The sequence below is a fragment of the Myxococcales bacterium genome (assembly GCA_022563535.1).
Lineage (GTDB): Bacteria > Myxococcota_A > UBA9160 > UBA9160 > UBA4427 > DUBZ01.
Map to the genome: position 1 here is coordinate 1 of JADFNE010000004.1, position 57,671 is coordinate 57,671.

General features: G+C 60.2%; 36 protein-coding genes (1 of these 36 running past the window's edge). 19 read left to right on the plus strand and 17 right to left on the minus strand.

What is annotated here, in order from left to right:
• On the plus strand, positions 1 to 1,002 hold a 1,002-nt coding region (locus tag IH881_02255; GenBank protein MCH7866489.1), incomplete at its 5' end, for a glycosyltransferase.
• 8 nt (positions 1,003 to 1,010) lie between these two features.
• On the plus strand, positions 1,011 to 2,093 hold the full coding sequence (locus IH881_02260; protein MCH7866490.1) for a glycosyltransferase family 4 protein: 1,083 nt from the start codon (positions 1,011 to 1,013) through the stop codon (positions 2,091 to 2,093).
• A 16-nt stretch (positions 2,094 to 2,109) separates the two neighbouring features.
• Here IH881_02260 and IH881_02265 read toward each other — a convergent pair whose 3' ends face one another.
• Positions 2,110 to 3,120: a glycosyltransferase family 2 protein gene (locus IH881_02265; protein MCH7866491.1), complete on the minus strand. Its 1,011-nt coding sequence runs from the start codon at positions 3,118 to 3,120 to the stop codon at positions 2,110 to 2,112.
• A 383-nt stretch (positions 3,121 to 3,503) separates the two neighbouring features.
• Positions 3,504 to 4,754, minus strand: coding sequence for a hypothetical protein (locus tag IH881_02270; GenBank protein MCH7866492.1), 1,251 nt, complete (start codon positions 4,752 to 4,754; stop codon positions 3,504 to 3,506).
• Between the two features lie 351 nt (positions 4,755 to 5,105).
• On the opposite strand from IH881_02270, the gene IH881_02275 reads away from it, so the two are divergent.
• The 5 genes from IH881_02275 to IH881_02295 all read left to right on the plus strand — a co-directional run bounded on the left by IH881_02275 (position 5,106) and on the right by IH881_02295 (position 9,675).
• Entirely contained in the window at positions 5,106 to 5,564 is a 459-nt protein-coding gene (locus tag IH881_02275; GenBank protein MCH7866493.1) for an FABP family protein, read from the plus strand.
• Between the two features lie 139 nt (positions 5,565 to 5,703).
• Positions 5,704 to 6,615 (plus strand): xanthine dehydrogenase family protein subunit M, encoded by a 912-nt coding sequence (locus IH881_02280; protein ID MCH7866494.1) that lies wholly within the window; start codon positions 5,704 to 5,706, stop codon positions 6,613 to 6,615.
• A gap of 46 nt (positions 6,616 to 6,661) precedes the next feature.
• The gene (locus IH881_02285; GenBank protein ID MCH7866495.1) at positions 6,662 to 7,144 is read left to right on the plus strand and encodes a (2Fe-2S)-binding protein; all 483 of its coding nucleotides are present in this window, start codon (positions 6,662 to 6,664) and stop codon (positions 7,142 to 7,144) included.
• A complete protein-coding gene (locus tag IH881_02290; GenBank protein ID MCH7866496.1) occupies positions 7,141 to 9,423 on the plus strand; it encodes a xanthine dehydrogenase family protein molybdopterin-binding subunit in 2,283 nt (760 codons plus the stop codon). Before IH881_02285 ends, IH881_02290 begins: the two co-directional genes overlap by 4 nt.
• Before the next feature lie 9 nt (positions 9,424 to 9,432).
• Entirely contained in the window at positions 9,433 to 9,675 is a 243-nt protein-coding gene (locus IH881_02295) for a MoaD/ThiS family protein (GenBank protein ID MCH7866497.1), read from the plus strand.
• Between the two features lie 9 nt (positions 9,676 to 9,684).
• Here IH881_02295 and IH881_02300 read toward each other — a convergent pair whose 3' ends face one another.
• From IH881_02300 to IH881_02310, 3 genes are read right to left on the minus strand one after another with little or no spacing between them, the layout of a single operon-like run.
• Positions 9,685 to 10,062 carry a response regulator gene (locus IH881_02300; GenBank protein MCH7866498.1) on the minus strand — a complete coding sequence of 126 codons (378 nt, stop codon included), beginning with the start codon at positions 10,060 to 10,062 and terminating at the stop codon, positions 9,685 to 9,687.
• A 19-nt stretch (positions 10,063 to 10,081) separates the two neighbouring features.
• On the minus strand, positions 10,082 to 11,437 hold the full coding sequence (locus IH881_02305; GenBank protein MCH7866499.1) for a PAS domain-containing sensor histidine kinase: 1,356 nt from the start codon (positions 11,435 to 11,437) through the stop codon (positions 10,082 to 10,084).
• Positions 11,415 to 12,413 carry a PAS domain-containing protein gene (locus tag IH881_02310; protein ID MCH7866500.1) on the minus strand — a complete coding sequence of 333 codons (999 nt, stop codon included), beginning with the start codon at positions 12,411 to 12,413 and terminating at the stop codon, positions 11,415 to 11,417. The genes IH881_02305 and IH881_02310 overlap by 23 nt, the downstream gene beginning before the upstream one ends.
• 479 nt (positions 12,414 to 12,892) lie before the next feature.
• Here IH881_02310 and IH881_02315 point away from each other — a divergent pair, with 479 nt between their 5' ends.
• Positions 12,893 to 13,459, plus strand: a complete 567-nt coding sequence (locus IH881_02315; protein MCH7866501.1) for a hypothetical protein — start codon at positions 12,893 to 12,895, stop codon at positions 13,457 to 13,459.
• Positions 13,460 to 13,487: 28 nt separating this feature from the next.
• Here IH881_02315 and IH881_02320 read toward each other — a convergent pair whose 3' ends face one another.
• The 3 genes from IH881_02320 to IH881_02330 form a co-directional block, all read right to left on the minus strand.
• A complete protein-coding gene (locus IH881_02320) occupies positions 13,488 to 14,864 on the minus strand; it encodes a PDZ domain-containing protein (protein MCH7866502.1) in 1,377 nt (458 codons plus the stop codon).
• A gap of 110 nt (positions 14,865 to 14,974) precedes the next feature.
• A complete protein-coding gene (locus IH881_02325; protein MCH7866503.1) occupies positions 14,975 to 17,266 on the minus strand; it encodes a response regulator in 2,292 nt (763 codons plus the stop codon).
• 11 nt (positions 17,267 to 17,277) lie between these two features.
• Positions 17,278 to 18,369 (minus strand): hypothetical protein, encoded by a 1,092-nt coding sequence (locus tag IH881_02330; protein ID MCH7866504.1) that lies wholly within the window; start codon positions 18,367 to 18,369, stop codon positions 17,278 to 17,280.
• A 544-nt stretch (positions 18,370 to 18,913) separates the two neighbouring features.
• Here IH881_02330 and IH881_02335 point away from each other — a divergent pair.
• From IH881_02335 to IH881_02345, 3 genes are all read left to right on the plus strand, one after another.
• Complete coding sequence (locus IH881_02335) at positions 18,914 to 19,309, plus strand: response regulator (GenBank protein MCH7866505.1); 396 nt, start codon at positions 18,914 to 18,916, stop codon at positions 19,307 to 19,309.
• Complete coding sequence (locus IH881_02340) at positions 19,306 to 19,671, plus strand: response regulator (protein MCH7866506.1); 366 nt, start codon at positions 19,306 to 19,308, stop codon at positions 19,669 to 19,671. The genes IH881_02335 and IH881_02340 overlap by 4 nt, the downstream gene beginning before the upstream one ends.
• 166 nt (positions 19,672 to 19,837) lie before the next feature.
• Positions 19,838 to 20,515: a cytidylate kinase-like family protein gene (locus tag IH881_02345; protein ID MCH7866507.1), complete on the plus strand. Its 678-nt coding sequence runs from the start codon at positions 19,838 to 19,840 to the stop codon at positions 20,513 to 20,515.
• Positions 20,516 to 20,526: 11 nt separating this feature from the next.
• On the opposite strand, the gene IH881_02350 is transcribed toward IH881_02345, so the two are convergent.
• Positions 20,527 to 21,195, minus strand: a complete 669-nt coding sequence (locus tag IH881_02350) for a hypothetical protein (GenBank protein MCH7866508.1) — start codon at positions 21,193 to 21,195, stop codon at positions 20,527 to 20,529.
• Between the two features lie 166 nt (positions 21,196 to 21,361).
• On the opposite strand from IH881_02350, the gene IH881_02355 reads away from it, so the two are divergent.
• Entirely contained in the window at positions 21,362 to 23,884 is a 2,523-nt protein-coding gene (locus IH881_02355) for an MMPL family transporter (protein ID MCH7866509.1), read from the plus strand.
• Positions 23,885 to 23,953: 69 nt separating this feature from the next.
• Here the strand turns inward: IH881_02355 and IH881_02360 are convergent, their stop codons facing one another.
• Positions 23,954 to 25,390 carry a diguanylate cyclase gene (locus IH881_02360; protein MCH7866510.1) on the minus strand — a complete coding sequence of 479 codons (1,437 nt, stop codon included), beginning with the start codon at positions 25,388 to 25,390 and terminating at the stop codon, positions 23,954 to 23,956.
• Entirely contained in the window at positions 25,387 to 25,800 is a 414-nt protein-coding gene (locus tag IH881_02365) for an Hpt domain-containing protein (protein MCH7866511.1), read from the minus strand. Before IH881_02365 ends, IH881_02360 begins: the two co-directional genes overlap by 4 nt.
• Before the next feature lie 349 nt (positions 25,801 to 26,149).
• On the opposite strand from IH881_02365, the gene IH881_02370 reads away from it, so the two are divergent.
• A complete protein-coding gene (locus tag IH881_02370) occupies positions 26,150 to 28,093 on the plus strand; it encodes a response regulator (GenBank protein ID MCH7866512.1) in 1,944 nt (647 codons plus the stop codon).
• A gap of 59 nt (positions 28,094 to 28,152) precedes the next feature.
• Here IH881_02370 and IH881_02375 read toward each other — a convergent pair whose 3' ends face one another.
• On the minus strand, positions 28,153 to 29,610 hold the full coding sequence (locus IH881_02375) for an NAD(P)/FAD-dependent oxidoreductase (protein MCH7866513.1): 1,458 nt from the start codon (positions 29,608 to 29,610) through the stop codon (positions 28,153 to 28,155).
• Positions 29,611 to 30,488: 878 nt separating this feature from the next.
• A complete protein-coding gene (locus tag IH881_02380; GenBank protein ID MCH7866514.1) occupies positions 30,489 to 31,343 on the minus strand; it encodes an SDR family NAD(P)-dependent oxidoreductase in 855 nt (284 codons plus the stop codon).
• A 221-nt stretch (positions 31,344 to 31,564) separates the two neighbouring features.
• On the opposite strand from IH881_02380, the gene IH881_02385 reads away from it, so the two are divergent.
• From IH881_02385 to IH881_02395, 3 genes are all read left to right on the plus strand, one after another.
• Entirely contained in the window at positions 31,565 to 32,806 is a 1,242-nt protein-coding gene (locus IH881_02385) for an amidohydrolase (protein MCH7866515.1), read from the plus strand.
• Between the two features lie 80 nt (positions 32,807 to 32,886).
• Entirely contained in the window at positions 32,887 to 33,690 is an 804-nt protein-coding gene (locus tag IH881_02390; protein ID MCH7866516.1) for an SDR family NAD(P)-dependent oxidoreductase, read from the plus strand.
• Positions 33,690 to 35,102, plus strand: coding sequence for an FAD-binding oxidoreductase (locus IH881_02395; protein MCH7866517.1), 1,413 nt, complete (start codon positions 33,690 to 33,692; stop codon positions 35,100 to 35,102). The genes IH881_02390 and IH881_02395 overlap by 1 nt, the downstream gene beginning before the upstream one ends.
• A 57-nt stretch (positions 35,103 to 35,159) precedes the next feature.
• Here the strand turns inward: IH881_02395 and IH881_02400 are convergent, their stop codons facing one another.
• On the minus strand, positions 35,160 to 36,866 hold the full coding sequence (locus IH881_02400; GenBank protein MCH7866518.1) for a hypothetical protein: 1,707 nt from the start codon (positions 36,864 to 36,866) through the stop codon (positions 35,160 to 35,162).
• Between IH881_02400 and IH881_02405 the strand changes: the two genes are divergently transcribed.
• From IH881_02405 to IH881_02415, 3 genes are read left to right on the plus strand one after another with little or no spacing between them, the layout of a single operon-like run.
• The gene (locus tag IH881_02405) at positions 36,865 to 38,709 is read left to right on the plus strand and encodes a HEAT repeat domain-containing protein (protein MCH7866519.1); all 1,845 of its coding nucleotides are present in this window, start codon (positions 36,865 to 36,867) and stop codon (positions 38,707 to 38,709) included. The two genes, IH881_02400 and IH881_02405, sit on opposite strands and share 2 nt — an antisense overlap.
• A gap of 23 nt (positions 38,710 to 38,732) precedes the next feature.
• Entirely contained in the window at positions 38,733 to 40,592 is a 1,860-nt protein-coding gene (locus tag IH881_02410) for a hypothetical protein (protein MCH7866520.1), read from the plus strand.
• A gap of 13 nt (positions 40,593 to 40,605) precedes the next feature.
• Positions 40,606 to 40,845, plus strand: coding sequence for a SlyX family protein (locus IH881_02415; protein MCH7866521.1), 240 nt, complete (start codon positions 40,606 to 40,608; stop codon positions 40,843 to 40,845).
• Here the strand turns inward: IH881_02415 and IH881_02420 are convergent.
• The 3 genes from IH881_02420 to IH881_02430 all read right to left on the minus strand — a co-directional run.
• A complete protein-coding gene (locus tag IH881_02420; GenBank protein ID MCH7866522.1) occupies positions 40,842 to 42,773 on the minus strand; it encodes an ABC-F family ATP-binding cassette domain-containing protein in 1,932 nt (643 codons plus the stop codon). The genes IH881_02415 and IH881_02420 overlap by 4 nt on opposite strands.
• 83 nt (positions 42,774 to 42,856) lie before the next feature.
• On the minus strand, positions 42,857 to 51,736 hold the full coding sequence (locus IH881_02425; GenBank protein ID MCH7866523.1) for a polyketide synthase dehydratase domain-containing protein: 8,880 nt from the start codon (positions 51,734 to 51,736) through the stop codon (positions 42,857 to 42,859).
• Between the two features lie 3 nt (positions 51,737 to 51,739).
• Positions 51,740 to 57,671, minus strand: partial view of an SDR family NAD(P)-dependent oxidoreductase gene (locus tag IH881_02430; GenBank protein ID MCH7866524.1) — the 3' portion only. It continues 185 nt past the right edge of the window; only the last 5,932 of its 6,117 coding nucleotides appear in the window; its start codon lies off the right edge, out of view — the gene reads right to left on this strand; the stop codon is at positions 51,740 to 51,742.

Here is a 57,671-nt window from a genome sequence, read left to right on the forward strand (position 1 = left end):
CACAATATAAACGGCCCGATCCCGGAGGGTGCTGAGGTCATCAAACTCGGCCCGCTCCATGGCCCGCTGGGCGAAACGGGCTTCAAGCAGATGGGTGCGATCTCGAAAAATCTTGAATTCACCCTGCGCTCGCTCAATCCCGTCGCCATTCATGCGAGTTTCGGTAAATCGGGGACATACGCCCTCCCCCTCGCCCGCAAGCTGAACCTGCCCCTGGCCGTGACCTACTACGGCGGCGACGCGACCAAGACGATCAACACGAAAAACTCCTTCATTCGCGTCTACAACCGACGCCGCGCCCGGCTCTGGCGCGAGGCCGACCTCATCCTGCCCTGCTCGGACTTCATTCGCCGGGAACTCCTCGCCAACGGGGCTCCAGACGAAAAGATGATCGTCCACCACAACACCGCCGACCCAACTACGTTCCAGCCTGGCGACAAGAGAGACCTGCTCGTCTTCGCGGGTCGCTGGACCGAGAAAAAAGGCATCGACACGCTGATCACCGCGCTGTCGAAACTGAAAAAAGAACTCGAAGGCTGGAGCGTCCGCCTGATCGGCGACGGCGAACTCAAAGGTAGCCTCGTCGCGCAACTCGAGGCCGCTGGCGTAGAGGCTGAACTACCCGGCTGGGTCTCGTCCGACGACATGCCCAAACACTGGGCCGAGGCCCGCATCGCCTGCGTACCCTCGAAGCGCGCGGCCTCGGGCAATGCCGAAGGCCTGCCACTCGCTTGCATCGAGGCGATGCTCTCGGGCTGCGCCCTCGCCGCCACAAAACACGCGGGCATCCCCGAGTGCGTAATCGACGGCGAAACCGGCTACCTCGTGGACGAGGGGGACAATGCAGCCCTCGCCGATCGCCTTGCCAAGATGCTCAGCGACCGCGAAGCCACTGCCAAGATGGGCCGGGCGGGACGCGCCTACGCGATGGAGAGTTTCAACCTGCAAAAGCAGAGCGTGATCCTGGAGGATCACCTGCTCAGAATCGCGGGACTGGAATAGACAAAACAATGGCTAAAATTCTAACGGTCGCGCTCATCAATTCGGACTACAAGCTGACCGGCGGCGTCAAGCGAATTTTCAACATCGCCCATCCGCTGCGAGAGCGAGGCTATCAGGTACAGCTCTACAGCCCCTCGCTCGCAATGCCGAGCTGGTCGGAGCATCAGGATTTCACGGTCCGCAGTCTGGATGAGTCGCTCCGAGACGAGACCGATTGCGCAATCTTCTTCAACCCGAAGTGCATTCCCTATCGCTATCTGGCGAAGAACCCCGCCACCCATAAAGTGATCTATTTCCTGCTCAACGGCGGGCACTACAAGCAGTCCTACCAGCGATGGATCAACCGGACTCAGCGCCTGCCCGATGTCTGCCTCGCCGGCAACAATGGACGCTGGCGGAACCAATACAAGCTGCGGGGCAAGCAGGATTTCGATCTGATCGGGGGAATCGACCTTGAGCACTTTACACCTCCGGTCGAAGCTCGGCAACGACGGGACCCGGGCGAACGACTCACTGTCATCACGCAAGGGAGGGATCCGTCGAACTTCAAGGGCAAGGGGACGAATATCATCATCAAAGAACTCGAGGCACTGTCCGAGCGGATCCGCCTGGTGATCTTCTCTAATAAGCGGGTGGGTTGTTCAAGTCGCAAAATCGAGTTGACCGAAGTGGTCGCGATACCTCCCAGCGAGATGCCGGAACTGTATCGATCGGCCGATCTACTGATTCAAAATGAGGACGACGCCGGAGGCTGGAGCAATACCGCCGCGGAAGCCATGGCCTGCGGAACGCCGATAATTTGCACACCCTATACGACGAGTGATTTTGTAGAGCAACTGAAAACTTGCTTCGTGATCGAGCGCCGATCGGGCGCGATGCGGGAGGCCGTCGAATATCTGCTTGATCGGCCCAAGCTGCTCGAGGAGATGGCCGTGTGCGGTCACCAGCGGATTCAGAATTTTTCCTGGGAGAGCGTGGCGGATCAGCTCGAGGAAATGTTCCGCGTTCTGGCGAAGAAGTCGACCGCCGAGCTGGCAGCAGCGGGGAGTGGATTCAGGCGCATGTTGGATCGTTGGAGCGTCGGTTTCTGAGCACAAAACACCGAATTCAGGCCCTTCCCAGGTAGTTCGCCGCGCGCTGACCCACCGCTGACAGGATATGCGAGGAAAACGGGCGCGTTGCCAGCATGGAAGGAACGCGCCAGGGCTTCGCGACCGCCGCCGATTTGCACGCCACAAGCCAGACCGAGGCAACGACCCTCGAAAACTCGGGCTCTGGCAATGACTGCATGCGGGCATTGGCTCCAAGCAGCCTGCGAAGCCAGATCGCGACCGCGTCGAGGGAGCTGGTATCGACGGCTCCCCGACGCAATTCGGGCCGGGTCAGAATGTAGTGGAGTTTCAATTCGTTATCGGTCGGTTCGATGTCCAACTCTCCGAGAAGTTTTCGGATCACCCGAAGTTTCGTTTCGGATCCAATTTTGACCTTTCGCGTCGTCTGTTCAGAGTGCAGCCGTTTGACCGTCAGAGCTTCTGGCAGATTCGCGATGTCGTGTTCGCGGGAGAGTCGAATGTGGAGGTCGTAGTCCTGGCATTGCTCGTAGCTCTCGTCGTATCGGAGGAGCTTCAGCGTATCCGCTCGCACCATGATCGAGGTCTGACTCAGAGAGTTGTTCCAGGGAAACCAGGCCTTCATCTCGCGAGAGGTCAGGGGATGACGCTTCAGCCGACTCGTTCCGGTCATGTCGTCCTGCTTGCGAATCCAGGACCCGACGGCGACGCAATCCTTGTGAGCCTCGAGATATGCGACCTGCTTTGCCAGGCGTTCCGGCATGGCAAAGTCATCGCTGTCCAGGGTTGCGATGTAGCGCCCTCGCGATAGATCGATTCCGCGATTTCGCGTCGGTGTGTTGCCGATGTTCTTCGAATTGGTCTCCACTCGAACGCGAGGGTCCCGGTAGGAGCGGGCAATCTCGAGCGAATCGTCCTCGGATCCATCATCGAGGATCAGAATCTCAAAATCTCGGTAGGTCTGGGCAAGCATGCTGTCCACTGCTTGCGCGAGATAGCGGCCTCGATTGTAGACCGGGATGAAGACTGTGACGGTGGGCCGATGCATTCAAGTCTCAGTTGTGGTCCGAAGTCGCACGTCGACGGGTGCGAGCAAACTGGCCCGCCAATTTCGTTTCTAGCTTCTTTTCCATCTAGGCCAACATAGTAGTCCGAATGAGACGCCGACGCGTCCGACTTCGCTTTCCTTACAGCGCTCGGAAAAAAAGGTCGAAGGCAGTTCCGATGCCCTTCGACCTCGATCACGAACAGATTCATGCGTATGACGACTAGCCCACTGCTTCAGATCACATGATTTGCAATGCAACTATGAAGTGGTGTCGCCGCAGCGTACTGTCCGGCCACGGCCCCCGCTAGGGGTTGGGCACACTGGCTGGGCGGATTTGGCAGCGGTCGGCAAGAAGAATCAAGTCCAGCAATGCCTGGTTGGGTCTAAATGGACCCAGACAAAGAATCCATCACCCATGCGGCGATCGATCGCGCAACCAACTCCTTTCCGAAGCGATTGAAGTGGCAGCACGGATCCTGATAGACGTCTACGGCTACGTCCCGGAAAATTTGCGTGGCGTCGTAGAAAAGCACACCCGACTCGACGATCTGGCGAGATGCCTCGAACAAGTACGGATATCCCCGGGTGGCGATCGGCGCGTAGGGATGGTTCATGTCGAAGGCAATTTTCTTTTCGGAATCCGTCAGCAGCTTGCTTCCGGCGACGTACTGATTCGGTTGAAGCACGTGGAAGTAGGTCGAGCCGACTCCTTCGAGCACGTGGTGCATCAAGATCGATGATCTCGCCCACACGTTCGCGGCCTCGGCATAGACCTGGGCGATGTCGTCGTATTTCTCATACGGACCCTGTGCCTCGAAGGGAAGATCGGTCCTCTCGGCGAGCAGCTCCCGCTGAATGCTTCCAATACGCGCGGCGGCGCGCCGCAGCTCGCGACTGCGATAGAGGCCGAACACGGCGCTGCGAGCCGCTACCGACGACTGGGCGTCTTGGATCTGCTCGAGTTGACCCTGCCTCAGAAAGGAAATCTCGCCGGCGCCCAGGACGGTACGTTGACTGGGTCTTCGATTTACGAACGAATTCCAGGACCTCGGATAGAATGGGTAAACCTCTCGCTCGTAGTTGTCTGTGATCGGCAGCACGATGTCGTTGAATCCGTCGATGTTCACCACCGCGTCGAACTCGGCTCCCAGGGCGAGAAAAAAAATCACCGAGGCCAGCTGTTGGGGTTGCTTGAAACCATCAACCGGAAGGCTTACGATGATCGGCTCGAGTTCGAGTCCGCGTGCTTCGAACTCGAGGCGAAACGCTTCGCCGAGCGCCGTCCGCACCTGGTTGGCCACCGATCCCCCCGTGACGGCGACGATGAACTTCCCCTTGGCGCGTTGTTGCAGCGGATGTGTCCTGCCGCTGATCCCCATGGTTTCGGGGCGATCCATCACATACCCGAGATAGGGATGGAGAATGCGACGCTGAGCGATCTCGGCGAACTCGGCAACCTCAACCTCAGGACCGTCCGGCGTGCCGTTTTGCACCGTGTGCCGCGGGAGATCGCTGAGCGAATAGAAATTACCGTAGCGGGCAAAGTAGAAGAGGTGGGCGAGGGTCTCGATCGAGATCAAGACGATCAAGGCGAGGACTAGCGCGAATGACCATTGTTTGCGGAAGCTTCTCATTGCGCCCCAACCGTCTGCGAAACACGGTCGCTCCGCCGGGGCCAGTCTAGCTTGTTTGTTAGCGCGTCAAATTCAGCGGATCCGTCTCGCGTGAGGAACAGACCGCCATGGCAGCTACGCTCGGTCGGAGCCGCTACTATTTCGGCCGCACGGAGCCGAGCTCCGGCGTTTTCCATTCACGTTGAATACTAAGGAGACAGGACGATGGCAGGAACCTCTTTCAACAAGCCGGCACACATGGCCGCCTTCGCGGACGTTGACGATCAGTGGGGTCCGTTGGCGAAGCTCGCCGGCTAGTGGGCCAGCGACAAGGGGCGCGACTTTTCTTATTCCTACTCGGAAAAGCAGGACATCGAAAACCTCTACCGAGAAGAAATCACGTTTGACCCCTTCGGTCCGGTGGACAACGGCCCGCAACGGCTATTCGGGCTGGACTATCGCATGAAGGCCTGGCGCATCGGCGCCGATGATTTTTTCCACATGGAAGTGGGATACTGGTTGTGGGAGCCTGCTACCGGCCAGATCTCGCGCAACTTCATGATTCCGCGGTCGACGACCATCAGCGCCGTGGGAAACGCTGCGGCCGATGCCACGAGCTTCACCCTGAGCGCCAAGCAGGGATCGTCGACCAACGGCATCCTGTCGAACGAGTATCTCTTCAAGGGAGCGGCCAAGACCGTCTCGTATGAACTCGAAGTCGACCTTTCGGGCGGCAACTACGCCTACAAGGAAGACTCGGTTCTCGCGATGTCGGCTCACGACGGCGCCGAGATGCACCACACGGACGAGAACACGCTCTCGAAGATCTAGACCGAACGAATCGAACGACGGTTCGATTGAATTTACACAGGGGAGCATCGGCCCGATTCGGGTCGATGCTCCCGACGTTTCACCTGTTGATCCCGGCTGATTTCGGAGTAGACGTGCGGCACGGGCGCAACGCGCCATAATGACGGACCCTGAACCCGTCGAACCGAGCCGAGGAGCCCCACCGTTGCAAGCGTCTCGTTACGAAGCCCCCCAGAACGTCGAAGCAGCCGTCGCGCTGCTCAGAGCCCAGGGCGAAGCGCGTGTGCTCGCCGGGGGCACAGACCTCATTGTGCAAATGCGCCTCGGTGCCCCCAGGCCCGGCGTCTTTGTCGACATCAAGCGCATTCCCCGCTTGAACGCGGTTCTGCTCGACTCGAAGGGACTCAAGCTCGGAGCGGCCGTTCCGGCGGTAGATGTCTTCGGCAACGATTCGATCCGCAGCCTCTGGCCCGGACTTGCCGAAGCCACCGACCTGATCGGATCGAGCCAGATCCAGGGTCGCGCGACCTGGGCTGGCAACCTCTGCAACGCCTCGCCTGCCGCCGACGCGGTCCCGGCGCTGGTCGTGTGCAACGCGAAGGCGATCATCGCCGGACCCGACGGAGAGCGATCCGTCGCCGTTGAAGATTTCACCACCGGGCCGGGACAGAACGTGCTCGAGCGCGGGGAGTTCGTGGTCGAATTTAAAGTGCCGGCACCCGAGCCGAAGACCGCCGATGCTTATCTGCGCCTGATCCCGCGCAGCGAGATGGACATCGCCGTCGTGGGTGCCGCTGTCTCCATCAGTCTCGACCGCGACGGTGTAGTTTCCGCAGCTCGCGTCTCCCTCGCCGCGGTGGCGCCAAAGGTTCTGCTCGTCCCGGCTGCGGCCGAGGCGCTCGTCGGATCGCGACTCGACGACAGTGCGCTGGCTCGCGCGGCTGCGGCGGCGAGCGACGCCGCAAATCCGATCAACGATCGCCGGGGCACGATCGAGTACCGAAAGAAGATCTCGGGGGTGCTCACAAAACGCGCCGCCAAAATCGCCTACGAACGCGCCCGGGCGCGTTAGTCCTTTTGACGAAAGCAATCCAGCATAGAGAGTGAGAACAAGCAGCGTGGCAAAGATTCAGATTCAAACGACAGTCAATGGCGAGCCCGTCGAGTTCTTGTGTGAAGGGCAGCAGAGCCTGCTCTCCACCCTGCGCGACGATCTCGGCCTGACGGGCACGAAGGAAGGTTGCTCGACCGGCGATTGTGGCGCCTGCTCGATCATGCTCGAAGGACGGCTGGTACCCGCGTGCCTGGTGCTGTCCGCGGAAGCCGAGGGACGCGAGATCGCGACGATCGAGGGCGTCGCCGACGGATCCTCGCTGCACCCCATCCAACAAAAATTTCTCGAACACGCCGCACTGCAGTGTGGCATCTGCACACCCGGCTTCATCATCGCGACCCAGGCGTTGCTCGAGCGCAATCCGAATCCCAGTGAGGAAGAGGCCCGCTACTACCTCGCCGGCAACCTCTGCCGCTGCACGGGTTACGACAAAATCATTCGCGCAGTCCTCGACGTTGCGGCGGAGCTTCGGGGAGAAGGCGCGTGAGCGAACCCAACGAGCGTAAATTCAAGCAAGTGGGCACGCGACCGATTCGTCACGACGGAGTCGATAAAGTGACGGGGCGCGCCGCCTTCGGCGCGGATCTGAGCCTGCCGGGAATGATCCACGGCGCAATTCACCGCAGCCCTCACGCCCACGCGCGCATCATCTCGATCGATACCAGCAAGGCAGAAGCGCTTCCGGGTGTAAAGGCCGTCGCCACTGCGGCGGACCTGCCCAATATTCCCTGCGAATGGATGGGCGAGCTCTCGGGCGGAATCGACTTTGGAGAGATCTCGCGCAACGTGCTGGCGCGGGAAAAGGTGCTCTATCACGGTCACGCCGTTGCCGCCGTTGCTGCGACAACCCTCGAGCAGGCCCAGCAGGCCTGCAAGCTGATCGTCGTAGATTACGAACAGCTCGAACCGGTCATGAGTCTCGAACGGGCCCTCGCGCAAGACGCTCCCATTTTGCACGAGGACCAGGCGCCCATCGGCGCGAAGCCCCTGCCCGAAGGACCGACGAACGTGGCGCGGCGCATCGTGATCAGCGGCGGCGATCTCGAGGCGGGCTTCGCCGAAGCGGACATCGTGCTCGAACGAGAATTCAAAACCCCCATGGTCCATCAGGGCTATATCGAACCCCACGCCTGCCTGGTCAACACCCGTCAGGATGGCAAGAGCGATATCTGGTGCAGCACCCAGGGCCAGTTCATGGTGAAGAGTTCGACGGCGATGGTGATGGGCTGCGATCCGAACGATCTCAAGGTCACTCCGAGTGAGATCGGTGGCGGCTTCGGGGGCAAGACCACCATCTATCACGAACCGATCGGAATCGTGCTCTCTCGCAAGTCCGGGCACCCGGTCAAGCTCGTGATGAATCGCGAAGAGGTTTTCCGCAGCACGGGCCCGGCGTCCGGCGCCAGGATCAAGATGCGTATCGGCGCCAAGGCCGACGGCACCCTCGTCGCCGGCGATACCCAGTTGACCTTCGAGGCGGGCGCCTTCCGAGGCTCGCCGGTCGGTGCCGCCTGCATGTGCGTCTTCACGCCCTACAAGATTCCGAACTTCAACATCGAGGGGCTCGACGTCGTGCTGAACAAGCCGAGAGTCGCGGCCTATCGTGCCCCCGGCGCTCCAATTGCAGCCTTCGCGCTCGAACAGTTAATGGACGAGCTGGCCTGTGAGCTCGGACGCGACCCCATCGAGTTGCGACTTCAGAACGCAGTGCAACAAGGAGACCGGGCGCCCTACGGTCCGATTTTCAAGAGGATCGGCTTCCGCGAGACCCTGGAAGCGGCTCGACAACATCCCCACTACAAAGCACCCCTGGGCGAGAACCAGGGACGCGGGATCGCCAGCGGTTTCTGGTTCAACGCCGGCATGCAGTCGAGTGCCACGGTGAGCGTAAACGACGACGGCTCGGCGGTGGTGCGCACGGGCAACCCGGATATCGGTGGATCGCGGGTTTCCATGGCAATCATGTGCGCCGAGGAACTGGGCATCCCCGCCGAGCGCGTGCGCCCGATGGTGGGGGACACGGACAGCGTCGGCTATTGCGATCTCACGGGGGGCAGCCGAGTCACCTTTGCCACCGGCATGGCGGTGATCGAAGCCTCCAAGCATGTGGTGGACGAGCTGCGCGCCCGGGCCGCAACCATCTGGGGCGTCGAACTGGATGCCGTCGAATGGCGCGACGGCTCGGCGGTCGGAGTGAATGGCGCTTCGGACAAAGAGCCCCTCGGGCTCGGCGAGATCGCCCGGCAAATGCGCATGACCGGCGGGCCCATCGTCGCGAGTGCTTCGGTGAATCCTCCGGCCGCGGGCCCGGCCTTCGCCACACATATCTGCGACGTCGAAGTCGACCCGGAAACCGGACGCACCAAGGTGTTGCGCTACACCGCAATTCAGGACGCCGGCAAGGCCATTCATCCGAGTTATGTCGAGGGCCAATTCCAGGGCGGCGCCGCCCAGGGCATCGGCTGGGCACTCAACGAAGAGTATCTCTGGGACGCCGAGGGCAAGATGGAGAACCCCGGCTTTCTCGACTACCGCATGCCGGTCGCTTCGGACCTGCCGATGATCGACCCGGTGATCGTCGAGGTGCCGAACCCGATCCATCCCTATGGCGTTCGCGGGGTGGGCGAGGCGCCCATCGTGCCGCCCCTGGCCGCGGTGGCCAATGCCGTGCATGCCGCCACGGGCATTCGCTTCGAGTCGCTGCCGATGACGCCGCCGCGGGTGCTGGCGGCCATCGAACACAAGATCGAACGCAAGAAAGGTTGAGCATACGCTGTGGCGACAGTCATCTTCTCGAGGGCACAACGCGAGTGGGTCGAGGGGAACGAACGGGTCGAGATCGATGCGGCCCGAATCGTCGATCTGATCGCCGCGCTCTGTATCCGCTACCCCCAACTCGAGGGAAAACTCGATAATGCCGCCGCCGCAATCGATGGCGACATCCACAACGAACCCAAGTACCTCCCTCTACAGCCCGAGAGCGAGGTCCATTTCATGGGTGCGGTGGCGGGTGGCTAGCGAGTTCCCCTATCGCTGACTCGAGTGCATGAGGACCGCGTCGTCGAGAGCGGCCTTGAAGTCCGACAGGCCGAAGGGTTTGCGCAGGATGGAAGTCCTGCCACCCTCCTCGAGTCTACTGGGTAGCTCGAGTGCGAGGTCGCCGGTGATGACGACGGCGATCAACTCCGGGGCGCTCTCTCGCAACATCTGAATCACATCGAGACCGTTCAATTCGCTCTTCAACATCCAATCGACGAAGATGACATCGGGGGTCATCATGCGCCCACTCTTCAATGCAGTGATGGCATCTCCAGCCGACTCGACTTCGTGACCGAGGCGCGAGGCGTATTTGCAAAGAGTGTCCCGGAAGTTCTCCTCATCGTCGATGATCAAGACTTTGGCCATACTGTTGCCTCCGCCAATCTCAATCCGCGCCCGGATTGGCTCCACTATCTACTTCATCATCATACACCGCAAGCTCCAGTGCGATCGTCGTCCCCTTGCCCACCTGGCTCTGGATGTTGATCGAACCGTTGTGTTGCCTCGCGATTCCGTGCGCAACACTCAGCCCCAGACCCGTGCCACCCGAATCTCGCCTGGTCGTATAGAAGGGGTCGAAGGCGTGCTCCCGGACCTCGTCGGTCATGCCTTTGCCCTCGTCGGATACAGTCAATCTAATGAGGTTGCGCAGCCGCGGCAAGGCAATGCTGACACGATCTCCACAGTCGCTCGCCTCGATAGAATTGCGAATCAGATTGACCACCACTTGTTCGAGCTCGCTGGCACTGCCCATCACGAAGGCCGGCCCTTCTTCGACCTGGCAGACTAACTGTACCTTTGCGCAGATTGCGTAATGCCGGACGAAGTCGATCGACCGCAGAACGATATCAGCGAGATCCACCTTGCCATGTTTCGTTTTCTTTTCGCGCGAGAAACGCAGTACTCCCGCTACGATTTCCGCGGAACGCTCTACTTGTTCGTTGATAAACTCGAGCGCCATCTTGCATGCCGTCAGGTCGTCGTCGAGTAACGCTTCGTCGGCGCGCAGACGAATGATTCCCAAAGGGTTGTTCAATTCGTGGGCGAGGCCGGCCGCGAGGGTGCCCAGCGAGGCCAGGCGATCCGCTCGGTAAAGCGCCAGGCGCGACTCGGCAAGCTCCTGGGTCCGCTCTGCCACGAGGACCTCCAGCTGGTCGCGGTGCCGAACAAGCTCCAACTCCGCTTGCCTGCGCGCGCTGATATCAAAAAGGGAGACGTGACACTCCCTGAATCCGTCGCCATCGGATGCAACCGCGACCGACTCCATGCGAACCAGCAGATTTCCAGTCTTCAACCTCCCGATCTCGATTTCGCAGGACTGTTGCGTTCCAGTCTTGAACACTTCGGCGAGGTGCTGCTCCAGCTTGTACTTTTCCGCCCTGCGCAGGAAGAAGTGGAACGGCAGTTCGATCAACTGGCTGCGTCGTACGCCCAGCAACCTCTCCACGGTGAGGTTGGCCTTCAGCACTCTTCCCGTCGAATCGATGGTCATGTAGCCGTTGGGCGCGTTTTCGTATAGCGCGATGTACTTGTCCTTCACTACGAGCAACTCGATCTGCGTTCTTCGAAGCTCTTCATTCTGTATTTCGAGTTCCACCTGGTGAACCTCGAGATCGTGCATCGACCTCTCGATCTCCTCCCGGGTCATCCCCTCGATGGCGGTCGCAGACTTACACAGACGTGTCTTTGCCCGCCTGCGAAGATCGGCCGTCTGTCGCCTACTCGATTCCCCGTTTTGCATGATGTCGAAACTCCGCAGGAATTTCCCGCTTCATCATCTTTCGTTTTTTCTCATCTTTGTCGGCGCTCGCCAGTGCAAGTGATTTCCCTTCGAATCCACGATCACCCGAGTGCACCAACGCCCGCTCGGCTCCCCTGAGTGCGTTGATGTTGACGAAGGTAATGACCAACCCATCGATCACGTTCTCGGCGATTCGATAGGGCATGATTCGCATCAGGTACCAGGTGTCATCCTCACTCCGCACCTCCGCCTGTTTGGACGACTGCGTCCTGAGGACCTCTCGGGAATCGGACTCCAGCGCTGTGTAGTCGAGCCTGGAGACGATGTCCGCAAGAGGCCGTCCAACGTCAGAATGAATCAGCCGCACCACATTGGTCGCCTGGTGGGTGAAGCGCTTGACGCACAAATCGTTGTCCAAAAAGATGGTGGCGATGTCGCTGGCATCGAGGAGATTGCTCACTTCGTCGTTGGAGCGGGAGAGTTCTTCGATCTTGCTCTGCATCTCCTCGTTGGTGGATTTCAACTGATTGTTCGACGTCTCCAGCTCTTCAATGGTGCGCTGGAAGCTCTCCTTCGTTAATTGAAGCTCTCGCTCGAGCGTGATATCTCGACTGCCGCGCTTTTCTCCCCCCTTTTTCTCGAGCTTTCCTGTCTCGAGAGGAATTGCAGGCGCGACATCTGCCTCGGGAGCAGCGAAGCCAACCATGATGAGGCCCCGCATCGGCCCTGAATCCGTAATCTGGCTGGCCGTCAAGTCCAGGCAAATGAATCCGCCGTCGGACCTCACCTGAATGGCTTTTGCAGCGGTGGTCTTGGAGAATCTTCTAGTCGGCGACTCTGCGGCGATTAGAGCTTGCTTTTTCGCGGGGGACTTGGCAGTCGAATTCGATGTGGGCTTCTCGCTCTTCTGCTTGGCGGCTTTTTGGGCCGTCGTCTGCGTTGCCTTATTCTTCGCCGCTTTCTTTCTCGCCGCCACCGTGTCCCTCCCCCTAGTTTCGTTCGAAACAAGACCAAGGGCTCGCGATCTACAGCCTATTCCCGTGTTGCTGCCGTCAAACTTCGTTTGCGCATGATATCACTCGCTGCTCATCGAGTGAGAAAAAACAATGAAAACAGGATAAAACACCATGGCCTCATCGAGCAAAACTAGGCTGGAGAGTCGATGTCATGATTTCCTCGCGCCGAACTCAAATGGCGAGAAGGCGACAGGTTTCGCTACTTCCGTTTCATAAATGACAGTTCCAGCCCAACGGACCTATCTTTATTTTCGTTTCGAGGCAGATTGCCCACAATTGGGGAAGCAGTCTGAGAGAACACTCGCCAGCGTTGGAAGATGCCCTGGCCGCTCGAACTGAATTTGGGGACATCTGATTTCTAGCAGGAGTCGGATTCGTCGAAGTCGATGGCGCCGCCGCTGGCTCTCAAAATAAGCATAGAGAACCGTCATCGATAGCGATGTTGCCGGTCATCATAGAACTCTTTTTGATTGCAGCTATTCATGTCCGACAGCGGATAAACGACGTCGAGGGCGGTGGGCTCTCGTACTGGTCGGACGGTCCCGACAAGCCCCCCGCGCGACATTCAAAAGCCATGGCCAACAGCGCACTAGTCGGCGACATCCACAGCATGTTTCACCAGGTGGAGCCGGTGGGACCCTTCGATGCCGGAACCCAGCGCGTGAGTCTACAAGCCGTGTTGGCGCCCGCCGGCGACGACTCTGGCGACTGGCTGGTGACGGATTGCGGCAAAGAGATTTATAGCGCTCCGTTGAACGAGATTCGCGCCAGCGTACTCTGGCAGGCCGATATCTACTCCAGCGAAGAGGAGCGAAAGTGCGTCGAACACGACACGCTCTCGCTTCGGGACATCGCACAGATCTTCAACGAAGATCTGTGCGAGCGTGGCGCAGACTTCCAGCTGGACGAAAACCTGCTCCACGACCCCGGGACCATGGGCTCACTCGCCAGCGTCTACCCCGAAGCCGTGCCCGTCGGGGCCGGGATGAGCATGTTTGACGTATAGCCGGGTCAAAGCGAGCCGTGTGCCGCGGCTAGTAGACTCGGGCTTCTCTGCGCCAGGGAGTGGTGCCGCGAGCTGAAACATCGGGCAATTTGGTTGCGGACGGTGCTGCGCGCGCTGCAGTCACCGTCACCGGGCACATGTCGGTTTCGATGAGCGTCAAAGCTGCGGCCAGTGAGGTTTCCATCGGGTCGCCCAGGGCCGTGCTCAGATCGTCATCGGCCTGGCAGTCGGGCGCTAGCCCATCGAAATAGTCGCCCTGGCCGAGCTTGTTGGCGACGCGAAACGCAACGGCCCGCAGCAGCAGCGCCCCGTCACAGAAGCCGAAGGGCACCTGACCCACAGGTTTTCCGAATGTCTGACCTCCTACGATTTGGACATCTATCTCTGTGTAGGCAAGGAGACTGTTGATGATGAGCTCGCTGGCAGAAGCCGAATTTCCGGTCGTGATGAACACGATCTGGTCGAGGTCGATGGAATCTGTTTCATGCACGAAGAGAATGTCCTCGTCGGAATCGGAGTATTTTGAGTTGAACGTCAGTCGAAACTGAACCATGTCTTCGCGGGATGGGCCGCCCAGAAGATCGTTGAAAGTCGCCGCGACGTCGAGCAGTCCGCCGCCGTTGTAGCGCAAATCCACAATCAAGCGGCTCACCCCCATCGCCTTGAAGACGGCAAAGACCTGCCGCAAATCTGCGACGGCCGGGCCGATGAAGGTGTGGAAGAGCATGTAGCCGACCATGTCCCCATTCACATCGAATACGTCGGTAAAGGGCAGAGGGTCGATGACGATGACTTTGGTGGTGAGGTTCACGGTGCGCAAGTCGCCATTCGGGGCTTCCAGATCAAAGCTGCGCCCTACTCCGAGTTGTGCGGGACCCAGGGCAAAAAAGATATCCTCGATCTCGGTCATGGAATCGATCGTCGTGTCACCGATGGCGAGGATCTGATCCCCTCGCTGCATGCCCTGGGTTTCGGCCGGGCTGTCTGGAATGACTTCGGTAATGAAAATTTCGCCCTGATCGAGGTCGGACAAAAAGAAGCCAAAGCCCGGGTATTCCCCTTCGCCAAAGAACTGTTCATCGTCGCTCGTCGTCGTGATGTAGCTGAAGCCGCGATCGAAGATTTCTGGCATGTAGCGGAGGAAGTCGAGCAGGTCGTACTCGTCTCGATAAGAGCCGAGATCCAGGGAATACTTGCTCGCCTGGTCGGGCTCGTCGTTCCAGAGATAGACATCTTCCATGATATCCAGCAGATCCGCCTTGCCCGCCTGGGCCGAGCACGGAAAGTCGCCGTCGTCGCCTCCGGACCCGCAACCCAGGAGCCCAACTAGCAGGAAGGCAACAAGCGGCGCGGAGATCCGACAACGGCGGGCGCAGGTCGAGGTAGAGATCGAGGTGAAGACCAAGGGAACTCCAACAGTGAAGGGACGATTCCTTCATAATCTATCAATTCCCTGATTCTGAATCGATATGCCGCCAATTCATTGACGAACGGCGAGCGCCCCAGCGAAGAAAATCAACTAGGTTGGAGATTACGCTCGATGGCGCCCCTCAATTCTTCTGTGCGGATGGGCTTGCTCAGGAAATCGTCCATGCCTGCATCGAGGCATCGCTCCCGATCTCCCGCCATCGCGTTCGCGGTCAGAGCGACGATCGGGATATGCACGTTCTTATCCCGCTCGCCCAGTCGGATCTGACGTGTGGCTTCGAATCCATCCATGATGGGCATCTGGCAGTCCATCAGGACCAATTGATACGCCGCTGCTTCGACAGCCTCGACGGCCTCACGCCCGTTCACGACGACGGCGACACGATGGCCCATCTTCTCGAGCATGCGGACGACCAATTTCCGATTCACCGGATTGTCTTCCACGACGAGCACCGATGCGCCGGCCTCCTGTTGATCCGAAAGTGCATCTTGCGTCAGATCCTTGTCGAGCTTCGAATCGTCTCTGACCAGGGGTCGCCCCGTGATTTCCGCGAAAGCGTCGAAGAGATGAGAGCGATGCATCGGCTGGGTGAGGTAACCGTCAATTCCGAGACCGCGTGCAATCCGCGAGTCGCCGGGCTGACTCGAGGGGGCGAGCAAGATGAGTCGAAGATCGGCGAAGTCATTTGACCGCAGGCGCTTGATCGTAGGCCCGAGATCCTCGTCACCCGAAACTCCATGCAGGATCGCAAAATCAAAAATAGCGCGGCTTTCTCTGGACTCCTGCAGCGCTTGCAGCGCACTGTCCACCTCCGAACAGACGTGCAACTCGACGCCCCAGGTTTCGCAATAGTGTTGCAAGGCCTTCTGGTTCGCTCGACTCGAGGAAACGAGCAACGCCTTGAGGCCCCGGAGATTGCCCCGTGGGTTCGCTACGGACTGCGCTGCTCGAGGCTGCCTTTCGAAAACAGGTCTGAGACTAAACGACGTTCCCTCACCCAGGGTACTCTCGACTTCGATCTTGCCTCCCATGAGATTCGTCAGCTGCTGGGCGATTGCGAGCCCCAGACCGGTCCCACCGAATTTGCGGGTCATCGAAACATCCGCTTGTGTAAACGAATCAAAGAGGGTTTCCACTCGATCCGGCGCAATTCCGATCCCCGTATCACTGACCGTGAAGCAAAGCTTCGAGTGCGGCCCGTCGTCGCTCTCGAGAACGACCTCGAGCGCGACCTCCCCCCCCTCGGGCGTGAACTTGAGCGAGTTGCCGATCAGGTTCATCAGAACCTGACGCAGGCGCCCCGGGTCGCCGCGCAACGCGACGGGGACGTCGTAGTGAATGAGCGAGACGAGTTCGATCCCCTTTTCCCAGGCTATCGGTGCGATGACGTCCATCACCCCGTCGACGGTCGAACGTAGATCGAAATCGATCGTCTCGAGTTCCAGCCTGTCGGCTTCGATCTTGGAATAGTCGAGGATGTCGTTGATGACCGACAGCAGGGCTTCGGCAGAGCCCGCGACCGTATCGCCATATTCTCGTTGCTCTGGGGTCAGGTCGGTGGCGAGCAGTAGCTCTGTCATGCCGATGACGCCGTTCATCGGTGTGCGGATCTCGTGGCTCATGGTGGCGAGGAAGGCCGCCTTTGCTCGCGAGGCCGACTCCGCTTCGAGCCGAGCTTTTTCGAGACTCTCGACGAGTTCGTCCGACTGTTTGCGACGTACACTGGCGAAGACCGCGCCGATCAACGCTGCCAGCACGTTGGCGCCACCCGCCTTGAACGCCGCGCCCTGGAGCTGAATATTCGCCATCTTTGAATCCGCCGCAGCCTCGTTAAACAGGGATTCGACGGTGCCCTTGAGTAGCCTGGCTCGAATCATCACCAGGCGTTGCCGATCCTCGAGTTCCGACGATCCCGATTGGGTCGCCAAAATGGTAACCACTGCGATCCTGAATCCGTTGATATCTGCTTCGATCTCGGAAAGGATGGAGATCCGCGCGTCGGTGGCCCGTAGTACTCGGATCTCGAGCGATTCGGCTTTGGTGTACGCGACCTCCAGATCTTCGCTCTGGGCAAGAATCCTGGCGACCACGGCCCTCCACTGGCCTTCGGTGTTCGACGAGGTGCTCACGATCTCGAGGGTGATATTCGAAAGAATCGTTTGAACCTTCAGCCAAGATTCCGCTGCAGACGCCTGTCGGGTCACGTTCGAAACCTGGCCCAGCAGCCATACGATCGAGCAGACACTGACGACCGCGAGTACTAAAACCGAGACAATGTAGCGCTGCGACATCGTGTGCAATGTCGCCTGGGCGAGAGAAAGCGGATCGATCGTGTCCGATGGCTCGCTTTCGACCTCGGTCGCTCCGAAAGTGGGCACCGGGGAGTCCCTCAGCGCCGCGCCGAAGCCATGCGAAACACCTGGACCCGGTGGTTCGCGGTGTCGGCGACGTAGACCGAGCCATCGGGGCCGACGAGAATGCCGTGCAGGTTGCCGAATTGCCCCGGGCCGCTGCCCTCTTCGCCCCAGATCGCAATTACTTCTCCGGCTGGGTTGAACTTCTGCACCCGCGCTCCGGCGAGCTCGGATACGTAGAGATTGTCGCTGGCGTCAAAGGCAAGTCCAGCGGGCTTCAGGAACTGCCCCGGGGCAGTGCCCTTCGATCCCATCATGCGCAGATACTTCCCTTTGGAATCGAATACCTGAACCCGGTGATTGCCGAGATCCGCCACAAAGACGCGACCCGTGCTGTCGCACTTGGCGGCCTCGGGGCGAAGGAACTGACCCGGAAGAGAGCCTGCCTCGCCAAATGAAAACTGGAACACACCGCTTTGATCAAACACGTCTGCCCGGTTGTTTCCAGCCTCTGCCATGTAGAGCAGGCCGTTTTTGCAGATCTGCATGAACTCGGACTCGGCGTTCTGACCTTCTTCAGTGCCGAACTCCGAGAAGCTCAGTTGTAGTTTGTGATCGGAGGAGTACTTGTGAATCTTGCCGGTCAGGTAGTCGGCGACGAAGATCGACCCGTCCGGAGCAATCGCAATGCCTTCTGGCTTCTGCAGTCCGCCCTGATCCGCGTTTCGGCCACAGACAGTCGCCAGATACTCGCCGCTTGGCGAGAACACCTGGACGTTGGAATTGAGGGCATCCGTGACGTACAAGTTTCCCGACGCGGAGATCGCCATGTCCTCAACGTATTTGAACTCGCCTTTCCCTACCCCTTCTCGTCCGAGCGAAAAAACGTACTCGTAGTTCCCAAGATCGCGTTTCGCGGAGATCTCGTTGCAGCCAAAGACATTGGCGAACAAGGTTGTCGCGAACGCGATGGCCCAGAATTTTTGGGTCGTTTGAAAGAAGCCGCAGATGCGCATGTTTCCCCCGCAAGAATGTCGATTGCGATTTTGAAGTTCGTATCCAATATCGACCACTGACGAAACCAACTGTTGGGGATTCAGGCGGGACTCGAAGGCTTTGAAAATCATAGGGAGAACGCCCGAGACGGCTCGCTCGAAGACGTGACGCAATTTGGCGTATGCTGGTCGATGATGAGATGTGGCTGCGACAGTTCGAAGCGAGTAACGAGGCTCGGATGCCGATCTGCAAGAAGATCGCAACTCAGCACGCAGGGCGGTGGCGTCGGTCCAAATTGTCTGCGCACGCCTGGCGCCGAAAACCGCTCCATCCGCAAATTCTATGAGCAGCAGGTGCGCAGGTTTTCGCACACCTGCGGCCCGACCTACTGGATTAGCAGATCCAACTCTCAGGTCTTCTCGATCCCCAGCACCATCTCGATCGCGTGGGTCCGAACTAACGCCGCAAAGACTGCAACGATCTCAGCCGGTTCTCGATACGGTTGCACATAAATTTTTTGCAATTTCACTCAACTCTTCGCCAGTCGAGGCCGATGCAGTATTTGTGCGACCGCAGCGAATACAGGCGGAATCGGCGGTGCGTCTGGGGCGTTTCCCGGTGCTCATGGGTCGCAATCTCACTGCCGGCTGCTTCGACACCCAATTGGGGCCCAAAATGAACGAAACCATCATGGTCGTCGATGACGACGAATCCAACCGCATGTTGCTCGAAACGCTGCTCGACGAAGAAGGGTACCAGGTCATCGAGGCAGCAAACTACGGAGAAATGGCAACGGCGTTGCGGACTACGCAACCGGATCTTATTTTGCTGGACTACATGATGGATGGAAAAGACGGAATCGAAATCTGTCAATTGCTTCAAAACACGGCACTCTTGAAGTCGATTCCGATCGTGATGGTTTCAGTGGTCGACGACCGGGAGGTGATTAAACGAGGTCTCGAGGCTGGGGTGCGCGCCTGGATTACAAAGCCAGTGCGCGACGAAGAGATTCTCAAGTGCGTGCGCGCGAATATTGCGGCAATTGAACTCGAGAACTGGGAGGCGGTGTGAACAACACAATCATGGTCGTGGATGACGACGAATCCAACCTCTATCTACTCGAGAGCCTGCTCGACGACGAGGGGTACAATGTCATCGGGGCGCGCAACTACCCGGAGATGGCGGCAGAGCTCCGAAAGGCGCGCCCTGCCCTCATTCTTCTCGACTACATGATGCCCGGAGAAAACGGCATCGAGATTTGTCGAATTCTGAAAAACGATGCGGAACTCGAATCCATTCCGATCGTGATGGTTTCGGCGGTCGACGATAGTGACACGATTGCCGAGGGGATCGAGGCGGGCGCGATTGATTGGGTACCCAAGCCGGTCGACGATGAAGCCATTCTCGAGCATGTTCGTTTAGCGGTCGGGTGATCCTGAGAGACAAACTCGCGCGGCAATCGGTTCGTTAGCCGGATAGACTTCCTGCGGGAGCCGCACTCGTTCCCGTGTTCCAATACCCTCCGAATCGCGTCCCCGGGGACCTGTATTTGCAACAAAGGCCCCAACTCCGGGTTACACTCGCCCTCGGAGCCACGCGATGCAACGCGGAACCCTCGAAGAACTCGTCGAACGTCAAGCGCGGCGCTGGGAAATGCTTCAGCGACTCAGCTCGCCGCCCCCCGCTCTCTCCTGTGTCGCACTTTCACGACTTCCGCACTCGGGCGCTGCTGAGCTCGCTCAAAGCGTGGCCGAGAAACTTGATTTCGGTCTGTTTGGAATCGAGATTGTCGATTGGATTGCGCGAGCCCGAGGTATCGACCGGGCGTTGGTGGCTGAGTTGGATGAGCGCGTCCGCAGCACGATTGATCGCTATGTGCTCGACAGTTTTCATGAGCGGCGCTTTAGCGAGAGCCAGTATCTGCGTTCGGTGGTGCGAACCATCGTGACCCTCGGAGAGCGAGGGATGGCGGTGATCCTGGGGCGGGGTGCCCCATTCGTGCTGGGCCCCGAAAAGGCGCTTCGTGTTCTGGTGGTGGCTCCCTTCGAGCGGCGCGTCGAAAACCTGGTCATGCGCGAGTCTTTGTCGTTGACCGATTCAAGGAGCCGTCTCAAGACGAAGGACGCGCAGCGACGCAATTTTCTCTCGCAGTTCGGAGTCGACCCCGACGATCCATCGCTCTACGATCTTGTCGTCAACACCGACAGCCTCGGTCAAGACTCGGCAGTCAAGCTGGTGATCGATGCCCTCCACGCTGCACGAGACCGCGCGCGGTAGCTACCGCCCACTCAGACGTTCACCCAAACGCGATCCCCAGTGCCCGGCGGCGCCACGAATTGATCCCAGTCGGTCATTTCATCGAGACGACGCGGGCGGTAGTCCTTTGGCAGCTCGCTGTTGAGCACGAAGAACGCATTGGGCGCCCAGCTGTCTGTGTGGACGAGGGTGTATCCCTTGTCGACGCCCAGCTTGTGAAACGCCGCGAGGCTGGCACCGTGGTAAGCAGTCTCGTCCCAGACATGGTCGGCTCGGTACTCGATCGTGCGCGCCGCATCTAGCGCAAAGAAGATATTGTATTCGACCACCACGACCCGCGGTGTAAAACGCTCGATCGCCTTCCAGACCCAGTAGTCGTTGCCGTCGATGTCTACCGAAAGCAGGTCAAAGGTTTTGGGGACAGCGTACTTTGAAAACAACGCTTCCACGTTTTCCGCGTTTACGAACTCCTGCACGACCAGTTCGCCGTCGGCGCGGTCGCTGCCTTCCATCAACAGTCCCGTCCAAGCTCGGTTGAGGCGCAGGTTCGCGGTGTTCGAAAGGTGCTGGCCGTCCCAGGCGCCAAACTCGACGAACTGCTTGTTGGTGGTGCCGATGCATTCGTAAATTCGCTGCAGGACGCCGTCCTCTCCACATTGGGAGTAAACCTGCGCCTCGAATTCTTTCAGATTTTCCAGCATGACTTCCTTTACCTCGGGCTTTTGGGACTACCCAATGTAGAACGCCAGTGTGAAGAACGCCCGGCGGCGGTGGGGCGAAATAGACGAGCATAGGTCCGGACGCTACGCTGGGCGTCTTCCCCAAAGGTGCAGGAGTCCCAGTGGAGCGAGGCCGCGAACCAAAACCATGATCGCGTCACTCATCAAGGTCTACGAACGTCTGGTCCTCGAGCATCCGGTCATGACCCTTGCCCTGACCCTCATCGCGACTGCTGGGTTCGCCTGGCATGCCCAGGACTTCCAGTTGGATGTCTCTCAAGAGTCGATGATGCTCGAGGGAGATGAAGCGCTGCGATACTACGAATCCATACAGGGGCGCTATGGATCCGAAGATTTTGTGATCGTCACCTACACCCCCAAGATCGATCTCTTCTCGCAGCACTCGCTGGACCAGATCGCAGCCCTCAAGAACGAACTTCTGCAGATGGAGCGGGTCAAATCCGTCCTCAGCATCCTGGACGTCCCCCTGCTCGAGAGCCCACGCGTAAGCCTCAACGAAATCCAGCATGGCATCAGAACCCTGGCGGATGAGGACACGGATGTCGCGCTGGCGGCCGCTGAATTGCGCGGAAGCGTGCTGTACAAGAATCTGCTGGTCAGCAGCGATGGCAATACGACCGCGCTGCAAATCGTGTTCAAGCGCGACGAGCACTACAAAACCTTGCGCGACGCTCGCAACGCCCTGCGCTCGAAGCAGCTCGACGAAACCTTGACAGGAGAGGAGGATCGCGAACTCGCGCGCCTGACAGACGCGTTTCGGTCGCATACTCGGAGCCAGGGATCTCTACTCGACGCCGACATCGCTCACATCCGTACGGTGCTGGATCGCTATCGGGACCAGGCCTTGATCCATCTGGCCGGGGGACCCATGATCGTCTCGGACATGATCTCCTATGTGCGCCACGATCTTCGGGTGTTCGGGTTGGCGGTCATTGCGATTCTCACGCTTCTGCTCGCAGTCATCTTCCGTCAGCCACGCTGGGTCTTGCTGCCGCTACTCACCGCCCTCGCCACCAGCATTGTGACCATTGGGTTCATCGGGGCTGCGGGTTGGCTCGTTACCGTCGTGTCGTCCAATTTTCTTCCCCTTGTTCTGATTTTCACCCTCTCATTGAGCATCCACCTGATCGTGCACTACCGCGAACTCCAGCGCGCCCACCCCGACTACGAGCAATTCGTGCTGGTGCGCGACACCCTGAGGGCCAAGGCGATCCCGTGTTTCAATACCGTGCTTACCACGATGGTGGCATTCGGTTCTCTCGTCGTGAGCGGGATTCGCCCGGTGATCGACTTTGGTTGGATCATGGTGTTGGGGTTGTTCGTCGCGTTCGTGCTCAACTTCGTCCTCTTTCCGGCGAGTTTGATGCTGCTCTCGCCTGGCAAGCAACCTCCCGAACCCCGCTGGACCGTAATCATCACGGGTTCCTTTGCACGCGCGATCCACGGCCATAGTCCCATCATTCTATTCACTACATCGATCATCACGCTCACTTGTCTTTGGGGAATGAGCCGTCTCAGCGTAGAAAACAGCTTCATCAACTACTTCAAGAAATCGACGGAGATCTACCAGGGGATGCTGCTGGTGGATGAAAAACTCGGAGGGACTACCCCACTTGACGTCATCATCGACGCTCCGGCCGAATGGCTCGCCGATATGGAGTCCGAGGAGGGCGAAGGTGATGATGAAGAATGGGATCTCGACTACGACCTGGGTGGCGACGCCGGCATCACGGGCACGAGCTACTGGTTCAACAGTTTTCGCTTCGAGAAGATTCAAGCGCTGCACGACTATCTCGAATCCGTGGATGCCAGCGGAAAGGTCATATCCCTGGCCACGACGCTCGAGGTTCTCGAGCAGCTGAACAAAGGAGAACAATTCGACAACTTCCTGCTCTCGGTGCTCTACAAGAAGATCCCTCTCGAAATCAAGGACGCGATGATCTCCCCCTACCTCTCCGAGGACGGGCAGCAGCTTCGGATTTCAATGCGGATCCACGACTCGGACCAGACCCTGGTCCGCGACGCAATGCTTCGGGACATCTACGATCACCTGGTCAACGAGATGGGGTACAAAAAAGAGGACGTACACCTCACGGGCATGATGGTGCTCTACAACAACATGCTTCAGAGCCTGTTCCGGTCTCAGATCCTGACCCTGGGTGCGGTCCTGGGGGTGATCGCGCTGATGTTCGGCGTACTCTTTCGCTCCGTTCCGGTTGCGGTCGTCGCCATCATTCCAAACATCATCGCGGCGGTGTTCGTACTGGGATTGATGGGCTTGGTCGGCATTCCCCTCGATATCATGACGATCACGATCGCGGCGATTACCGTGGGGATCGCCGTCGACAACACGATCCACTATCTCCATCGCTTTCGCGTCGAACTCCAGATCGACGGCGACTATCCCGCTGCGGTTCTACGCTCCCACGCCAGTATTGGCAGCGCGATGTACTACACGAGCACGAGCATCACGATTGGCTTTTCCATCTTCGTGCTGTCAGATTTCATTCCGACGATCTATTTCGGAATCTTGACCGCCCTCGCGATGGTGGCCGCGTTGGCCGCCGACCTGATCATCCTGCCCCTGTTGCTGGAGCGCCTCCGGCCCTTTCGGCTCGATCCTGCATCCGATCAGCGCGCAGCCTGCTAGGGCTCGTCGTCCGATCGTGTCGGGTCCAGGGGCATGCGAATCACGAAGGTCGTTCCGGCTGGGCTCGAATCAAAATCGATGGTGCCGCTCTGTGCGTGGACGATTACGGCGTGCGCAATTGCGAGACCTTGGCCGATGAAGTTTTTGCTCGAGCTCAACTCGTTCCTGGGTCTCGGTGTTCAGAGCCTCGGAGTAGAACATGTAAGAACCTGGACCGCGAGCTTTCGCCTGATACATGGCCACGTCCGCCTTTCGCAGCAGCGTCTCCATGTCGTCACCATCTTGCGGCCAGGTGGCCAAGCCCATACTGCCGGTGACCGTAAATTCGTGGCCATCGATCACGATTGGCTTCGGCAGGGTCGCGATGATCCGCTCTGCGACCGTTCTGAGATCTTGCGGTTCAACGACTTCCTCCAACACCATTGTGAATTCGTCGCCCCCGAGTCTCGCGACAAAAGATTCGTCATCGCTGCCGCAACCTCGCGCCACCGAGTCCGTTCCCCGGACGCAGCTGCGCAGACGGCTGGCAATTTCGCAGAGCAGTTGATCTCCAATATTATGCCCGTGCGTGTCGTTGACTCGCTTGAAATCGTCGAGATCAAAGAAGATCAAGCCGACGTGCCGATCATGGCGGCCAGCGCGCTCGATCGCTTGCGACAGCCGCGCCTTGAATGAAGCCCGATTGGCGAGCTGCGTAAGACTGTCGTGATAGGCGAGGAACCGAATTTGTTCCTCTGCTCGCAACTGCTCAGTGACGTCCTGTACTGCTCCGCTGAGCACCGAAGCACCCGATTCGCGCTCCGCGCATGCGCGGATGTGGCGGTCGTCGCCGCCCTCCAGGTCCGGAACGCGGAACTCGAACGAGAAGTACCCCGGCTGGTTCGTCCCGCGCTCGAAGACCTCGAGGATTCCCGCCCGGTCTTCCTCGTGGATTCGAGTCACTAGATCGTCGATCGAAAGATCTCGGTTCGGCAAGCCTGGAATAACCCGCCGCGCCTCCGGCGAGACCCACAGGATTTCCTCGCCGAAGTCGTAGCTCCAGCTTCCGAGCTGAGCGATTCGTTGTGATTGAGACAATTGTCGTCGACTGTCCTGAAGCTCGCCGAGCATTCGACTCGCCCGGAGCAGTGAGAGGGCGCGCTCCACGAGAATCAGCCAGTTGACCGGCTTCGCTACGAAGTCGTTCGCACCCACTTCGTAGCTCTTTCTCACCGACTCGTCGTCGTCCTGCCCCGTGATCATCACGATCGGAACGTGCTCGAGGTCCTTTCGCTCGCGAAACTCGGCGCAGACCTCGAAACCATTGTGACCCGGAAGCGTGACATCGAGCAGGATCAAATCGGGCACTCGCTTGTTTACCTGCTCGAGTGCATTTTCGCCGTCCACCGCGGTCAATACTGTAAATCCGGCGCTCCCCAGAAATCCCTGGGCGAGCAGTCTCACCGTCTCATCGTCATCGACTACCAGGACAACGGGCCCCTTTTCTGTTGCGGAATCGAACGTCATGCAATTTCACTTCGGAGCGCATCGCTCGCCTGCGAGAACGCAGTCTCCAGTGGACCGATGAGTTCGACCACCTCCCCGGGCGCACCTCGTTTGCCTGCTGCTTCCGCCGCGGCACACAACTCGCTGAGACGTGAGGCACCGACGTTCCCGCTACTGGATTTGAGTGAGTGAGCGGCGGCGACCAGGCTCGGGGCGTCCTCGCTTGTGGCTGCATCTCGAATCGCAACCAGGAGTTCAGGCGAGCTGGACAGGAAGGATCCAATGACACGCTCGAGCAAATCCGGTCCCTGTTTTCCGATGGAACGGATGCGGTCGAGCGTGTCTCGAGACAGGATCGACTGGGTCGTTACCGGGAGCGCATCGGAAGTCTCGCCTTCGGCCCTAGGGGCCTCATCCAGCGGAGCATCCATAGGCTCTCGCCGGAAATTGAAGAGACGAATCCATGGCTTCCAAGATTTCAGGCGCAAGATTGGTTCCCGGTATAGCCACACAAAAGCGTTGGCTGTAGGAAGTCTTGATCGGCGCTGCTCGTTCCGAGCTTGAACTTTCGCGCCGCTGCTTCATGGGTGTCACTTCCAACGAACACCAAAGCTTTCAGTTTGAAAACCAAACGCTGGACGTCGCGATGCGTTCCCCGAGCGAGCCTCGGTGTCTTCACCAACACCGTCTAGTGTGTTTCCCTGAGAGAAGTTCCGTGGGAGATCAAGTGCGAGAGACGATGCGCCGACAGAGACTTCAGCATTATCGGTGAGGAGAACCATGCGCGAAGAGTTGAGCCCGCTCCGCGCAGCTTTTGCCAGATGGGGAGCGGGCAGACCTGACTTCGGTGGCAAGGTCAAATCACCCGATTCATACTCTCGAGCCCACCAGGCATCGAGTCGGCTCCTGCTTCGCTCCGTTCTCGCAGGAGCCATTCTCGCATGCGCCAGTATTGTTTCGGTCGCTTGGCTCCAGGTCGAATTCTCGAACACTCGGGCGCTCGACGTCAACTCAGACGCATGGCGGAGAGTTCATTCTCTGCTCGCCGACATCACGACCGATCTCCTCAGCATGAACGTGTTGGAAGACACGGCTACGACGGCTGAAGTCCTGGCGCAAAGTGAGGATCTGGAGTTCGAGTTTTCTAGAGCCGAAAGCACATTTAGCGACGATCGCCGGTCTTCGATCTCCCAAGCTTCGATCCTCAGCAAGGTCGAAGCCGAAATTACAGCCTTTAGAGCGGCCGTCGTTGCAGCGTTGGCTGGAAGTCGACGGGAGTCCGATGAAAAGCGTTTGGAACTCCACCGCGATGCGCTCGTTCGCGCCAATCTGCTCAAGATCAGGGTGGATTCTCTCGCGGACAGATCTTCGATGCTTGCGGATCAATCTGGATCGCAGTTTGGCAAGTTGGTCCTGATCGCCACCGCTCCGAGCAGCATCGTTGCGGTGATCGTTGCAGCCTTGTTGGCGTTCGGGCGGCGGCAGATGGGCGCCCTGTTCGAGAGTCTTGACGCGGCACGACGAAGTGCCGAGGAAAGCGCTCGCTCCAAGAGCCAGTTCCTGGCGAACATGAGCCATGAAATTCGCACCCCGATGAATGGGGTCGTGGGCATGACAGAGCTTCTTCTCAGGACAGATCTTACCGATCGGCAGCGGCACTACGCTCAGTCTGTCGCTGGGTCGGCCGAGTCTCTGCTTACCATCATCAATGACATCCTCGACTTCTCAAAAATCGAAGCGGGTAAACTCGAACTCGACAACACGGATTTCGATGTGCGCCGGATCGTCAGAGATGTTCTTGAACTGCTGTCGGTGCGCGCCAATGAAAAGGGTCTGGAGCTGACATGCCAGATCGACGAGGGCTTCGAGAGCAAGTTGCGCGGAGATCCGATTCGCCTGCGCCAGATCCTGACGAACCTGGTGGGCAATGCCGTGAAATTCACCGAGCACGGTCATGTCGTCGTCCGGGTGACGCGCGTCCCGCGCGACAGTGAGATCCAGACCCTGCGGTTCATCGTAGAGGACAGCGGAACTGGGATCGCACCCGAGATCCAGGAAATGCTCTTTGTCCCGTTCGCCCAGGCCGATGCCTCGACGACCCGCCAGTTCGGTGGAACGGGTCTTGGCCTCGCTATCTCTAGCGATCTGGCCCAGCTCATGGGTGGTGAGATCGGGGTCGAAAGCACATTGGGCCTGGGTTCATCTTTCTGGTTCACCGCAAATTTTCATCCCTGCGAAGCGATACCGGCAAACGCACTCGACCAGCCGCTCGACCTCGACCCGGCGATGCTTCCAAGGGACGAGTTGAGCAAAGATGAAGAGGGCACCGGACTGCTCGACGCTCACATCCTGCTGGCCGAAGACAACGTGGTCAACCAGGAGCTGGCGGTCGCGATGCTCGAGGAGTTCGGGTGTACGGTGACGGTGGTATCCAATGGCATCGAAGCCGTGCGCGTCTCCGCGCAGTCGCATCACGACCTCATCCTCATGGATTGCCAGATGCCGCAGATGGATGGCTTCGAAGCCACCCGACTGATTCGGAGTAGAACCGATGCGAATTCTTTAGCCCGACCGACACCGATCATCGCGCTGACGGCGAACGCGCTCGACGGAGACCGCGAGCGCTGCCTGGCCGTGGGCATGAACGATTACCTGGCCAAGCCGTTCTATCAAGTAGAACTCCACAGCATCATTGAGCGCTGGTGCGACCCCACCCGCGATTGACACCGCCGCACCCCCCAACATGATTTGCTCTGGAGCTGGCGTGCTCTAGATCTGCGAGTTCAGCCCAGCTCGAACTCGTGCAGCCCGCATTGGGCGTGCAGATCTTCATAGGTCTTGAAGTCGCCCGGGAACAGGAACGGTGCGCGACCATTGGGCAGCTGGTAGTAGCTGTTACAGGACGACGCACCCCAGGAGTAGAGCGCGAACTGTGTCAGCAACCAGTCGTTGTATTCGCGATGGGACTCATCGAGTACGACCATGGAACGGGCGTCGACACGCTGCTTCTCCTTCAAGAGACGCACGATCGTCGCGATATTCCTCTCGATCGTGACGAAATAGGGAACCTGAAGAACCAGTCCGTTTGGACCGGCGGCGAAGAAGTAGTTTGGAAAGCCCGGAGCCGCGATGCCCTTGTGTGCTTCGGGCTCGTCACCCATCGCGTCGGCCAGCGCCTGTCCCTGATCACCCCTCACCTCGATGCGATCGAAATCCAGGATCCGATAGCCCGTGCAATAGACGATCACGTCGACTTCAACTTCGCGTCCACCTGCAATGAGAATCGAATGGGGTCGGACCTCCTGCAGACCTTCCGGAATGAGTTCCACGTGGTTGAGGGTGAGCGCGGGATAGAAATCGTCCGAGATGAGTGGGCGCTTGCAGGCGAAACGGCTGTCCGGGGTAAGGGCTTCACGAAGTTCGGGGTCCGAGATCGTATTATTGATGGATTTCCGCCCGACGTTTTCAAATTGCTCCATGCGTTTGTGTCCGAGGGTGGCCGCCTGGTGGACAAAGCTCATCATGAATCTTTGGACATACTGGGTAAGCCGGATCAGCGCGGGCATGTGGCGAAACCACGCGCGCTTGCGCTCCGAGTAAAACTTGCGCCCTCTCGGCATGATCCAGTTGGGCGTTCGCTGGAGCACCGTAACCTGACCTGCAATCTTGGCGATCTCGGGCACGATCTGCACTGCGCTGGCGGCAGAGCCCACAATCGCTATGTGCTTGCCGGAAAGGTCGACATCGTGATTCCACTCGGTCGCGTGCCAGCTATGCCCCTCAAAGGATTCCATTCCCTTGACGTCTGGGTAGAGCGGCGTGTGCTGATTCCCCATCGCATTGATGACGACGTCGAACTCGAAGCTCTCTCCCGATTCACTCGTCAGCTGCCAGATCCCATCGCCCCGATAAATCGCCTGGACAATGCGTGTGTTCAACCGGATATGGGGATCGAGCCCGAACTTCGTTGCGCATCGCTGGAGATAGGCCTCGATCTCGGGCTGCCCGACAAAGTTCGCGCTCCAATCGCTATTGGGCTCATAGGAGAAAGTGTAGACATGAGCCCAGACGTCGCAGGCCAGCCCCGGATACGTGTGGAGATGCCAAGTTCCGCCAACGGCGTCCGATTTTTCGAAGATCGTGAAATCGCTGAAGCCCTGGGCCAGAAGCTCATGGCCCGCTGCAAGACCGGCGGGGCCAGCCCCGATGATGGCCACGCGAAGTGAAGAATGATCGGCCAATGGAACCTCCGGGAAGTGGAGCCCACGGTCGCGTTCCTTCGAGAATCAAGAAGGAAAACAGCTACGGGCGGGGAAATTTGAGGTCGAATTACACCGAGTATTTCAACCTGCACAACGATACTAATACTTGTGCGGGAATCTTCATTCTCGCTGCCACAGACCAAAAATGAGCCGGTCTTCGCCCCAATTGGCTGCCTCTAGCACGACTACACCAGACTACAGGCCCTCAATCGAAATCGTCTCGCTGTAGGACGTCCTGTGGTGATGGGACGGGGAACGCTGTAACGGCGAATTTCTCAAAAACTGACTCACAGTCGAAATCAACGACAACACGTACAACTTGATGGTCCACCAGGTGAGTGCGACGCAAATCAAAACACATTGCAGGGGCTAGAACGCTTGCGGTCTCGATGGCAGACCAATTACAATTCAAGCTGTACATATCGAAGAGGGGAGCACCATGGCAACACGAAGGACACGCAAAGCGAGTGGAGCGAAGGGAACCGCGAAGAGAGGAGCCAAAGCTTCCACCAGGCCCGGCCGAAAAACAGGCAAGAATGCTGCATCAAAATCAAGTTGGGGTGGCCGCCGCGCTGGTGCAGGACGCCCGGTGGGCTCGGGTACGGGGCCATCTCCAGATTCGCGGCGCAATCGGATCGCTGTCATGCTTTCCGACAAGGAGTTGCAGGCGCTAAAGAGCCTCGCCAAGGCAAAGAGGCTGCCGCTCGCGACCGCCGTCTACGAAATGGTCAAACCAAAGCTCCGTCGCAGGAGCTGATCTCGCGCTTCTGATCGGGCACGTCTTTCGCGTTCGTTCGCGTTCTCTTGCGCCCCTTCACGTCCTTTCGCGACGCTCTCGATGCTCCGCGGGTGCGAGGCTACCACGTCGCCTTCGATTTTTCTGCGAAGTCGAAATCATCGAATATCGCGCGGAATCGCATCTCAACGAACGGTCGAGATCCTCGATGCGTCAGAACATGGAGACGATTCTCCCGCACCGCATTCACGACGATCGGGCCAACGGCTTCGGCGGGCATAGCGGTAATGTCCGGGAGTGGAGCGACGTTCGGCGCTTCGCCGGATTCCAAAACTGGCGCCACTTGTTCGCCGAAACCTTCGGGTCGGTTCTGAATGGAGGTGGTCATGAGATCCGACTCGACGACACCCGGGCACAACACAGACACCCCGATGCCTTCGCCCGCCAGTTCGAGGCGCAGCATCTCGCTGTAGCCCACACATGCGTATTTGCTCGCGACATACGCACCGATGGGAAAACCCTCGGTTGCCATCAGCCCACCGAGGGAGGCCGTGTTCACAATATGCGCATCCGGTGCGCTGGCGCGCAGCAGCGGCAAAAAGGCCTTGACGGTCTTTACGACTCCGAGCACGTTGACCGAGAGGGTGTACTCCCAGTCTTCGATCGTGTGCTCGTCGAGCGTTCCGATCCGCGCCATCACGCCGGCATTTGCACAGAGAAGGTTGACGCCCCCGGCCTCGGCTGCGACCTGCTTCGCAGCCGTCGCCAGGGATTCCACGGAAGTCACGTCCACTTGCACGGCGAAAGCCCGACCTCCACCCTCAACAATCTCAGCGGCAACCACTTCAGCACTTTCAACGCGAACATCCGCGACCGCGACCGTCATTTCTTCGGCCGCGAGTCCGAGTGAGATTCCGCGTCCAATTCCGCTTCCACCGCCCGTGACGACTGCGACCCTTCGAGCCAACTCCCTCATCCATATTCTCCTTCGCGCGCACCCCATATTGCACAGCCGTGACCACAAGACGTTAACGACCCCGGCAAGCACCTCCCAGACTGTGTTCTCGGCCCCCAAAGACCCTCAGAGCGAAATTTGGCGAAGAGGGGACGAAAGCGAGTTGCCTTGGTTCCACTCGAGTGCTTTGCTCTGCTTTGGGCAGGCGGAGCGGCGCCAGGACAAGCCTGGAGATTTTCTCGATGTCAAACATACTCATCATCAGTTCCGACTGTCACGCTGGCGCGCTACCCGCGACCTACAACGAATACCTGCCATCCAAGTACCACAAAGCGGCCGAAGTCTGGTGGCTGTCCTACGTGAAGGAAATGATCGCGCGGACGGGGACCTTCTTCGACCAGGAAGCCGTAGACGACTACGCCGAAAAAGCCGGGGGCGCTGGGCAATTCCAAGCCTTGATGGAAACGAAGGGGGCGCCCGAGGATTCGGTACTGATGGCCCTGCTGAACGACGGGGCCAGCCCGTTTTCGCCTCGTGCCGGCGAGTGGGATGCGCAAGTTCGAACCAAGGAACTCGAGGATGATGGCATTGCGGCAGAGGTGATCTTTCCCCAGATGGCGCCGTTCGGTGCGGGCCTCCTGCAGTACCGCCACCCAGTGGACCCCGAGAACAACTTGGCGGGCATCCGGGCCTACAACCGCTGGCTCGCGGACTTTTGTAACACCCACCCCGGGCGACACGCCGGTGTCGCACTAATCAATGTCGACGACATCAACGTAACTTGCCAAGAAGTGCGCGACGCACATGAGATGGGTTTGTTCGGGGGAGTCTTGCTTCCGACGAGCACCGGCGACTATCCGTTCTACCACGACCCGCGCTACGAACCGCTGTGGGCAGTCTGCGAAGAACTCGGCATGCCGGTCCAGGCGCACTCCGGCTGGTCACCCGATTACGGTGACGCCGAGAGCGCCACAGCGATGTACATCAGCGAGGTCGATATGTGGGCGCAGCGTTCGTTCACCGCCCTGTTGTGGTCCGGTGCTTTCGAGCGCCACCCGGGTCTGAATTTGATTCTGACGGAAACCGGCACCGCCTGGATCTTGGAACGACTTCGCGTGCTGGAGTTCAAGGCGAACCTCCCCTTCTTCAGCCATTTCAGTGCAAAGCTGTCCAAGACCCCGACCGAATTTTTCCAGAGCCAGTGCTACATCGGTGCGTCCTTTATGCCCAAGCACGAGGGCGAGCAGCGACACAAGATCGGTCTCGACCGGATCATGTGGGGTTCGGACTATCCGCACATGGAGGGGACCTGGCCCAACACCAGGGAGTACCTGCGAAACACATTCAGCGAGTACCCCGAGGATGAGATCCGCGCGATTCTCGGAAAAAATGCGCTCAATGCGTACGGCTTTGACGCCAAGGTGGTGGAACCGGTCGCCGACAGGATTGGCCCCACGCTCTCGAGCATCGTCGGCGATGCCTGATTCTTCCGCCCGATCGGTTTAGATCGCCTAAACGATCTGACTGCCCTCTGCGACCCAGCACTCTTGGCGAGCGCCGCCTCATGGTCGGCGCTACGGTGAGCGATCGCGAAGCGAACTCACAGCCGGGACTCGAGGAAGTCATGAATATTCGAACTGCAATTATCGTGGGCGCATCGTCGGGCATTGGCGCTGGCTTGGTAGCGGCGTTGGTCTCCCGGGGAACCCGGGTCGCCGCAGTCGCGAGGCGCAAGAACTCTCTTCAGGCTCTCGCCGATTCGTGCCAGGACGGCAAAAGCTCCGTCATCGTGCGCGAACACGATGTGCTCAATCTCGATGACGCGCCCATCGCGTTCGACGAACTGGTCAAGGCGCTCGGCGGATCGGTCGACCTCGTCATCTACTCCGCGGGAGTGATGCCGGAAATCGAAGAAGGTGAGTACAACACACGCAAGGATCGCAACATCGTCGATGTCAATCTGACGGGTGCGATCGCATGGCTCAACCTGGCGGCGGCGCACATGGAATCGCGTGGGGCAGGCACCCTCGTGGGTATTTCCAGTGTTGCTGGAGATCGCGGTCGACGGGGCAATCCGGTCTACACCGCGGCGAAGGCCGGACTCACCACGTATCTCGAGGCACTGCGCAACCGAATGAGCCGCTACGGCGTTCATGTCGTTACCGTCAAGCCAGGGCCAGTAGCGACCGATATGACCAGGGGAACCGCCCTACCCCTGATGATTCCGGTAGATCGCTGTGTAGCTGGAATCTTGGCGGCTGTGGATCGGGGACGCCCAATGACAACGTACATCCCCGGTGTTTGGTGGGCGATCATGTCGATCATTCGACTCGTACCTTCGGTCGTGTTTCGGAGAACCAATATTTGATGCCGGGCTCCCTGCGCAGATTGCCTCGACGCGTATTCGAAGGCTTTGGCTACACGACTCGCTCCGAGTCGGTGTTCGCCGCGCCAGAGTCCGTCGATGAGTTGAGGGAAATCTATACCCGGGCGAGCGAAGAAAACATTCCGGTTCATCACCGAGGTGCCGGAAGATCCTACGGCGACGCGGCAATGAACGCCGGTGGCCTGATCGTCGACATGCGGCGCATGAATCGCCTGCTCGACTTCGACCCAGAGGACGGGATCGCAGAGACAGAGCCGGGCTTTACGATCGAGAGCCTGTGGAAATCCATCCTGCCCCACGGCTACTGGCCGGCAGTGGTTCCCGGAACGATGTTTCCGACCCTCGGCGGCTGTGCGGCGATGAACATCCACGGAAAGAACCACTGCCAGCAAGGCGGGTTCGGCGACGCGATTGTCGATGCCGATCTGCTGACACCAGCTGGTGAGTTGATCCGAATCGCGCCAGACGAGAACAAAGAATTGTTTCGTGCTGCGGTTTCGGGCTTCGGAATGCTCGGCACATTCACCCGCATCAAACTCCGCACGAAGCGCGTCAAGTCCGGCAGCCTTCGCGTACAACAGCACCCCGCCGCCAACCTGCGCGAGCAACTGGCGTTCTTCGAAGAACACGTCGACCAGAGCGATTACATCATCGGCTGGGTGGACTGCATTGGCGGCGGTTCAGAACTGGGGAGGGGGCAGATTCATGTCGCCAACTACCTCGACGAAGGGCCGGACGCACTCGGGTTGAATCCGAGCGACCAGGCTCTTCCCAAGACGATCATGGGTGTCCCCCTCGGTCTGGTGGGAACCGTGCTCGGCATGGTTCAAAGCAACCCGGGCATGCATTTGGCGAACTGGGCGAAGTACATGGCTTCCAAGCTCGGCACGAAGCGCCCATACCATCAGGCGCACGTGGCATTCCAGTTCTTGCTCGACTATGTCCCGACCTTTCGCGATGCGTACCGCCCCGGCGGCTTCATTCAATACCAGCCGTTCATTCCCAAAGAGCACGCCCTCCCGGTCCTCGAAGAGATTCTCCGCAGAACCCAGCGCGCCGGCCTGGTCAGCTATCTCGGCGTTCTCAAGCGATACCGACCGGATGAGTTCCTGCTCTCCCACGCCCTCGACGGGTACTCATTGGCGATGGATTTCCCGGTGTCCCGTTCCAACCGTGTGGCGCTCTTTGCACTCTGCGGGGAGTTGTCCGAGATCGTTCTCGAAGCAGGGGGCAAGTTCTATCCCGCGAAGGATTCGGTGATGCGCCCGGAAGACTTCTCGAGAAGCTTTGGCGAAGACGCGGTGCATCGGTTTCAGGAGATGCGCCGCGAGGTGGATCCCGCGCGCATCCTGCGCAGCGATTTCTCTCTGCGAGTCGGCCTCGAATCGACCTAAAATCAACTGAGCCCTGAAAGACGAGCGCCAACGGGTGCGCGGCAGTACAGCTTCCCGTCAATCTACGCGTCGCAGTACCTTGGCGTATGTCCGGTAGCGCCCCTCAAATCTCCGATCCAAAGCGAAGCGTGTCGTCAGGTAGTGGTGCAGTCGCGGATAGGAGCTTTCGAACCCCTCGAGTCCCGGATACTCCACCCCGGTGGCGCTGAGGACGAAGTCGACGCCGTTGTGTTCCAGATAGCCGATGATCTCGTCCTCCGCCTCCATGCCGGGAAGTCCCGGGCCCAGGGCTACGTAGCGCGTGGGGTGATCTCTTTCGCTCATGAAGTAGAACAGCGGGAAGTAAGGCACAGCAAAGATCTGGTCCTCCTCCGACAGCGCTGACTCCGTGTAGTCGAGAATCTCGTTCCAGAGGCGCGCGGTAGAGAGCCCTACCCAGAACGTGCCTCGAGGAGTGTGAACCGGCGCACGGGGAATCCCCAGATAAACGAACAGCGCCGCAAACGATGCCGCCAAGAACGCGCCCACGGCGGCAAAGCCGAGAGTCTTGTGAATACGTTTGAGCGCCGGTGCGGTGCTCGGCTCGAAACGAGAATAGACGAAGACCGTCAGGGCCACGAGCGGCAACAAGGTCGGAGTCATGTAGTGCACTGCCGGAAAAGAGATGATGGTCAGATACAGCAGCACGGCGCCGAAGAAAGTGAACAGTGCGGCTTCGTCTCGCTGGGACCAGGAGCGCCGCCACAGCCCGTGCCCAAGGGTTGCCGCAGTCGCGGGGTAGAGTGCCACTGGCAGGTAGTAGACGACCCGCACAGCGAGATCGATCCAGCCCGTGTAGGCGATCAAGTACTGATACGCGTGGCTGGCCGCCAGACCGTCGGTTCCGTTCGCAAGCATTCCGGGTACCACCAGATCCTGGCTCATCCGCACCGCGTCGATTTGTTCAGTGAGCGGGAACAGACTCGGAAAGAGTCCGACCGGGGAGTCTCCGTAAATTCCAGCAATCAGGGTTACGCTGCGAATGAAGTCGTCGAAGATTCCGTTGATCGCCAGGTAGACGACCATCGGAAGACTGGCGAGGGCGATCCCTGCCAAGGTTGCAAGGCCTTCTCCGAGTAGATCCGCGAAACCGCGATCGCGCGCGCAGGGAAGCCCGATTGCGCTGCGCAACCATCCCGTCAACCAGTACAAGAGGACGCCGGCGCCGATCGCCACGGGCAGGTTTGGCTTGACCCAAAGCGCGGCGGCCAGCACTGCTCCAAAGACGAGTGCACTTCGGATGCGATGGGGCCCACGCTCGATCGACCACGCAGCGCGGAGTGCGACCAGGCAGAGCAGGATCGCCAGCGTGTTGTAACTGAAGTACTGCGCGTGCGGCCACATCCAGACCTGCAGTGGAATCGCGAGCGAGCCCGCGATCGCGGCCTTGCGACGAGGTACAAAACACAGTGCCAGGGCGAATACTGCGACGACGGAACTCGCGTAGACAATCGCAACCAACGCGCGCGAGACCAGCAGACTGCTGCCGAAAATCTTGAACGCAAGACCTTGAAGCAAGTATACTGCCGGAGTGAGTGGGACACTGATGTCCCGGTAGAGAAGGCGGCCGTGGGCTACGTCGTCGGCCGCCACCAGGACGATTCCCTCGTCGGACACGAAGGCATCGAGGGTAATGAAGCAGGATTGGAAGGCGAGACTCGCGACGACAAGCAGAATTGCAACGCCAAGATTCTTGGGCACGCGGAAATTATAGGATACGTCCATGTCAGTCGATAGCGAAGCAGTTGGAACCAACGGTCACCTCGGGCTGCGGTCCAAATACCAGGATTTAAGAGTCTGGCGCGGGGCTCACGTCCTCGCAGCCATAGGGTTCTACTTCGGTCTCGCAGGCGCCGCTTCCTCCGAAGTCTCTACTGTCGCGGTGCGACCGGGCACCAACTCAGGAATTCAATCAGCGCGCGTCCGCGTAGCCGAACTTCGCGAAGTCCTCCGGCAGCCCATGGATTGGAGCGAACGCAACGCACTGTTCCGCTCTCTTTCTCATCTCGTCTCTCGCCGCAACGCCAAACCGCACCTCGCTGCAATTCGAGAGTTGAGTTGGATCGAGCTGCCGAGCGCTGCAGAGGCCCTCGGCATCGCCCTGCGCGACACCGACTCTCCCCACCGCAAAGAAGCTGCGATGGCGCTTCTACGGGTTCGAAGAGTCGAGGCGCTGCCGGTCCTTCTCGAGACACTCCACGACCCAAACCCGGATCTGCGCAGCATCGTAGCGGGCACGATTGGGGATCTGGTGGGACAAGAGGATCTGCACTTCGACGCCAAAGACGTCCGGGCCGCAGAGACAGCACTCGCTCGCATGCTGGCGAGCGACAGCGATCCGCGGGTGCGATTGGCGGCACTCGATGGGCTCACCCTGTTGGGCAGCGAAGAGGCGGTGTATTCGGCTTTCACCGTCGGCAGCAAAGATCCCGATGAGTTCGTGGAGTGTGGCCTCGTCGCGCGCTCGCGCTACCTCGTCAAGGGCGGGAAGGAGGCGCGCATCAACGTCCGAATGATACGCGAGTTCCTGCGCGACAAGCTGTCCGAAGAGTCACGAGTGCCCTCCACTGGCATTTTGAAACGCGCCTACTATGCACAGAAATACTATTCACCGATCAGCAAGCAACGAGCGTGCGTCGATGTCGAAGCAACCGCAGCGAGCGTGCTGGCGATCCTTCGCGACCGCGCGGCACTAACCAACTTGCTCCGTACAGCCTCCAATGACGTCGCGAGTCTGCGCGCGTCGGCGGCGAGTGCCCTTGCGAACTACAAGGACGACGAAGCACTGGCGTCGATTCGGCACGCACTCGTCGACCCGGTGAGAGGTGTGCGCCAGGCGGCCATCATCGGGCTGGGCGAATCGCACGATCCACGAGCAGACCAGCTCCTGATCTTCACCTTGCAAGAGTCGACACCCGTAGATAGAAGAGATGCGGCGAAAGCGCTCGGCGGCTCCTTTGGCGCTTCGAGCGCACTGATCCGAGCCTTCGCCGACCGAGTTGTGCAAGTCCGCAACGAAGCCGAGACAGCGCTGCTTCGCAGTGACGAGGTCGTGCTGAAGCTCGAAGCCGCGCGCGCCGCCCTCCGGAGCGAAGCACTTGCGGAATCGAACGGTGGTCGTCTCGAGAGGCGTCGGCAGAAACTCGACGAAGGCTACGAGCGGTGGATGGCCGAAAGGCGGGAGAACGAGATTGCCCTCGCCGAGGGCCTGGCCTCACAGGATGTTCGGGTGCGAATCCGATCGGCACGGGTACTCGCGAAGTTTCGGAGTCCTGCGAGCCTGGAACTGTTGCGCGCATCCTTGCGCAGCGGAACGAGTCCACAAAACGAGATGGCCGCACTGTCCTTGGGGCTACGTGGCGACCCGAGTGCGCGTGCTGATCTCGAAAAGGCGTCCCGTGTCGAACATACGGCGCTATCGGTCGCAGCGATCCGAGCCCTGCAGGATCTGGGTCAACCCGAATCGCTGCCCCTGCTGCGATCCATCCTGGAAACCGATTCTCGCGAACGGGTCCGGACCGCGGCCAATTTCGCGATTGCGATGCTGAACAAGCGACAACGGAACTAGAAACAATGGGGGAAGTCCAGGAGATGTCGAACCGCCACGATTTCCAAGCATCGGGAGAGCCGCGTGTTGCAACGCTTCACGGCACCGGTGCGGTCGCGGCGGCTCGCTATGCGGGTCCCGTCTTGATGGCGGTCGTCGGCGCGTGTGCATTCGCGCAAGCCTGGCCCATGGGCCCCGACATCCAGGTGGATTTCGGTCGCGAACTCTACGTGCCCTGGAGAATCAGCGAAGGCGATCGGCTGTATTCAGACATCGCCTACTTCAACGGCCCGCTTTCGTCGTATTGGAACGCCCTGTGGTTTTCCGTTTTCGGCATCGGGCTGTCGACGCTCAAGATCGTAAATCTATCGATCACGATCGCAATTGCCGGATTGTTCTACCGAATCCTGGCGACAATCTCCGATCGCTTTTCGGCCAGTGTCGCCGGGATCTTCTTCACGGGCGCGATCGCATTTGGCCAATCTCTCTCGATTGGAAACTACAACTACCTCACCCCCTACTCCCATGAACTGACCCACGGCCTTGCACTCTCGTTGCTCGGCCTCGCGTGCCTGGCGGGACTGACACAGGGTGTCGATCGAAGGCGGGTTGCACTGCAGACCGGGGCGCTTGCTGCGCTCGTGTTCCTGACCAAGGCGGAGGTCTTCGCGGCCTTCGCCGTGGCGCTGTTCATCGGCTTTGCGCTGGAGCATTGGACACGGAATCGAACACGCTCCGAAGCCCTCGAAGTCATTCGGGCGCTGTCGCTCTCTTTCGCGCTGCTGCTGATCGGTTTTTCTGCGTTGTTGTCGATCATTGCGGGACCGGCCACAGCGCTTTCGGGAATCGTCGAACCCTGGCAATCGGTGACGAATTCGAGTGTAACTTCGCTGCCTTACTACCGATGGGTGATGGGGACCTTGAATGTTTCCCGGAGCCTGGGATTGATCGCCGAGTGGTTGATCCGATACGGGATCTTCATTGCAGCACTGATCGGCCTCTCGCTCGCGGTCCGGGGCAAGGTCCTTAAGACGTGGGCCCCTCTCTCCGTCGTGGCCTTCGCAGCGCTGGTCTTCGCCTTCCCCGCCGAACCGGCCTTCGCCCTCCAGGCTCCCCGCCCGCTTGCCATATTGGTTCCGTTGATGTTGCTGGGACTGATGGTCAAACTCGTGCGCCAGAAACAGCGGGGCGTCGAGGTTTCCCGCTTGAACGTGTCGCAGGTGGTGGTGCTGGCCTTCTGTCTGGTTCTCCAACTCAAGATGGCACTCAATACTCAGTTCAATCACTACGGCTTTGCGCTGGTCGTGCCGTCGGCACTCGTCTTCATTGTCATGCTCATCAACTCGGGCTCCGCGTTGGTGGAGCGATTTTCTGGATCGCAATGGGTCTTTCGCCTGGGCGTCGCGGCTGCGGTCGCGTGGATTGCGATCGGCATTGCGACGCGAACTCAAGAGAGGTTCGCGGATCGACCTCATACCATCGGTCGAACTCCAGACCAGATGCGCTCCGACACGCGAGCGCGCTACGTCGAGCGGGCGCTCGATGAACTGGCCAAGGCCGAGCCCGGGGCCAGTGTGGCCGTGCTGCCCGAGGGCGTCATGCTCAACTATCTCACCCGGCGCGTGAACCCGACACCCTACATCAATTTCATGCCACCCGAGATGCTGCTCTATGGAGAGACTGAAATCATCGAGGCATTCAAGAGCAGCCCCCCGGACTACGTCGTCTTCATGCACAAGAACACGCGGCTCTATGGCTACGAGTTTTTTGGCCGAGACTACGGTCGCAGACTCTATCGATGGGTCTTGTTCAACTACAATTTGGTGCAGCGCATTGGCCCCAAGCCTTTTGAGAAAGGCGCTGGATTCGGAATTACAATTTACGAAAGATCGAAAGAGAAATGAGAGTGAGGAAACAATGAGCGAGCGAGACAATTCTGAATCCATCGCGAAACCAATCGACGAACGATTCCAGGTTCTCGAGAATAAAGTCCTCTATCAGGATCGTACGATCGAAGAGCTGAACGACGTCGTGACCCAACAGCAGAATCAAATCGATCAGCTCAACCTGAAGGTCAAACGCCTGCGAGAACTCTTCGACAACCCTTCCGACAGCGGCATCGAGGGCGGCGAGGAACCACCCCCACCCCACTACTAGGTCGAGGTCGCTTCTCTGCGCGCTTCGAGCTCTTCCCAGCGGGCGACCAACTCCCCCGCGAGCTGGCGCGCGCGCTCGAGCTGTTCGCTCAGCTCCGCCACATCGACATCCCCGCCCTGGTAAGTCGTGGGATCAGCGAGGCGTTCCGTGATCGCGTCGGCTTCCGCTTCGGCCGCTTCGATGCGCTCGAAGAGCCCGTCGAGTTCTTTGTTTTCCTTGAACGTCAGCTTCTTGACCACCGATGAGTCGGTCTTTGCCTTGCGCTCGGGTTCGCGCCGCTTGTCGGCCGCGATAGAGCGTCGCTGTGCCATGTCTCGCTTTTCTTCTCTGTCGCGCTTCTCGCGGTAGTCAGAGTAGTTGCCGCGGTGGAGATCAACCTTGCCGTTTGCTTCGAAGGCCAGGATCGATGTCGCGACCCGATCGAGAAACCAGCGATCGTGACTGACGATCAGTGCGCTCCCTCCGTACTCGAGCAGCATGGCTTCGAGCGCTCCGAGGGTTGATACATCGAGATCGTTCGTCGGTTCGTCGAGCAGCAGCAGGTTGGTCTTCTCGCACAAAAGCTTTGCCAGACAAACCCGTGAGCGCTCACCTCCGGAAAGAACGCCCACCTTCTTGCGCTGGGCGGCGCCGTCGAAGAGAAACCGCTCCAGATACGAGCCGACGCGCATTCGCTCTCCGCCCAGCTCAATGTACTCGCGGTTTCCCACGACGGCGTCGCGTAGGGTTTCTTCATCGTTCAGGTTGGCGCGCGCCTGGTCGAGATAACCGATCCGCGTCGTGGTCCCGAGTTGATAGCTACCGTGAAGCGGAGCAAGTTCTCCCTGCACGCAGAGCAAGAGACTCGTCTTGCCAATTCCGTTTGCCCCGACGATCCCGATGCGATCGCCGTTGCTGAGGTCGAGATTGAGAGCGTCAATCAGGACTCGACCGTCGCGTTCGAGAGTCAAGTTTTCGAGGTGGAGGATCGTCTTGCCCTGACGCGTCGTTTCAGCCCGCAGGTCTGCGGTCCTCTCCTGGGTTGGCGCGTCTTCTGCCAGGGCATTCAGCGCGCGTCCGATGCGTGCCTTTTGTTTTGTGCCCCGCGCTTTCGGCCCTCGGCGCAGCCATTCGATTTCGCGGCGCAGAAAATTCTGGCGATTGCGTTCGACCCGTTGGGCGTGGGCCTGGCGTTCGGACTTTCCCTCGAGATATTTGATATAGCCACCTTCGTAGCTATGGAGTTCACCTTCGTGAAGTTCGAGCGTCCGCGTTGCGACGTTGTCCAGGACATAGCGGTCATGGGTGATCAAGAGAAGCGCGCCGCGGAAGCGTTCGCGGAGGTGGTCCTCGAGCCATTCGATCGTGGCGACATCGAGGTGATTTGTCGGTTCATCCAGAATCGCCAGATCGGGTTCGCCGACGAGCAGGCTTGCCAACGCGACGCGCCTGCACTCGCCACCTGAGAGTGTTTCGACCAGGCGTTCGGGGTCCGTGATCCCGAGGTGGTCGACGATCGCCTCGGCTTCGTGCATTCGCTCCCAACCGCCGAGCCGTTCCACCTCTTCCCCGGCGATCGATTGCCGGTGAACCAGGTCGTCCATCTCCATGCTGCTCGCAGCGGACAGCGCTGACGTGAGTTCGTCGTGTCGCCGCTTGGCCGCACTCCATTCGACGAGACTGCCGAGCACGACATCTCGCACACTCTGGCCTTCCGGAAGTTTCGGCTCTTGCTCGAGAACAGCGACCCGGGCCCCGCGCCGACGAGAAATCTTACCGCCATCGTGCGCTTCTACGCCGGCGATGATCCGGCCCAAGGTGCTCTTGCCGCACCCGCTGTCCCCGACCAGACCGACGCGTTCTCCCCGGCGAATTGTCAACGTGACGCCCGCGAGAATTGTGCGGCCGGCATAACTCTTCAGCAAATTTTGGCAGTCGATTACGGGCATGGCGCGGGAGAGTAACAGCCCCAAGAGCGCATGGGCCGGCTACTCACATCCTTTTCTATACTTAGCTCCGGAGAGCCAGGCTACTAGGCCCCGACCTCGACCTTGGGCCCTTGTGGCCCGTAGAGCTTCGCTGCGAGAGAGCCGAGCCAGACGGACACCGGATCACTGCCGAGCCGCAGCAACCTGTGGCGCGCGCCCTCGATCAATTGAAGTGTTTCGGACCCCGCGAGCGGAGCCTCTTGCAGGATCCGAAAGAAGGTGGCTTCAATTTCTGACGCACCCGTTTCCTTCTGCCACTTATTGACCCGCGCGGAAAAGGCTCGATCTCCGGCGTTCGGCTTCTCGTGTTTGAGCGGGGGGCCGAGCGCGTTCATCGCTGCGAGCACACGTCGACCGCGTTCTCCGTAGGCGAAGCTGCCGAGTTCTTTGGGGGAAATCGGCGCGCCGATCGTGTAGTCCTGCGCACCGTGAGCGATCGGAAATTCGAGTTTGCCCACAGCCGGCTGTACCGACAGGCCGCCCGAAATGCGGATGGGCACGATGGGAATCTCGAGTTCGAGTGCGAGATCGAGAAACAGCGAACTGATCTTCGTCACGGGTTCCCGACAACTCTGGCTTCGAGTGCCCTGGGGATGCACGAAGAACGCGCGGCGACCGGCGGCGAGATCGGGCTTTAGATTCGCGAGAATTTCGAACATCGAATCCGGCTTCGATTGATCGAAGTAGAGAATCGACTTCGGATCTCGGGCACCTGGATACGTCGCAAGCATTTTCAGGATCCAACCGATCCAGCCCTGTTCGTGTTTCGCGTTCGCCATCGTGACGACTTGAGTTCCGGTGAGGGCCGAGAGCATGTTGGTGACGAGCAACGACTCGATCTGCACCTGATGATTGCCAACGAATATTGCGCCCCTGCCCCCGAGCGATGCAAATGCGTCGGGGTCTTCGACTACGACCCGACCCACGTAGCGCTGGATCAAGCCCTCCCAAAGATCCTGTCCCAACCATTGAGAATCGATTCCCAGCAACGGGTTCCAGAAACGGTGCAGCCGTTCGAGCGCAAGCGACCGGCTGTTTCGATCGAAGCCCGTCTCGTCCCGCACCACAAAATCCTGACCGTCCCGATAGACTTCGATCGCGAGCCTGTTCAGGGGCAACGCATCGGGCAGATCCCCCGGATGCAATCGTTCGCGCAGAGCGAGATGCTCCTTGATGGCGATCGTCTCTACGTCTTTACTGCGATAGATCCCCTCGATGGTCCCGGGCATCCAATCGCTGGCCAGGACTTCGGCTTCGCAGAGTCGCGTCTCGCCATTTCTGCGTCGGGAAAGCGACACCCCCTCGACGAATTCACGATCGCGAAGGAAGCTGCGACGATCCAGCGGAGTAGCGGACCCCAATGCACCCTTTGGAAAACAAGCTTCCACGAGCGAGAGTTCTGCGAAGACGCCCTGGTCGCCGATTAATTGAATTTTAAAGCGGGGCAAATCTGGTTTTGCGAGATAGCCGTCAAAGCGGATCTCACACCGGACCTCTCCCCGGTTGGGAATTTCGCCGTACAGGGTGAGTGCAGTAATCCGGGCCGGATAGGCGACCTTGTCCTTCGCAATCTCCGGCGCCCACAGGTGCAGTTGATCGTGGGGGATACCGTGCAGTGCCGCATCGAGAAGCGCAGGGTGCAACAAACCGATCGGCACACTTCCCGCGCTGGCATCCAGGACCAGTGAGGCGCCGTGATCGGTGATCTCGCCGCGCTTCATCAACTGGAAGGCAGGTCCGTGGAACAAGTTTCCGGAAAGGTAGGGATCAGAAATCTCCCTTCCCTCTTCGGCGTTCAGCGCCGGGGGTGCAGGCTTTCGATCTCCCGTTTCGACTCTTGCCGACGCGACCTCGATTCCTTCGCTCGAATCGAGTGCATCTCCCGAGTCCGCGTAGAGTTGCACGAAGTATGAGTTGGCAGATCGTGGTTCGACTTCGGTCCACAAACGCCGCGGGCCATCGAAGTCCACCCAACCCTTGAGCTGAACGTCGTGCAGTGCAACGACCTGTCCCGGAACCGCGCAGGCCAGTTGATCTGCAATACACATCATCGGCAGGGCCGGACGATTCCAGGTCGGACAGTGGTCGGCAAGCCAGAGATCGACCGCGGGGTCGAGAATCACCTCGGAACTTTTGGATTTGCGACCGCGGGATGGCGGCGCTCCCGAGACGATGCGCATTCCCATTCCATCGGCTGAATAGATTCGAATGCCGTCGCACCACAGTGATGCGCTTGCAATCGCGAACGGGCCGTTCTCGTCTCGTCCGACTTCGGTCACATCCAACGTGACTTGAACCGTGTTGTTCAGCGGCACCACCTGTCCGCGGTACTTCCAGGTCATCGGCCGACCCAGCGCGATGGGCTCGAACCGGGGCGCGTCGATGCCTTCGCCCATACCGCTCTCCAACATGAAAAACTGCAAGGTCTGGATCATGGCCTCGATCCCGAGCGACCCCGGCTGCACCGGATCCTGAAAGAAGTGCGCCTTGAAGTACCAGTCCTCCGCGTCGATGCTCCGCTCCGCTCGCACCCGGCCGAGGCTCTCGGCACCGCCTTCGGGCCAATAGCCCGTCACCCGATCGAGGGTGCGCAGTCTTGCGCCGCCCAACCTGAGACTACCGGCGAAGTAGCGATCGGGTTCACCCGTGAGGTCGAGATTGAAGTCACTCGCCTCACTCAGAAGTGCGCGTTGCTCGTCGCTGGTGGGCTGACCGATTTGATTTTCGAGCGACAGCGCCTCGGGGGGGAAGAAGCCGAACACGGTGTCCATGACATAGACACGCCGCTCGCCCTGCTCTCCCGACAGGAAACACTCGACGTCGAAGCTCACGACGATCATACCGGCGGCCTTGGAGATGTTCTTGAGGGTGACCGCAGTCCGCAGGGTACCGGCATCTTCAAATAATTCGGCCTCGAGTGTGGCGGTACCGTCCAGGTTGCGAAAGCAGACTTCGTCGTCGACGGTGAGGGCCGAACCGATATAGCTCGCGAGCCAGCCGCAGGGTTGCAGGGCGGCCTCGAGGATCACGCAGTACGGCAGCGTTCGAGCACCGTTTTCATTCAGATACCAGGCGTCGGGCGGTATGTCGTATTCGATCTCGACGGTCGAGCCGACCTCCATCGCCCCGATTTCTCCGCTGATCTTCGTGGCGCGAGATACGAACAAGTACGGTGGACCCGGGAGTCGCGGCACGCGACCCGGTGCATCGAAGCGCGTATACATCGGCCCAAACGCGTCGGAAGGCTTGCCCCAGGCACACGCGAGCATCGATTTTTGATCAAAGGCAAAACGCCCGCCGTCTTTTGTCGGGACACTGGCGACTGGTTTCGATTCAACGAGGCTGGCCAGCAGCTCTTTGCGATTCGAAAGCGGCCAGTCGGGAACCAGCGAAAGGCCCGTGCGCCGGGCGTGAAATGCCTTGCGTCCGTCCACGGTACAGAGCAAGTCGGCGTAGAGGGTGGGAACCGGGCCGTCGATCACTTCTTCGACGAATACTTCGTAGACGACGTGCTTTGATTGCGGCGTCACCTGACCGCGGCAACGCATCTGGATCGACTCTCCGATCACCGGTTGGAAGCGCCAGGAGTCTCGCTCGAGGGTGAAGCCCAGCGCGGCGAGATAGAACGACATCGCCTGCAGGCAGCCTTCGAACATCAGGGTTCCCGGCATGCAGGGATCGTTCTTGAAATGTCCGTCGAAGAACCAGTCGTCCGGATGCACCGGGGCTTCGGCGCGCAGGTAGCCACGCCCCCATGGCCCACCCGTCGGATCGAATTCACTCACCTCGTCGAGAAAGAGCATCTTGCCGCTCTGGATCGCCGGGCTTTCGGTGTGCGTGCGACTGTGTTCGAAGCCGTCTCCAAAGCACTCCCATGTCCGGCCTTCGGCAAACGCCCGAAGCTGAGCGCGATCAAAACTCGATTGCGTACACGCAACCGCGGGTGGGTCGAGCCGGGGATTCTTCGTCGGCTCGGCCTCTTCGGCAGACCACAAGATTCCCTCGGAGTTGGCGAGTTCTTCATCGCTGAAGAAACCCGCTTGCCCACCCTTGATGCTGATCCGCGGCACCCCATCGATCAGGCATTGGTAGTGAAAGAAGAACAACCGAATGTCGTCTTGCCGCGCGTGACCATCAACGTGGATCTCATAGCAGAGGGTGTCACCCGGCTGCGGAAGATCACCTTCGTAGGTGAGTTCACAACCGAGCAGCCGATACACCCGCTCCCCCTGATTGAGGAAGTCGGCACCCATGTACGAGATCAACATCAGGTCCGCCTGCCCGGACTCGATCATGATGCCGGCGGGCATGCGTCCTCGATTGAGATACCAGGAATCGTCGAGCACGTCGGTCTCGGTCCACATGATCCCGGCACCGTGCTCACCCGGCTTGGCGTCGATTCCCGTAACACGATCTGCCAGCAAAAGCGGAGGCTCGGGCATTCGTACCTGGCGCGCGAAGCCGTCTTGCTGTTCGAACATCGGACCGTAAATCTCGGAGATGCGACCCGATGCGTGAATCTCGACTTGAGCACGATCGAGGGTGGGGCCAATCGGATGCTGGATAACCTGGTTCGACACTGGGTCGGGCTCATCTAGCTTGCTGGGTACTGGCTTGGTTACTGGCTTGGGTGCAGCCACGACCGCAGGTCTGGGATGCGAGCTGGGCGCGGTGACTTTAGTCTGCACGATGGGCGCGGGCGCGGAAACGATCGGTTGAACAACCGGGGCCAGAACGGTTCCACCGGTGCTCAATACTTCGGCGGTCGGCCGCAGGTTCTGGCGCAACGCAAGAAAGCGTTGATGCATTTGTGCCTGTTGGCTGACGAATTGCTGATGAACCCGGGACAACTGTTCCACATGCTGTTGCCAGACATCCACCGCGGGACCGGCGGAGCCAGTGGGGGCACTGATGGCCGCCGCCGCGGGAACCTCGATGGGTAGCGGTATCTCGGTTTGGATCGCGGCGGGCACGACCCAGTCCTCATCCATGATCGAGGGAAGTGCCGGCGCAGGCTGCATGATCTCTACTCCATCGGAATGTTTGCTCCGGGTCGGAAAACGGACAGCTTCTCGATGTCCGGGTAGTCGCAGGTGCGGTGTCTTGCGTTGCTGATCTGTTGCAGAGAGTTGTGGCGACGTGTCGCGCACTACCGGGTTCAGCCGCTCCAGCAACCGCGAAGGATCCACCGGAACGCCGGCGGCGATCAACGCTGCGATCGCCTCGAAGATGGTCTCGATTCCCCGTCCCTTTCGGTCGAGGGCGACCACGACCGCCTGCTGGTTTCGCTCGCCCAACAAGTCGCGAATCCAACCCGAGCACGCGCTCATCGGGCCGTGCTCGATAAAAACCCGCACACCATCCGCCCACGCGCGTTCGATGACCTGCGAAAAGTCGAGGGTGCGATGAGCCTGGTTCATGATCGTCTGGGTGCAGGCCTCGGTTTCGGGGGTGTAGGCCGCGTCGCTGCCGCCGGAATAAAACCGCACGCCGGGGACCGGGGTGACTTCGCGTCGATGAATATCGAGCCACGCATCGCGGAACTCGTCGACTTCGGGGACGTGCGCGGCCATGTTGTAGTCGAGCTTGTGGCAGCGCCCGTTTCCAAGTTCTTCGCTTACCCGTTGAACGATCCGCTGACATGCATCGGCGTCACCTGCGATCACGCAATCATTTTTGGTGTGGATGATTGCGAGGTGGAGACGCTCCTCGCTGGCAATCCACTCGCGCACCCGGGCGACCGGTGCCAGGAGTCCCCACACGGCCCAACGAACTTCTTCGAGTTGCCCGTCTGCAGCCCCCCACACCCGAGCGATCGCATCGAAGGGACCGGCCAGTTCGTTGGTGTAGAGCCCGCTCTCGTCGATCTCCCGGCGCATCGCGTCCATGTCGGTCCAGGCCCCGAGCGCAAAGAGTGAGTTGCTCTCTCCCGACGAGTATCCAATCGCCGCATCGGGTTCAATTTCGAGCAGACCCCGGGTCAACTCCGCGTGCATCTGGCTGAGACACGAAGCACCCCAGAGCCGTTGATCGTTTGTGGCCGCGGCGTCTTTCCCCTCGAACACCCAGCTCATTGCCTCCGCGAGTCCGTCGAAGCGACGTCCGAGCCGATCGCCCAACTCGGGCAACGCCGCCAGCAGTTCTTCGCCCATGCCGTGGTATGCCGAACCGGCGGAGGTAAAGACGAATGCGAGATCACCGCGGACCGGCTCGGCGCGATAGTGAACGCCCTCGCCCGGCGGAGCACCATCGATAATATGTGCGCGCGCCCGCTGGATCCTTTGCTTTAGCGTCTCGTCGTCCCCCGCGACCAGAACCAATCGCGCGGGCAATGCCGTGCTCGAAGAATCGCTTGCAGGTGTCGAGGTTCTCCCCTCGTCAAGCGCCGCCAACACGCTACTTGCGTCGCGACCTTCGTAAATATGTAACATCATCGAGCTGCGCTCAGAACGAGGCGGCGATTCAACGTGTTCCGCGAGACTCCAAATCGACTCAACGCCCTCTGCGCCGCTCATCGCCGCAACGGCCAGGCGCGCGGTTCTCCTACCGGACGAAAGCCAAGGCCTGCCATCCGGGCGTCTGCGGTGATGAAGAGACAGGGCCGCGGCGGTCAGATGCAAAAGTCCCGAGGCCGCGTGCGCGTGTCCCCAACGATCGTCGAGAGATCCGATTTCGCTCTGGGGACCAAAGTTCAGTACCCGGTCGTCGGTCGTTACTTCTCTGTCTCCGTCGATTACAGCGTAGATCCGATCGCCGTCGCGCTCAGCATCTTCGAGACGCTTGATCACCAATGCGACTGCGGCATCTCCGGGAATCTCGCATCCCGATCCCGAAGACAGACACTCGCGAGCGGCCGCGACATGAACAGGCTCGCACGACATGTCTACCGCTCCGACCAGCGCGGCATCGAGTTCGTGCTCGCGCAGAGCACGCAGCGCAACCCTTAGCGCTTCGAGTCCGGAGCGTTCTTCCAACGAGATCGTGCAGCTCGGTCCGGCGAGGTCCAGTTGACGGTTGAGCCGGTTCGCCACGATGTTCGGCATGCTGCCGATGACCCCGGCGGATTCGAGCACATCGACCACGCCATCGCGCGCGTTTCCCAACCAATCCTCTTCGGCTTGACTCTCCAGGTCGATCCCCAAAGCCACGGCCCACTCTGCGAGTCGCCAGCGTGCGCCGTAACGCGCGACCTCCGGATCGGTCCCCATGCCGACATAGACGCCGGTTCGCTCCCTGGGCAGAGCAGCGACTTCGGCCGCCGCCTGGCATCCGGCGTCCAACATCAGAAGCTGCTGTGGAAGTGTCTGTCGCAGATCGTTGGGCGGGATTCCGAGCGCCGCGATATCGACATCGAAGACCTCGATGCGCCCCTCGAGTTTTCCACTCGCGTCGGGCTTCACACAACTCGCTCCCCCGAGCAAAGCATCGCTGAAGGCAGCGCGATCGGGACAACCAGACGCCACGACCCCAACGCCCACAATCGCGACGGGCACGAGCTTGTCGCCGACCACAAATTTTGCCAACTGAGGATCCGCCGGAACGGCGTTGGCAATGGATCGCTCTGGATCAAATTGTTCGACAATCAAGTGTGCGTTGTTGCCACCAAAGCCGAAGGCCGAGATCCCGGCGCGCCTCACCCCGTCCGATACAAAGCCGGGCACTTGCCAGGGTTCCGCTTTTTCGAGAATGCGAAAAGAGGATCCGTCGATCGCATCGATCGGGTCGTCGGCGTGAAGTGTCGGCGGACGAACGGAGGCGCGCATGCCCTCCAGTACTTTGATCAGACCGGCGACACCTGCCGCGGTGATGAGATGTCCCATGTTCGATTTGAGCGAGCCGATCCCGACAGGCTCCGGCAGGGTTCCGAAAACATCGCCGAGGCTTTCGATTTCCGTTGCATCGCCGATCGCGGTACCGGTTGCGTGGCACTCGAGCAGCGAAATATCCCGGGGCGACACGCCGCTCACTTCGTAGGCCGCGCGAATGGCGCGCACCTGGCCTTCTCGCGCGGGAACCAATGCGCCCTGACCGCGGCCGTCGTTCGAGAGCCCCACCCCGCGGATCACACCCAGGATCTCATCTCCGTCGCGACGCGCATCTGCTAGCCGTCGCAGCGCAACGAACGCCGCTCCCTCGGCCGGCATCAAGCCGTCGGCTTCGCGATGGAAGGGGCGGCTCCGCCCGCTCTTGCTGAGCGCCGAGAGCGCCGAGAACCCGACGTGGATGAAGAGATCGTCCGCACAATTGACTGCACCCGCGAGCATGACATCGGCCCGATCGTCGTGGAGCCAGTCACACGCATACTTGATCGCATAGAGCGAACTCGCGCAGGCGGCGTCGAGGGCAAAGGCGCCGGCTTTGAGCTCGAGCGCGCGTTCGAGAATCAGCGCCGGCAACCCCGAAGTAAATCGATTGCGCGGATCGGGTCGTGGCTCGGTCGCCGAAAGGTCTGAGTCGGCTCTCCAGATCGATTCGGCGTAGCGCGACATCGACGCGGAAGGAAAGGACAAGTTGCCGAAGATGGCGCCAACTCGCGTGCCACTCGCTGCGTGCCCCGCATCTCGCAATGCTTCGCGCGCAGTGTGGAGCACCCACTGAAAGAGTGGATCCAGGCTCGTCACATCTTCTGCTTCGATCGCGAACCCGGTCGGATCAAAGCACTGCTCGAACCCCTTCACATAGCCACCGCGATCGGTGGAGGTGCGATCGACCGTGGAGGACCCAGCCGCGAGCACTCGTTCGGTCGCAATCCCCCACCGACCGGCCGGCACCGGACCGAGAACGTCCTTCCCCGCCAGAACCAGTTCCCAGAGTTCTTTGGGATTCAGCGCGCCCGGCAGCACGCAGGCACGTCCAACGATCGCGATCGGTTCGAAAGAGGGATTCGCAGGTCGAGAAGATGAAGGGGGTGATGATGACGACAATCGCTACGCCTGTTCCTGGCTGGGCAGTAGATGCGTTTCCACGCCAATGAACTCCGCGAGCAGGTTGCCACTGGCATCGTGAAACACCAGATCCGAAACGCTCTTGCTCCCGACAGCACTCCGGCCCGTGAGCGTGCAGCGGATCGGTTCGCTTGTCGGTGCGTCTGCCCAGGTTCGAATCTCGTTGATTCCCGTCGGGAGCGATGCACCTCCGAGCACATGCTTGCACCAGAGCAACGCGAGCTGCAGCCCACCGTCGAACGCGAGCGGGTCCGTGATCCACACCGTCTTGCCCGAGTTGGAACGCTCGTCCGCCCAACTCGATTGCTCTACCCCGGAAAGCTCCGCGACCATGCCGCGCTCCGAGATGCCAGAGATGTTTTGAATCACCTGGAACGCGGGTCCGTGGAACAAAAGCTCGCCGTCGTAGATTTCGGCCTCGCCCCAACTCCCGAGCGCGAGTTCCTGTTCGTCGACCACATGGGACTGCGAGGTACCGCGCTCGGTAGCCAGTTCCGCGGTGCACCGGTAGTAGATGCCGCCCTTGCGATCTGCCAATTCCAGGGCCACCGTGGCTCCACTCCCATTGGTCAATTGTCGGGCGTGCACGACCAAATGCTCGCAACCTCCAGCGAACTCTCGCAACGATATTCCGCGCAACACCTTGAGCTCCGACAAACGCTCGAGCACCAACTCGGGACCAAATGCCTTCGCGCAGCGCGAGAACCATTCGATCACCATCGCGATCGGAACGACCGGCGTGCCCTTGATCGCATGATCCGCGAGATAGGGATGGGTCTCGTCCCCGACGACTACGCTCAGGGAAAACGACCGCCCTTGCAATTCGGGATCCGACAATGCGGCGAGTGCTTCGGCCTTGGGTTCGCCCCCTAGTACCAACTCGATCTGCTCGGGAGCGCTGCCCGCCACCTCGTCGACCAACATCTTGGCACCGACGCCGAGCGGGATCAGCGGCACACCCATCGATTCAAAGTGCGCCTTCAACTGCGGGCTCACCATTCCGCCTTCCCATGGGCCCCAACCGAGAGACTTCACCAGACAAGCACCGTTGCGACGCCTGAATTCCGCAACCGCGACCTTGTTCAGCACTTCGTTCGCCATCGCGTAGTCGACCTGGCCCACGTTTCCACAGCGCGCCGCTACCGAAGAGAAGAAGCACAACAACGCGATTGGATCGTCGGCCGTGGCGGCCAGCAGCGTGCGCAGCCCTTCGACCTTCGTATCGAAGACGCGATCGAATTGATCACCGGTCTTCTCGGTGATCCGCTTGTCTGCGATCACTCCGGCGCCGTGCACGATTGCGGCAATGTCTCCCCAGTCGGCGCGGACCTCGGTCAGTGCCGCTGAGACCGATTCGAGACTCGTTACATCTACCGCCATGTATCGCGCCTGCGAGCCCGCTTTCTCGATCTGCGAAACCGTGTCCCGCACCTCGCGACTCGCAAGTATTGAGCCGACCTGCTTGCCGAGTGCGACCGGTGTCAGTTTTTCTCCGAGCGAAACCGCATGTGCGAGCAGCGCGCGTTTGAGCGCCGCGTCTCCCTCGACGCCGTGGCAACACGGCGGATCTTCTGCGAGTTCCGTGCGTCCGAGCAGCACGAAGCGGAGTGCCGCTTCGCTCGCCAATCCGATCAACGTGGTTGCGGTGACGCCACGCGCGCCACCCGAGGCCACCACAACATCTCCATCGCCCAGTACAGGGGTCCCGCGAACGACTTCGACGGGCTGGCTTCGCAGCACAACGCGTCTGCCCGACGCACTGAGTCCCACATCGAGATCGGGGCCACCCAAAACGAGTTCGTCCGCGATCGCGCTGGCGAGTTGTTCACCACTGCGTCCCGCGCGTTCGAGGTCGATCGCCTTGACCGAAACTCCCGGCCACTCCTGGGCGACGGTACGTGCCAACCCTGCACATCCGGCGAGCCAGGCCCGCGCTGGTGCGAAGTCCCCTGTTCCAAAGTTTCCACCCGTATCCTGCAGCGTGACGAACACGCCCTCGCCGGATGCCTTCGCTTCGAATCGCTCTGCTACCGCACGGGCGACTTCGAAGGCTTCGCGATTGACGCGCGTCGCAGCGAGATCGTCCGAGACTTCGCGCAAGCCGCCAAGAAAGACCACACCGCGAAGATCGCCCGCCGGAATTTGCGTCACCGCGACAGCGGACACGCCCCGGGTTTCCAGGGCTTCGGCTACCTGTTGCGCAAGCCCTGTCCCCTCGTCGGTGACAATGATTTGCCCTTCCCCGAAGAGACCATTTTGTGCCATCCCAATCGCCGGCTGCTCGACGGCTGCGAGCACATAGCGACCGAGGCCTGCGCCCACTGGAGGGTCGTCGGCATCACTGGCCGCTTCGTCGGCCGCGGAAGCGCGGTTCGGGCTCGTGCTAGTTTCGCGTCCCAACTGCCCGTTCAGGTATTCGACCACCTGGCCCAGGGTCGCGAGCTTGGCCATTACCGCGGTATCGACTTCCGGCAGACCCGGCGCCAGATCGTTCATCGCGGAGAGAATCTCTACTCGCTTGATCGAATCGATCCCGAGGTCAGCCTCGAGTTCCATTTCCATGTTCAACATCTCCGGCGGATAACCGGTCTTGTCCGACACCACTTCGAGCAACAACGCGTGCAGATCGACTCCGCCACGATTGGCTTCTGGCTGAACCGCGGGCGGCTCGACCTCCGGTGCCGCCACCGGAGCAACGGCCGGGGGGACGGACTGGACGACCGGCGGCGTCACGAACGCAGGAGCGGTCGGCATGGGTTGAGCAACAGCGATTGCCGGTTGCACCACGGGTGCCGCCGCAATCGGTGAAGAGAGCGGCGCAGCAATCGGTGCCTGAATTGGCTGCACAACCGGTGCCGCGGTTGCCGCGGGTTGCAATCCGGCCTGCACCGAAAACGATTGGAAGCTGCGTTCGATCGTATCCAGATAGGCGGTATGGGTCTGGGCCATCGCCTGCATGTACGCCGCATGAGCTTCTGCGGTGTGACGTTGAGCTTCCTGATAAGCCTGCGCCCAACCGGGTGACGCCGCGGCGGGAGCCGGGGCAGTGCTTTGTGTGATCTGTCCAGCAATTGTTGGAGCAACAACTGTCGGATCAACAATTGTCGGATCAACAACAGCTGGCGCCGCAGTCTGTGCGGTAGCGCGGTCGGATTCGCTGCGAGGTACTTCGACGTACACGGTCTCGATCTCCTTTTCTTTGCGGGGCGGGTTCGGCCCAGGTAGCGCGGCTGTGCCTCCCTGGGGCGGATATGGCTTGCCGTAGTTGCTGCCGTTGATCGGAATCTTGAGCTTCGGCTCCGCGCGATCGTGCGGGTTCTCGGTCTCGACGAAGTCCGACCACAGTGATGCGTAGTCGAGCGCGTGTCCCTCGACCGACAATCGCGCGATCGCCTCGAAGAAGCTGCGCACTCCGTCCCTGCCCTTGCGATCGAGGTTCACCGCGGCATGGGGCCGATCCTCGAGAATTCGTCCCACCAGGCCGGTCAACACCGACCCCGGTCCAACCTCGACGAAACTCCGCACACCCGCTGCGTACATGGATTCGATCATGTCGACGAACTTCACCGGGCAAGCGAGTTGTTCCGCGAGCTTCGCGCGCAGCGTGTTCGGGTTCGGATCGTGGACCGCCCCGGTCGTATTCGAGTAGACGGGTTTCGCCGGGGCGGAGAACTCGACCTCCGCCAGGTATTCGCCAAACGCTCCGCTCGCCTTCTCCACCACCGGTGAATGAAATGCCGTTGCGACGGGAAGCCTGCGCGCCGTGATGTTCTGCTCGGCGAGCTTCGCCTCGACGGCCTCGATCTCGTCGGTCTCTCCCGAGAGCACGACTTGTTGGGGAGCATTGTGATTCGCAATCACGACTCGGCTGTCCCAGCCCGCGAGCAGGTCGCGGATCTCTTCGATCGGCTTGGACACCGCGGTCATCGCGCCCGGGGTCACCGCAGCCTGGGCCATCAACTCGCCACGCCGACGGGCGACCGCGAGGAAATCCTTCTCGCTGAGAACGCCCGCGGCGTGCAGCGCCGTGACCTCGCCGAAGCTATGCCCCGCGAAACAATCCGCTTGCAGACCCAAACCGTCTAGCAGACGCAAGAGCGAAAGACTGGTGCAACCGATCGCGGGTTGCGCCCACTCGGTCGCGGACAGGGTGCTGGCCTGACTGGCCTTTTCCTCGTCTTCGAACGCAGTACGGGGGAACACCACGTGATGAAGGCGCGTCGTCCCGTCCCATTTGAAGTCCGCCGCGCGATCCCAGGGCTCGATCGCGCTGGCGAAGTGCATCGCGACCGACGCGCCCATGTGCAGGTACTGACTGCCCTGCCCGGAAAAGAGATACGCGAGATCTCCAACGCTACTGCCCTGACCGGTGCCGTAGTAAATCCCGGTCGGGGTCGAAAACGATTGGGCAGGTGCGCTGTCGATGCTCGTCGCGGCCTGCTCGAGCTTGACAGCCAGGTCGGCTTCGTCGTTGGCGACCACGGCCAGACGCACCGGCGCCGCCGGGTCGAACTGAAGTTGGCTAGTGCGCGCCAGCCATTGTAGATACCCGGACTTCGAACTCTCGCTGGCACGCGAGCGTGCTTCTGCGACCAAAGCGTCGGGGCTTCCTCCGGAGAGTGTCACCAGCTCGGAGCCGAGAGCCCGCAAGCGCTTCGCAGGTCGCGACGCGACGCCGTCCTTGGGTGTGTACTCGGTCATGGCAATATGAAAGTTCGATCCACCAAAGCCGAACGAACTCACCGACGCGCGCCGGGGGTGACTCGAGTCGCGCACCCAGGGTCTTGTCTGCGTCGAGAGATGGAACGGAGACTGTTCGATTTCGAGCAACGGGTTGGGCCGCTCCACCTTGATCGTCGGCGGCAAGACCTTGTGGTGCAGTGCCATCACGGCTTTGAAGAGTCCCGCGGCTGCCGAGGCCGCCTTGGTGTGGCCGATCTGCGACTTCACGGAACCAATCGCACACCACTGCATGTCTTCCCGGCCCGATTCGCTAAACGCGGTCGTGAGCCCCTTGAACTCCGCGGCGTCCCCCGCCTTGGTACCGGTCCCGTGTGCTTCGACGAGTTCCACCTGCTCCGGGCCGAAGTCCGTCTGTGCGTAGGTGCGGCGCAGCGCTCTGGCCTGTCCCTCTGGAAGCGGCGCGTAGACACTCTTGGCCCGGCCATCCGACGACGAACCCACGGCGTTGATGACAGCGTAAATTCGATCTCCATCGCGCTCCGCATCTTCGAGACGTTTGAGCGCCACCATCCCGAGCCCCTCACCGAGCATGGTGCCGTCGGCCTGATCCGAGAAGGGGCGGCAGTCGCCAGTCGGGGACAGAGCCGGCGTTTTGCTGAAGCACATGAACATGAAAATGTCGTTCATCGCGTCGACGCCACCGGTGATGACCATGTCCGAATCGCCGAGATAAAGTTCGTTGACTGCCATCGAGAGTGCCGAAAACGTCGAGGCACACGCGGCATCCGTCACGCAATTGGTACCGCCGAGATCAAGTCGGTTTGCGATGCGGCCAGCAACCACATTACCCAGCAGCCCGGGAAACGTGCTTTCGCGCCAGGGCGTGTACTGATCGGAGATGCGATCGCAGACCGCTTGCACCTCTGCTTCGGGCAGGCCGCTGTCGCGCAGCGCTTTCACCCAAACCGGGCGCTGGAGCCTGCTCACCATCGAACCCAACAACTCCTGGCCCGAGGTCACGCCCAGGATCACCGAGATATTCGAACGATCGAGCTTTTTGAGGGCTTCACTCGACTGATTGCACGCATCTTCGAGAACGCGCTGGGCGACGATCAATGCGAGCAGTTGCGCGGTATCGGTTTCGGGGACGAGGTTTGGGGGCACGCCCCAGCCGAGGGAATCGAAGTCGATGTCCTTCAGAAACGCGCCGCGCTTCGCATAGGTCTTGTCC

Bases quoted from the DNA above. Each gene is read 5' to 3' on its own strand.
- IH881_02260 (MCH7866490.1), top strand. From the start codon at position 1,011: ATGGCTAAAATTCTAACGGTCGCGCTCATCAATTCGGACTACAAGCTG.
- IH881_02265 (MCH7866491.1), bottom strand. From the start codon at position 3,120: ATGCATCGGCCCACCGTCACAGTCTTCATCCCGGTCTACAATCGAGGC.
- IH881_02270 (MCH7866492.1), bottom strand. From the start codon at position 4,754: ATGAGAAGCTTCCGCAAACAATGGTCATTCGCGCTAGTCCTCGCCTTG.
- IH881_02280 (MCH7866494.1), top strand. From the start codon at position 5,704: ATGACGGACCCTGAACCCGTCGAACCGAGCCGAGGAGCCCCACCGTTG.
- IH881_02300 (MCH7866498.1), bottom strand. From the start codon at position 10,062: ATGGCCAAAGTCTTGATCATCGACGATGAGGAGAACTTCCGGGACACT.
- IH881_02305 (MCH7866499.1), bottom strand. From the start codon at position 11,437: ATGCAAAACGGGGAATCGAGTAGGCGACAGACGGCCGATCTTCGCAGG.
- IH881_02315 (MCH7866501.1), top strand. From the start codon at position 12,893: ATGTTGCCGGTCATCATAGAACTCTTTTTGATTGCAGCTATTCATGTC.
- IH881_02330 (MCH7866504.1), bottom strand. From the start codon at position 18,369: ATGATTTTCAAAGCCTTCGAGTCCCGCCTGAATCCCCAACAGTTGGTT.
- IH881_02335 (MCH7866505.1), top strand. From the start codon at position 18,914: ATGAACGAAACCATCATGGTCGTCGATGACGACGAATCCAACCGCATG.
- IH881_02345 (MCH7866507.1), top strand. From the start codon at position 19,838: ATGCAACGCGGAACCCTCGAAGAACTCGTCGAACGTCAAGCGCGGCGC.
- IH881_02350 (MCH7866508.1), bottom strand. From the start codon at position 21,195: ATGCTGGAAAATCTGAAAGAATTCGAGGCGCAGGTTTACTCCCAATGT.
- IH881_02355 (MCH7866509.1), top strand. From the start codon at position 21,362: ATGATCGCGTCACTCATCAAGGTCTACGAACGTCTGGTCCTCGAGCAT.
- IH881_02360 (MCH7866510.1), bottom strand. From the start codon at position 25,390: ATGACGTTCGATTCCGCAACAGAAAAGGGGCCCGTTGTCCTGGTAGTC.
- IH881_02365 (MCH7866511.1), bottom strand. From the start codon at position 25,800: ATGGATGCTCCGCTGGATGAGGCCCCTAGGGCCGAAGGCGAGACTTCC.
- IH881_02370 (MCH7866512.1), top strand. From the start codon at position 26,150: ATGCGCGAAGAGTTGAGCCCGCTCCGCGCAGCTTTTGCCAGATGGGGA.
- IH881_02380 (MCH7866514.1), bottom strand. From the start codon at position 31,343: ATGAGGGAGTTGGCTCGAAGGGTCGCAGTCGTCACGGGCGGTGGAAGC.
- IH881_02385 (MCH7866515.1), top strand. From the start codon at position 31,565: ATGTCAAACATACTCATCATCAGTTCCGACTGTCACGCTGGCGCGCTA.
- IH881_02390 (MCH7866516.1), top strand. From the start codon at position 32,887: ATGGTCGGCGCTACGGTGAGCGATCGCGAAGCGAACTCACAGCCGGGA.
- IH881_02395 (MCH7866517.1), top strand. From the start codon at position 33,690: ATGCCGGGCTCCCTGCGCAGATTGCCTCGACGCGTATTCGAAGGCTTT.
- IH881_02405 (MCH7866519.1), top strand. From the start codon at position 36,865: ATGTCAGTCGATAGCGAAGCAGTTGGAACCAACGGTCACCTCGGGCTG.
- IH881_02400 (MCH7866518.1), bottom strand. From the start codon at position 36,866: ATGGACGTATCCTATAATTTCCGCGTGCCCAAGAATCTTGGCGTTGCA.
- IH881_02410 (MCH7866520.1), top strand. From the start codon at position 38,733: ATGTCGAACCGCCACGATTTCCAAGCATCGGGAGAGCCGCGTGTTGCA.
- IH881_02415 (MCH7866521.1), top strand. From the start codon at position 40,606: ATGAGCGAGCGAGACAATTCTGAATCCATCGCGAAACCAATCGACGAA.
- IH881_02420 (MCH7866522.1), bottom strand. From the start codon at position 42,773: ATGCCCGTAATCGACTGCCAAAATTTGCTGAAGAGTTATGCCGGCCGC.